Source organism: Pseudomonas sp. OF001 (assembly GCF_904426495.1).
Lineage (GTDB): Bacteria > Pseudomonadota > Gammaproteobacteria > Pseudomonadales > Pseudomonadaceae > Geopseudomonas.
In genome coordinates this window covers 113,600-170,692 of the sequence record NZ_CAJGBM010000001.1, presented here as the reverse complement: position 1 = coordinate 170,692, position 57,093 = coordinate 113,600, and the positions used below count along the sequence as shown (strand labels likewise).

Annotated in this window: 49 protein-coding genes, 1 tRNA gene and 1 riboswitch (2 of these 51 only partly in view); of the genes, 18 read left to right on the top strand and 32 right to left on the bottom strand. The window is 68.5% G+C overall.

What is annotated here, in order from left to right:
- From RA210_RS00735 to nudF, 10 genes are all read right to left on the bottom strand, one after another.
- Positions 1-730 carry the 5' portion of an MlaD family protein gene (locus tag RA210_RS00735; RefSeq protein WP_201485088.1) on the bottom strand. 218 nt of this gene lie to the left of the window's left edge, so the window shows 730 of its 948 coding nt (coding positions 1-730); it begins with the start codon at positions 728-730; the stop codon falls past the left edge of the window.
- Positions 727-1,497 (bottom strand): ABC transporter ATP-binding protein, encoded by a 771-nt coding sequence (locus tag RA210_RS00730; protein ID WP_201485087.1) that lies wholly within the window; start codon positions 1,495-1,497, stop codon positions 727-729. The genes RA210_RS00735 and RA210_RS00730 overlap by 4 nt, the downstream gene beginning before the upstream one ends.
- Positions 1,498-1,499: 2 nt before the next feature.
- Positions 1,500-2,633, bottom strand: a complete 1,134-nt coding sequence (locus tag RA210_RS00725) for an MlaE family ABC transporter permease (RefSeq protein ID WP_201485086.1) — start codon at positions 2,631-2,633, stop codon at positions 1,500-1,502.
- A gap of 121 nt (positions 2,634-2,754) precedes the next feature.
- Positions 2,755-5,004, bottom strand: a complete 2,250-nt coding sequence (parC, locus tag RA210_RS00720) for a DNA topoisomerase IV subunit A (RefSeq protein ID WP_201485085.1) — start codon at positions 5,002-5,004, stop codon at positions 2,755-2,757.
- A gap of 74 nt (positions 5,005-5,078) precedes the next feature.
- Positions 5,079-6,089, bottom strand: coding sequence for an esterase-like activity of phytase family protein (locus tag RA210_RS00715; RefSeq protein WP_442963349.1), 1,011 nt, complete (start codon positions 6,087-6,089; stop codon positions 5,079-5,081).
- Entirely contained in the window at positions 6,086-7,981 is a 1,896-nt protein-coding gene (gene parE, locus RA210_RS00710; RefSeq protein ID WP_201485084.1) for a DNA topoisomerase IV subunit B, read from the bottom strand. The genes RA210_RS00715 and parE overlap by 4 nt, the downstream gene beginning before the upstream one ends.
- Positions 7,982-8,037: 56 nt before the next feature.
- The gene (locus tag RA210_RS00705) at positions 8,038-8,622 is read right to left on the bottom strand and encodes a YqiA/YcfP family alpha/beta fold hydrolase (RefSeq protein ID WP_136489688.1); all 585 of its coding nucleotides are present in this window, start codon (positions 8,620-8,622) and stop codon (positions 8,038-8,040) included.
- 171 nt (positions 8,623-8,793) lie between these two features.
- On the bottom strand, positions 8,794-9,609 hold the full coding sequence (cpdA, locus tag RA210_RS00700) for a 3',5'-cyclic-AMP phosphodiesterase (protein ID WP_236574583.1): 816 nt from the start codon (positions 9,607-9,609) through the stop codon (positions 8,794-8,796).
- Positions 9,610-9,696: 87 nt separating this feature from the next.
- Positions 9,697-10,245, bottom strand: a complete 549-nt coding sequence (locus tag RA210_RS00695) for a DUF1249 domain-containing protein (protein ID WP_201485083.1) — start codon at positions 10,243-10,245, stop codon at positions 9,697-9,699.
- Positions 10,236-10,853 (bottom strand): ADP-ribose diphosphatase, encoded by a 618-nt coding sequence (gene nudF / locus RA210_RS00690; RefSeq protein WP_136489691.1) that lies wholly within the window; start codon positions 10,851-10,853, stop codon positions 10,236-10,238. Before nudF ends, RA210_RS00695 begins: the two co-directional genes overlap by 10 nt.
- Positions 10,854-11,030: 177 nt before the next feature.
- Here nudF and RA210_RS00685 point away from each other — a divergent pair, with 177 nt between their 5' ends.
- Complete coding sequence (locus RA210_RS00685) at positions 11,031-11,783, top strand: RsiV family protein (RefSeq protein ID WP_201485082.1); 753 nt, start codon at positions 11,031-11,033, stop codon at positions 11,781-11,783.
- A 90-nt stretch (positions 11,784-11,873) separates the two neighbouring features.
- Here RA210_RS00685 and RA210_RS00680 read toward each other — a convergent pair.
- The 3 genes from RA210_RS00680 to waaA all read right to left on the bottom strand — a co-directional run bounded on the left by RA210_RS00680 (position 11,874) and on the right by waaA (position 15,484).
- Positions 11,874-11,948 (bottom strand) — tRNA-Thr (locus tag RA210_RS00680).
- Positions 11,949-12,080: 132 nt separating this feature from the next.
- Complete coding sequence (gene thiC / locus RA210_RS00675) at positions 12,081-13,967, bottom strand: phosphomethylpyrimidine synthase ThiC (protein WP_136489693.1); 1,887 nt, start codon at positions 13,965-13,967, stop codon at positions 12,081-12,083.
- A 68-nt stretch (positions 13,968-14,035) separates the two neighbouring features.
- A riboswitch (TPP riboswitch) is annotated at positions 14,036-14,142 on the bottom strand.
- Positions 14,143-14,209: 67 nt separating this feature from the next.
- A complete protein-coding gene (gene waaA, locus RA210_RS00670; RefSeq protein ID WP_201485081.1) occupies positions 14,210-15,484 on the bottom strand; it encodes a lipid IV(A) 3-deoxy-D-manno-octulosonic acid transferase in 1,275 nt (424 codons plus the stop codon).
- 142 nt (positions 15,485-15,626) lie between these two features.
- Between waaA and RA210_RS00665 the strand changes: the two genes are divergently transcribed.
- The 3 genes from RA210_RS00665 to RA210_RS00655 all read left to right on the top strand — a co-directional run bounded on the left by RA210_RS00665 (position 15,627) and on the right by RA210_RS00655 (position 18,607).
- Positions 15,627-16,802 (top strand): NAD(P)/FAD-dependent oxidoreductase, encoded by a 1,176-nt coding sequence (locus RA210_RS00665; protein ID WP_201485080.1) that lies wholly within the window; start codon positions 15,627-15,629, stop codon positions 16,800-16,802.
- On the top strand, positions 16,799-17,611 hold the full coding sequence (locus RA210_RS00660; RefSeq protein ID WP_201485079.1) for an aldo/keto reductase: 813 nt from the start codon (positions 16,799-16,801) through the stop codon (positions 17,609-17,611). The genes RA210_RS00665 and RA210_RS00660 overlap by 4 nt, the downstream gene beginning before the upstream one ends.
- A gap of 123 nt (positions 17,612-17,734) precedes the next feature.
- A complete protein-coding gene (locus tag RA210_RS00655; protein ID WP_136489697.1) occupies positions 17,735-18,607 on the top strand; it encodes a metal ABC transporter ATPase in 873 nt (290 codons plus the stop codon).
- Positions 18,608-18,698: 91 nt separating this feature from the next.
- On the opposite strand, the gene RA210_RS00650 is transcribed toward RA210_RS00655, so the two are convergent.
- The 3 genes from RA210_RS00650 to msbA all read right to left on the bottom strand — a co-directional run bounded on the left by RA210_RS00650 (position 18,699) and on the right by msbA (position 23,032).
- A complete protein-coding gene (locus RA210_RS00650; protein WP_201485078.1) occupies positions 18,699-19,628 on the bottom strand; it encodes a ketoacyl-ACP synthase III in 930 nt (309 codons plus the stop codon).
- Between the two features lie 115 nt (positions 19,629-19,743).
- Positions 19,744-21,168 (bottom strand): bifunctional D-glycero-beta-D-manno-heptose-7-phosphate kinase/D-glycero-beta-D-manno-heptose 1-phosphate adenylyltransferase HldE, encoded by a 1,425-nt coding sequence (gene hldE, locus RA210_RS00645; RefSeq protein ID WP_201485077.1) that lies wholly within the window; start codon positions 21,166-21,168, stop codon positions 19,744-19,746.
- Between the two features lie 85 nt (positions 21,169-21,253).
- A complete protein-coding gene (gene msbA / locus RA210_RS00640) occupies positions 21,254-23,032 on the bottom strand; it encodes a lipid A export permease/ATP-binding protein MsbA (protein ID WP_136489700.1) in 1,779 nt (592 codons plus the stop codon).
- 34 nt (positions 23,033-23,066) lie between these two features.
- On the opposite strand from msbA, the gene RA210_RS00635 reads away from it, so the two are divergent.
- A complete protein-coding gene (locus RA210_RS00635) occupies positions 23,067-23,681 on the top strand; it encodes a lipopolysaccharide kinase InaA family protein (RefSeq protein WP_201485076.1) in 615 nt (204 codons plus the stop codon).
- A 6-nt stretch (positions 23,682-23,687) separates the two neighbouring features.
- Here RA210_RS00635 and RA210_RS00630 read toward each other — a convergent pair whose 3' ends face one another.
- Positions 23,688-24,335 (bottom strand): acyltransferase, encoded by a 648-nt coding sequence (locus RA210_RS00630; protein WP_136489702.1) that lies wholly within the window; start codon positions 24,333-24,335, stop codon positions 23,688-23,690.
- Between the two features lie 32 nt (positions 24,336-24,367).
- Positions 24,368-26,377: an acyltransferase family protein gene (locus tag RA210_RS00625; protein ID WP_201485075.1), complete on the bottom strand. Its 2,010-nt coding sequence runs from the start codon at positions 26,375-26,377 to the stop codon at positions 24,368-24,370.
- A gap of 234 nt (positions 26,378-26,611) precedes the next feature.
- On the opposite strand from RA210_RS00625, the gene rfbB reads away from it, so the two are divergent.
- Genes rfbB through RA210_RS00570 form a run of 11 tightly spaced genes read left to right on the top strand, consistent with a single transcriptional unit; the run spans position 26,612 to position 36,609 of the window.
- Positions 26,612-27,676, top strand: coding sequence for a dTDP-glucose 4,6-dehydratase (gene rfbB / locus RA210_RS00620; RefSeq protein WP_136489703.1), 1,065 nt, complete (start codon positions 26,612-26,614; stop codon positions 27,674-27,676).
- Positions 27,673-28,791 (top strand): GDP-mannose 4,6-dehydratase, encoded by a 1,119-nt coding sequence (gene gmd, locus RA210_RS00615; RefSeq protein ID WP_136489704.1) that lies wholly within the window; start codon positions 27,673-27,675, stop codon positions 28,789-28,791. The genes rfbB and gmd overlap by 4 nt, the downstream gene beginning before the upstream one ends.
- Before the next feature lie 18 nt (positions 28,792-28,809).
- Positions 28,810-29,736 carry a GDP-L-fucose synthase family protein gene (locus RA210_RS00610; RefSeq protein ID WP_136489705.1) on the top strand — a complete coding sequence of 309 codons (927 nt, stop codon included), beginning with the start codon at positions 28,810-28,812 and terminating at the stop codon, positions 29,734-29,736.
- 1 nt (position 29,737) lies between these two features.
- Entirely contained in the window at positions 29,738-30,901 is a 1,164-nt protein-coding gene (locus RA210_RS00605) for a DegT/DnrJ/EryC1/StrS family aminotransferase (protein WP_136489706.1), read from the top strand.
- A 3-nt stretch (positions 30,902-30,904) separates the two neighbouring features.
- Positions 30,905-31,375 (top strand): GDP-mannose mannosyl hydrolase, encoded by a 471-nt coding sequence (locus RA210_RS00600; protein WP_136489707.1) that lies wholly within the window; start codon positions 30,905-30,907, stop codon positions 31,373-31,375.
- 25 nt (positions 31,376-31,400) lie between these two features.
- Positions 31,401-32,816, top strand: coding sequence for a mannose-1-phosphate guanylyltransferase/mannose-6-phosphate isomerase (locus RA210_RS00595; protein WP_136489708.1), 1,416 nt, complete (start codon positions 31,401-31,403; stop codon positions 32,814-32,816).
- Between the two features lie 15 nt (positions 32,817-32,831).
- Entirely contained in the window at positions 32,832-33,776 is a 945-nt protein-coding gene (locus RA210_RS00590) for an alpha-1,2-fucosyltransferase (protein ID WP_136489709.1), read from the top strand.
- Entirely contained in the window at positions 33,776-34,651 is an 876-nt protein-coding gene (rfbA, locus tag RA210_RS00585) for a glucose-1-phosphate thymidylyltransferase RfbA (protein WP_136489710.1), read from the top strand. The genes RA210_RS00590 and rfbA overlap by 1 nt, the downstream gene beginning before the upstream one ends.
- Positions 34,648-35,052 (top strand): sugar 3,4-ketoisomerase, encoded by a 405-nt coding sequence (locus RA210_RS00580; RefSeq protein ID WP_178084058.1) that lies wholly within the window; start codon positions 34,648-34,650, stop codon positions 35,050-35,052. The genes rfbA and RA210_RS00580 overlap by 4 nt, the downstream gene beginning before the upstream one ends.
- The gene (locus RA210_RS00575) at positions 35,045-35,509 is read left to right on the top strand and encodes an acyltransferase (RefSeq protein WP_136489711.1); all 465 of its coding nucleotides are present in this window, start codon (positions 35,045-35,047) and stop codon (positions 35,507-35,509) included. The genes RA210_RS00580 and RA210_RS00575 overlap by 8 nt, the downstream gene beginning before the upstream one ends.
- Positions 35,506-36,609 (top strand): DegT/DnrJ/EryC1/StrS family aminotransferase, encoded by a 1,104-nt coding sequence (locus tag RA210_RS00570; RefSeq protein ID WP_136489712.1) that lies wholly within the window; start codon positions 35,506-35,508, stop codon positions 36,607-36,609. The genes RA210_RS00575 and RA210_RS00570 overlap by 4 nt, the downstream gene beginning before the upstream one ends.
- 38 nt (positions 36,610-36,647) lie before the next feature.
- Here the strand turns inward: RA210_RS00570 and RA210_RS00565 are convergent, their stop codons facing one another.
- The 13 genes from RA210_RS00565 to glnE all read right to left on the bottom strand — a co-directional run bounded on the left by RA210_RS00565 (position 36,648) and on the right by glnE (position 52,159).
- Positions 36,648-37,217 (bottom strand): acyltransferase, encoded by a 570-nt coding sequence (locus tag RA210_RS00565; RefSeq protein ID WP_136489713.1) that lies wholly within the window; start codon positions 37,215-37,217, stop codon positions 36,648-36,650.
- A 53-nt stretch (positions 37,218-37,270) separates the two neighbouring features.
- The gene (locus RA210_RS00560; RefSeq protein WP_328821099.1) at positions 37,271-38,119 is read right to left on the bottom strand and encodes a glycosyltransferase; all 849 of its coding nucleotides are present in this window, start codon (positions 38,117-38,119) and stop codon (positions 37,271-37,273) included.
- A gap of 26 nt (positions 38,120-38,145) precedes the next feature.
- On the bottom strand, positions 38,146-39,114 hold the full coding sequence (locus RA210_RS00555) for a glycosyltransferase family protein (RefSeq protein ID WP_201485074.1): 969 nt from the start codon (positions 39,112-39,114) through the stop codon (positions 38,146-38,148).
- Between the two features lie 2 nt (positions 39,115-39,116).
- Positions 39,117-40,022: a glycosyltransferase family 2 protein gene (locus RA210_RS00550; RefSeq protein ID WP_201485073.1), complete on the bottom strand. Its 906-nt coding sequence runs from the start codon at positions 40,020-40,022 to the stop codon at positions 39,117-39,119.
- Positions 40,009-41,763, bottom strand: coding sequence for a carbamoyltransferase family protein (locus tag RA210_RS00545; protein ID WP_201485072.1), 1,755 nt, complete (start codon positions 41,761-41,763; stop codon positions 40,009-40,011). Before RA210_RS00545 ends, RA210_RS00550 begins: the two co-directional genes overlap by 14 nt.
- Positions 41,764-41,779: 16 nt before the next feature.
- Positions 41,780-43,219 (bottom strand): lipopolysaccharide kinase InaA family protein, encoded by a 1,440-nt coding sequence (locus RA210_RS00540; RefSeq protein ID WP_201485262.1) that lies wholly within the window; start codon positions 43,217-43,219, stop codon positions 41,780-41,782.
- Positions 43,220-43,221: 2 nt separating this feature from the next.
- Entirely contained in the window at positions 43,222-43,959 is a 738-nt protein-coding gene (locus RA210_RS00535; protein ID WP_201485071.1) for a lipopolysaccharide kinase InaA family protein, read from the bottom strand.
- Positions 43,956-44,771: a lipopolysaccharide core heptose(I) kinase RfaP gene (gene rfaP / locus RA210_RS00530; RefSeq protein ID WP_201485070.1), complete on the bottom strand. Its 816-nt coding sequence runs from the start codon at positions 44,769-44,771 to the stop codon at positions 43,956-43,958. The genes RA210_RS00535 and rfaP overlap by 4 nt, the downstream gene beginning before the upstream one ends.
- A gap of 79 nt (positions 44,772-44,850) precedes the next feature.
- On the bottom strand, positions 44,851-45,972 hold the full coding sequence (locus tag RA210_RS00525; RefSeq protein WP_201485069.1) for a glycosyltransferase family 4 protein: 1,122 nt from the start codon (positions 45,970-45,972) through the stop codon (positions 44,851-44,853).
- Positions 45,972-47,030 carry a lipopolysaccharide heptosyltransferase I gene (gene waaC, locus RA210_RS00520; protein WP_201485068.1) on the bottom strand — a complete coding sequence of 353 codons (1,059 nt, stop codon included), beginning with the start codon at positions 47,028-47,030 and terminating at the stop codon, positions 45,972-45,974. Before waaC ends, RA210_RS00525 begins: the two co-directional genes overlap by 1 nt.
- A complete protein-coding gene (gene waaF, locus RA210_RS00515) occupies positions 47,031-48,080 on the bottom strand; it encodes a lipopolysaccharide heptosyltransferase II (protein WP_201485067.1) in 1,050 nt (349 codons plus the stop codon).
- A gap of 169 nt (positions 48,081-48,249) precedes the next feature.
- The gene (locus RA210_RS00510; RefSeq protein WP_136489723.1) at positions 48,250-49,173 is read right to left on the bottom strand and encodes a branched-chain amino acid transaminase; all 924 of its coding nucleotides are present in this window, start codon (positions 49,171-49,173) and stop codon (positions 48,250-48,252) included.
- Between the two features lie 49 nt (positions 49,174-49,222).
- Positions 49,223-52,159 carry a bifunctional [glutamate--ammonia ligase]-adenylyl-L-tyrosine phosphorylase/[glutamate--ammonia-ligase] adenylyltransferase gene (gene glnE, locus RA210_RS00505; protein WP_201485066.1) on the bottom strand — a complete coding sequence of 979 codons (2,937 nt, stop codon included), beginning with the start codon at positions 52,157-52,159 and terminating at the stop codon, positions 49,223-49,225.
- Positions 52,160-52,408: 249 nt separating this feature from the next.
- Here glnE and aceE point away from each other — a divergent pair, with 249 nt between their 5' ends.
- Positions 52,409-55,057 (top strand): pyruvate dehydrogenase (acetyl-transferring), homodimeric type, encoded by a 2,649-nt coding sequence (gene aceE / locus RA210_RS00500; RefSeq protein ID WP_136491782.1) that lies wholly within the window; start codon positions 52,409-52,411, stop codon positions 55,055-55,057.
- Positions 55,058-55,067: 10 nt separating this feature from the next.
- The gene (aceF, locus tag RA210_RS00495; protein ID WP_201485065.1) at positions 55,068-56,696 is read left to right on the top strand and encodes a dihydrolipoyllysine-residue acetyltransferase; all 1,629 of its coding nucleotides are present in this window, start codon (positions 55,068-55,070) and stop codon (positions 56,694-56,696) included.
- An 86-nt stretch (positions 56,697-56,782) separates the two neighbouring features.
- Here aceF and RA210_RS00490 read toward each other — a convergent pair whose 3' ends face one another.
- Positions 56,783-57,093: the 3' portion of a hypothetical protein gene (locus RA210_RS00490; protein WP_236574582.1), read on the bottom strand. It continues 277 nt past the right edge of the window; only the last 311 of its 588 coding nucleotides appear in the window; its start codon lies off the right edge, out of view; it ends in the stop codon at positions 56,783-56,785.

The following is a 57,093-nucleotide window of genomic DNA, read 5'->3' as shown; positions in this document are numbered from 1 at the left end:
CGATTGCCGCGCGCAGCTCGCCGCCGCCCTGGCGCGCATTATCCAGCATTGGCGGGATTTGTCGCTGCAGTTGTTGAGTCAGGCTCTCAAGATTGTGCAGGGTCTGGCCGAGGCTGAGCAGGCCGTCCTGCAGCTCGGGAGAGGCGCTCAGGCGCTCCAGGGCCTGCAGGGTGTTGCTGGCCGACACCACCATCTCGCGCAGCGGCAGCTCGCGCAGGCTGGCGACCAGATCGCGCAGCACGTCCGCTGCCTGGTCGACCCGCGAGGGCACGCTGGGGATGGTCGGCAGCTCGAGGTCGTGGGGCTCGCGCACGTAGCCGGCCTGGCCGGGGAACAGGTCCAGCGCGACTATCGCCTTGCCGGTGAGCAGGCTCTGGGTCTGCAGCTGGGCGCGCAGGCCGCGCTCGACCAGCCGCTCGACCACCCGGTCGAAGCTCTGCCCCTCGTGGCCGGCCGCGGGGTCGATGCGCAGCACCACCGGGATCACCACATCCCTGAGTTCGCGGTCGTAGGACAGGCGGATCTCGCGCACCGTGCCGACCTTGACGCCGCGGTAGGTGACGTCGGCGCCGACGTCGAGACCATCCAGCGCACCGGTGAAGTACACCACGTAGTCGCTGGGCTGGCTGAACCAGCTGTCGCGGCCGAGCAGCAGCAGGCCGCCGGCCAGCAGGGCGATGCCGCCGAGCAGGAAGGCACCGATCCAGAAGGGTTTGCGCGTCTCGCTCATGGGGACTCCTTGTACGCGGGGGCATCGCCGCGGCGCAGGAAGCGCCGCACGCTCGGCGGCCCTTCCTCCAGCAGTTGCCGCAGCGGACCCAGGGCGATCTGGGTGCGCGTGCGATGGTCGAGGAACAGACAGGTGTCGGCCACCCGGTAGATGCTCGGCAGCTCGTGGGTGACCAGCACGATGCTGGCACCCAGGCTGTCGCGCAGCTGCAGGATCAGCTCGTCGAGGGCCATGGAGCTGAGCGGGTCGAGGCCGGCCGAGGGCTCGTCGAAGAACAGCACCTCGGGGTCGAGCGCCAGCGCCCGCGCCAGGCCGGCGCGCTTGCGCATGCCGCCGGACAGCTCGGCCGGGTACAGCTCGTCGCAGCCGGGCAGGCCGACCAGCGCCAGCTTGAGCGCGGCCAGTTCGTCCAGCTCGGCCTGGCCGAGGTGCGGGTGGTAGGCGGCCAGCGGCAGGGTGATGTTCTCGCGCAGGGTCATGCCGCTCCACAGCGCGCCGCTCTGGTAGAGCACGCCGAAACGCTGCTGCAGGACGGCGCGGGCATCCTCGTCGCGGGCCCAGAAGTCCTCGCCGTGCAGCAGCACGCGCCCGGCCAGCGGCGCCTGCAGGCCGATCAGGTGGCGCAGCAGGGTGCTCTTGCCGCAGCCGCTGCCGCCCATCACCACGAACACCTCGCCGCGGCGGATGGCGAAGTTGAGATCGTGCTGGATCACCCTGCGCCCGTAGCCGGCGCTGAGGTTCTCCACGGCGAGGACCACGTCGCTCATGCTCAGATCCCCAGCTGGGTGCAGATCAGGGTGATCAGCGCGTCGCTGACCACCAGCGCGACTATGATGCTGACCACCGCGCGGGTGGTGGCCTGGCCGACCGCCTGGGCGTTGCGTCCGCAGCTCAGCCCGTGGTGGCAGCCGATCAGGCCGATCAGCACGGCGAACACCAGGCTCTTGAACAGGCCGAGCAGGAAATCGGCGAGGCCGAGCATCTCCAGGCTCTGCCTGAGGTACAGCGGCGCGGAGATGTCGAACAGCCCGGCACCGATGACGAAGCCGCCGAGGATGCCGAGGGCGTCGGCGAACACGCAGAGCAGCGGCATGCTGACCAGCAGCGCCAGCAGGCGCGGCAGCACCAGGAACTCCAGCGGCGGGAAGCCGAAGGTCTTCAGTGCGTCGATCTCCTCGTTGGCCTGCATGCTGCCCAGCTCGGCGGCGTAGGCCGCGCCGGTGCGGCCGGCCATGATCACCGCGGTCATCAGCGCGCCCATCTCGCGGGTCATGCCGATGGCCACCATGTTGGCGATGTACAGCTGGGCGCCGAACGCCTGCAGCTGGGCGGCGCCGACGAAGGCGAGGATCAGGCCGACCAGGCTGGCGATCAGCGCGACTATCGGCAGCGCGCCAGGGCCGCACTGCGCCAGCGCCGCCCAGAAGTCGCTGCGGCGCATGCGCGCGCGACCGCGCAGCAGGCGGCCGAGGGCGAGCACCACCTCGCCGCAGAAGGTGCTGGCCTGCACCAGCCCGTCGTGGACCTGCAGCACCAGCAGTCCCAGGCGCGACACCGGCCCGGGACGTGGCGTCTCCTCCTCCTCGCGGGTCACGGGCGTCGCCGCCATCTGCAGCAGGCGCACCACGCCGTCCGGCAGGCCGCGGTGCTCCAGGCGGCGCTGCTCGGCGTCGGCGAGACGCTGCAGGCGGCGCAGCAAGGCCAGCAGGCTGCTGTCCCAGGCATCCAGGGCCGCGACCTGCAGCTGCAGGCGCGCCGGCTTGTCCGCCAGGCTGCGCCACACCGCATCCAGATCGGGCTTGGCCGCCGCCAGGGTCCAGTGCCCGGACAGGCGCAGCACCGCCACGCCGTCCTGCTCGCCGGCCCAGGCCAGCTGCGCCTGCGCTTTTTCCGCTTCTGCCATCTGACCTCCCTGATAGCCCGCCACGGTGGAAAACACCTGCGGTGGTTTTCCACCCTACACGATCACACCGCTGCTGCAGGGTGGAAACTCATGCAGCCCTTTTCCATCAGCAGGCGTCCCGTCACTCCACCAGCAGCGCGTCCACCCGCTGGAAGCCGCGCGGCAGCAGGCTGCCGCGGCGTCCGCGCTCGCCCCGGTAGTGATCGAGGTCGTCGGCGCGCAGCGACAGGGTGCGCTTGCCGGCCTGCAGCACCAGGGTGGCGCCCTGCGGCAGCACGGCGAGGTCGACCAGGTACTCCTCGCGACTGGCGACCCGCTCGGCGGGAATGCCGACGATCTTGTTGCCCTTGCCCTTGGCCAGCTGCGGCAGCTCGGCGACCGGGAACACCAGCAGGCGCCCCTCGCTGGTCACCGCCGCCAGCAGGTCGCTCTCCAGCGCGCGCAGCGGCCGCGGCGCCATCACCCGGGCGCCCTCGGGCAGGGTCAGCAGCGCCTTGCCGGCCTTGTTCTTGGCCTGCAGGTCGTCAGCCCTGACCACGAAGCCGTAGCCGGCGTCGGAAGCCAGCACGTAGAGCGCCTCGTCCTCGGGCAGCAGCACGCAGTCGAAGCTGGCGCCGGCCGGCGGGCTCAGGCGCCCGGTGAGCGGCTCGCCCTGGCCGCGCGCCGAGGGCAGCGAGTGGGCCGCCAGCGAGTAGCTGCGCCCGGTGGAGTCGAGGAACACCGCGAACTGGTTGGAGCGCCCGGGCGCCGCGGCCTTGAAGGCGTCGCCGGCCTTGTAGGACAGGCCGGCGGCATCGATGTCGTGGCCCTTGGCGCAGCGTACCCAGCCCTTCTCGGAAAGCACCACGGTGACCGGCTCGGCGGGCAGCAGGTCGGTTTCCGACAGCGCGCGGGCCTCGGCGCGCGCGACCAGCGGCGAGCGCCGCTCGTCGCCATACTTCTCGGCATCGGCCAGCAGCTCCTGGCGTACCAGCTTCTTCAGCTTGCTCTCGCTGCCGAGCAGGGCCAGCAGCTTGTCGCGCTCCCTGGCCAGTTCGTCCTGCTCGCCGCGGATCTTCATCTCCTCGAGACGCGCCAGCTGGCGCAGGCGGGTATCGAGGATGTAGTCGGCCTGCACCTCGGTCAGGCCGAAGCGCTCCATCAGCACCGGCTTGGGCTGCTCCTCCTCGCGGATGATGCGGATCACCTCGTCGAGGTTGAGGAAGGCGACCAGCAGGCCTTCGAGCAGGTGCAGGCGCTTCTCCACCTTGTCGAGGCGGAACTGCAGGCGGCGGCGCACGGTGCCGATGCGGAAGGTCAGCCACTCGGAGAGCAGCTGGCGCAGGTCCTTGACCTGCGGCTTGCCGTCCAGGCCGATGACGTTGAGGTTGACCCGGTAGGAGCTTTCCAGCTCGGTGGTGGCGAACAGGTGCTGCATCAGCTCGTCGAGGTCGACGCGGTTGGAGCGCGGCACGATGACGATGCGGCAGGGGTTCTCGTGGTCCGACTCGTCGCGCAGGTCGGCGACCATCGGCAGCTTCTTGGCCTGCATCTGCCCGGCGATCTGCTCCAGCACCTTGGCCCCGGAGACCTGGTGCGGCAGCGCGGTGACGACGATCTCGCCGTCCTCCTTGCGGTACACCGCGCGCATGCGCACCGAGCCGCGGCCGGTCTGGTAGATCTTCAGCAGATCGCTGCGCGGCGTGATGATCTCCGCCTCGGTCGGGTAGTCCGGCCCCGGCAGCATCTCGCACAGGCGCTCGACCGTGGCCTGCGGCTCGTCGAGCAGGTGCACGCAGGCGAAGGCCACCTCGCGCAGGTTGTGCGGCGGCACGTCGGTGGCCATGCCCACGGCGATCCCGGTGGTGCCGTTGAGCAGCAGGTTGGGCAGCCGCGCCGGCAGGGTCGCCGGCTCGTCGAGGGTGCCGTCGAAGTTGGGCACCCAGTCGACGGTACCCTGACCCAGCTCGGCGAGCAGCACCTCCGAGTAGCGCGACAGGCGCGCCTCGGTGTAGCGCATGGCGGCGAACGACTTGGGATCGTCCGGCGCGCCCCAGTTGCCCTGGCCGTCGACCAGGGTGTAACGGTAGCTGAACGGCTGCGCCATCAGCACCATGGCCTCGTAGCAGGCGGAATCGCCGTGCGGGTGGAACTTGCCCAGCACGTCGCCGACGGTGCGCGCCGACTTCTTGTGCTTGGAATCGGCGTCCAGGCCCAGCTCGCTCATGGCGTAGACGATGCGCCGCTGCACGGGCTTGAGGCCGTCGCCGATGTGCGGCAGGGCACGATCCATGATCACGTACATGGAATAGTTGAGATAGGCCTGTTCGGTGAACTCGGCCAGCGAGCGGCGTTCGACGCCGTCCAGGCTCAGATCGAGGGATTCGCTCATCTGCGTCCTCTGAAAACTCGTGTGTCCGGGCGCGCCCGCCGGGGGCGGGCGCACCGTATTGTTCGGCGGGCGGCTCAGCCGCTCCAGCCGCCGTCCGGCGCGGCGAACTGCAGGATCAGCGGCCGACGCTCGCCGGCGGCATTGGCCGCGCCGTCATTGTCCAGGCCGATCCAGGCCGAGCCGTCATCCAGCCACAGCGCCTCGGCCACACCGAAGGGCGTGGCGTAGCGCAGCTCGGGAGCCAGTGCCGCGGCGGCGAACGACCAGCAGCGCTCGACCGTGCCGTGCTCCGGGTCGCGGCGACAGATGCGGTGCTGCAGGCGCTCCAGGCTGTACAGCTTGCCGGCGTGCCAGCTCAGGCCGGTGAAGTCCAGCGGCTGCGGCTCGCTGCCGGGCGGATCCAGCGGGCGCAGCGCTCGGCCGCTCTCCGCCACCAGCACGCAGCCGCTGCCGGGGCAGCGCCAGCGCTCGCCGCTCCGCTGCACGGCGAGCAGGCCGCGGCCCTCGCGCTCGGCGGCCAGCCACAGGCGGGCACCGTCCGGCGACACCGCCAGGCCCTCGAGCAGGGCGTTGGCGTGCAGCAGCAGGCCGCGGGCACGCGCCTGGCGCAGCAGCTGCGGCGGCAGCGCCAGCCACTGCGGGGAGCCGAGCGACGGCAACATGAGCACGCCGACTTCGCTCTCGCTGAGCAGGTAGCGGTTGCCGGCTGCGTCGCAGGCCAGTCCTTCGAAGTCCAGGGCACCGCCGCGCAGCGGCGCCAGCAGCCGGTTGCCGGTGCTCAGGCCCCAGGGCAGGCCGCTGGGTGGCGGCGGCGGCGCCGCGAACGCCTCGGCGGCCGCCTGCCAGCGCCCTTCGGCGGGCTGGAGCCGGGAGAGCTGCGCATCCTCGCGATCGGATACCGCCCACCAGCGCCCGTCGCCACAGCGCGCCAGGCCGGACAGGTTGCCACCGGCCATGCCCTCCACCGGCAGCGCGGCCTGCAGCACCAGTTCCGCCAGCGGCGCCTCGGCGCGGGCCGCCGGGCTGCCGGCGAGCAGCGCCAGCGCGCCAGCCAGGCCCAGCAGCAGACGCCGGCTCGCCGTCAAAGCAGCACCTCGGCCAGGTTGCCCTTGCTCTCCAGCCAGCTCTTGCGGTCGCCCGCGCGCTTCTTGGCCAGCAGCATGTCCATGATTTCCAGGGTACCCTCGGCGTCCTCGAGGGTCAGCTGCACCAGGCGGCGGGTGTTGGGGTCCATGGTGGTCTCGCGCAGCTGCAGCGGGTTCATCTCGCCGAGACCCTTGAAGCGGGTGACCTGCGGCTTGCCACGTTTCTTCTCGGCGGCGAGGCGCTCGAGGATGCCGTCGCGCTCGGCCTCGTCGAGGGCGTAGTAGACCTCCTTGCCGAGGTCGATGCGGTACAGCGGCGGCATGGCGACGTAGACGTGGCCGGCCTCCACCAGCGGGCGGAAATGCTGGACGAACAGCGCACACAGCAACGTGGCGATGTGCAGGCCGTCGGAGTCGGCGTCGGCGAGGATGCAGATCTTGCCGTAGCGCAGCTGGGTGAGGTCCGCCGAGCCCGGATCGATGCCGACGGCCACGGCGATGTTGTGCACTTCCTGGCTGGCCAGCACTTCGCCGCCGTCGACCTCCCAGGTGTTGAGGATCTTGCCGCGCAGCGGCAGGATCGCCTGGAATTCCTTGTCGCGCGCCTGCTTGGCGCTGCCGCCGGCGGAGTCGCCCTCGACCAGGAACAGCTCGGCGCGCATCGGGTCCTGTCCGGCGCAATCGGCCAGCTTGCCGGGCAGCGCCGGCCCCTGGGTGATCTTCTTGCGCTCGACCTTCTTGCCGGCCTTGAGGCGGCGCCCGGCGTTGCTGATCGCCAGTTCGGCCAGCGCCAGGCCCAGCTCGGGATGCTCGTTGAGCCACAGGCTGAAGGCGTCCTTGACCACCCCGGAGACGAAGGCCGCCGCCTCGCGCGAGGACAGGCGCTCCTTGGTCTGCCCGGAGAACTGCGGCTCCTGCATCTTCATCGACAGCACGAAGGCGATGCGCTCCCAGACGTCCTCGGGCGCCAGCTTGACCCCGCGCGGCAACAGGCTCCTGAACTCGCAGAACTCGCGCATGGCGTCGAGCAGCCCCTGGCGCAGGCCGTTGACGTGGGTGCCGCCCTGGGCTGTGGGGATCAGGTTGACGTAGCTTTCCTGCACGCTCTCGCCGCCTTCCGGCAGCCACAGCAGCGCCCAGTCCACCGCCTCGCGGGTGCCTGCCAGGCTGCCGCAGAACGGCTCCTGGGGCAGGCGCTCGAACTCGCTGACCGCGTCACTCAGATACGAGCGCAGGCCGTCCTCGTAGAACCACTCGACCTTCTCGCCGCTGGCGCGGTCCTCGAAGGACACGCTGAGCCCCGGGCACAGCACCGCCTTGGCCTTGAGCACGTGCTTGAGGCGGCTGATGGAGAACTTCGCCGAATCGAAGTACTTGGCGTCCGGCCAGAACTGCACGCTGGTGCCGGTGTTGCGCTTGCCGACCGTGCCGACCACCGCCAGCTCGCTGGCCTTGTAGCCGCCTTCGAAGGCCATGGCGTACTCGTTGCCGTCGCGCCTGACGCGCACCTCGACACGGGTCGACAGGGCGTTGACCACCGAGATGCCGACGCCGTGCAGGCCACCGGAGAACTGGTAGTTCTTGTTGGAGAACTTGCCGCCGGCGTGCAGCTTGGTGAGGATCAGCTCGACGCCGCTGACGCCCTCCTCCGGGTGGATGTCCACCGGCATGCCGCGGCCGTCGTCGATCACCTGCAGCGAGTTGTCCTCGTGGAGGATCACCTGCACGGACTTGGCGTGGCCGGCCAGCGCCTCGTCGACGCTGTTGTCGATGACTTCCTGGGCCAGGTGATTGGGCCGGCTGGTGTCGGTGTACATGCCCGGGCGCTTGCGCACCGGATCGAGGCCGGAGAGGACCTCGATGGCTTCGGCGGTATAGGAGGTATTGGCCATGGATGGATGTCTGTCTGGCGAAAGGGTCGCCCGCGGATCGGGCCGCGAGCAGGAATTCAGGCGCTGGTCAGGCCGGCGAAGGCCAGCAGCTCGGGGATGCGCGCGGCGAAGCCCCGGTAGCCGTGGTCGCCGCCCTCCTCGATCTGCACCGCGCAGAGCCGGTAGTAGTCGGCGGCATCGCGATAGTCGAGGGTTTCGTCGCCGGTCTGCAGCCAGACCACGAAGCGTGCGGGATCCTGCGGCGGCGGCACCTCGAGTTCGGCCAGCGCGGCGACGTGCGCGGCGGTCAGCTCCCAGCTCTCCCCACTGTAGTAGTTGTGCTGCGGGCCGAGGTAGCGGGCGAAGTAGCGCTGCACGCGCACCGCCGGATTGATCAGCAGGGCCTTGAGGCCGTGGCGTTCGGCGAGATGGGTCGCATAGTAGCCGCCGAGGGAGCTGCCGACCAGCACGGGACGCTCTGCGGCGGCGATCTCCGCCTCCAGCTGGGCGATGGCGCGGCGCGGGTCATGGTGCAGCGCCGGCACGCGCAGGCGCTCGGCCAGGCCCTGGCGCGCGCAGGCTGCCACCAGCTCGCGGGCCTTGAGCGAAGCCGGTGAGCTGTTGAAGCCGTGGATATAGATCAGGGTCGACTGGGGGAGCATCGACGGCGCCTTGTAGCTGTATGGATATACAAGGAAAGCATTATCCTGCCGTCGGATTCAAGTCGGATGAGGCCCGAGTCGTAGGGTGCGCTGGACGCACCACTAATGCACGGAGAGTCCATGGTGCGCACGGCGCACCCTACGGCAAGGGCGTGCCTTGCGCAAATGGCGTCAGTAGCCCTTGATGCTGTAGTCGATCACGAAGTCGATGCCGCTGACCCGCGACACGCCGGTGTCGATCGAGCCGTCGGCGTGCAGGCGCAGCCAGCGGTAGCCGGGCGCCTCGCTGCTGACCTGGAATTCCTCGCTGCCGGGGGCGAACTGCACGCAGGTGGAGGGCGAGGCGAGCAGGCGCACGCCGTTGCGCTGGCCATCGATCTCCTGGTGCACGTGCCCCCAGAGGATGCAGCGCAGGTTCGGGTAGCGGTCGGTCACCGCGAACAGCGCCTCGGGATTGCGCAGGCCGATGGGGTCCAGCCAGCTGCAGCCCACCGCCACCGGATGGTGGTGGAAGCTCAGCAGCACGTGGCGCTCGCCGGCAGACTCCAGGGCGGCATCCAGCTGCTCGAGCTGGGCGGCATCGAGCTGGCCGGGCACGCTGCCGGGCACGCTCGAATCGAGCACCACCAGCCGCCAGTGGCCTAGGTCGGTGACCACCGCCAGGCGCTCGGTGCCGGCGCAGGCCAGTTGCAGGGTCAGCGGCTCGTCGTGGTTGCCGGACACCCAGCGCGCGGGGGCGTCGATGGGCGCGGTCAGCGCGGCGAAGCGCTGGTAGGACTCCAGCGAACCATCCTGCGACAGGTCGCCGCTGGCGAGGACCAGGTCGACCCGCGGCTGCTCGGCCAGCACCAGATCGACCACCCGGCCGAGGCTGTCTGCGGTATCCATACCCAGCAGATGGCCGTCCTCCTCGGCGAACAGGTGGCTGTCGGTAAGCTGGACCAGCACCAGGGGTGCGCCAGCGCAATGGGTGTGAGAACTGTGCAAGAGCCGTCTCCTGTCGGCGTCTGGACCGCGGCTGCGGAACGGCAATGGTGGCATGGCCCCGCGGGGGTGACCGCTATACGGTTCACACTACCGGCGAACGACCGAGCGATCCACTGGGTTTTCCGCCAGATGGCCGCAGCGCAGATAATGACTCAGCCACTCGCCCAGAAACAGGTTGAGCTGGATCTTCTCGTCCGGCTGGTGCATGGCCGGGTTCGGGTAGGCGTAGCGCGGATGCAGGCGCCGGCAGTGCTCGGCGCCGGTGACCTCGGCCATCCGCGCGTCGTGGTAGACGCGCACCTCCAGGCGCGGCGCCGGCAGCCAGGCCAGCCCGGGCTCCTCGCGCACCTCCACGGTGCTGGTGTAGGGACCGGCCTCGGTGACCCTGAGCGCCAGCACCGCCAGGGTAGTGTCGCCGGCGCTGAGCGCCAGGCGGCGCAGCACGGGCTGCCCCAGCACGGGCTGCCCCAGCATGGGCTGCCCCAGCATGGGCTGCCCCAGCATGGGCTGCCGTAGCGCCGCCTGCTCGCGCATGCCCGGCAGCAGGCGCATCAGCCGCGCATAATTGGCCTCGCAGGCCGCCTGCAGCCCGGTCAGGTCGACCCGGTAGCGCTCGGCGAGCTGGCTCAGCGCCATGTCTGCCGCACCCGCTCGCGGTTCAGCGCCAGCCACTGCAGGGCGATGATGCTCGCCGCGTTGTCGATGCGCCCGGCCTCCAGCTCGTCCAGCGCCGCGTCGAGGCTCAGCACCCGCACGCGGATGTCCTCGCCCTCCTCGGCCAGACCGTGGATGCCGCCGGCGCCGGCGCTGTCGCAGCGGCCGACGAACAGGTGCACGCGCTCGTCGCTGCCGCCCGGCGAAGGATAGTAGGCGGTCACCGGCCACAGCTCGCCCAGACTCAGCCCGGCCTCCTCGACGGCCTCGCGACGGGCCACTTCCTCGGGCGACTCGTCCTTGTCGATCAGCCCGGCGACCAGCTCCAGCAGCCAGGGGTTGGCGCTCTTGTCCAGCGCACCGACGCGGAACTGCTCGATCAGCACCACGGCATCGCGGGCCGGGTCGTAGGGCAGCACGCAGACCGCATCATGGCGCACGAACAGCTCGCGGCTGATCACCGGCCCCATGCCGCCAGCGAACAGCTCGTGGCGCAGGTGCACGCGGTCGAGGGCATAGAAGCCGCGGAAACAGGCCTCGCGCTCGACGATTTCCACTTTCAGGTCGGCCGTTTTCGGCGACTCGCTCATATACTTCTCCCGCTTGGCTGCAGCGGCCCCGCCGCCCGCCGATCAATGTCCCGAACCGCGGAGGTGACTGCCGCAGCGACGGTCACCGCCACGAGGTCGAACCCCCGGCCCGCGCCGGGGTCGAAGCCGGCCGATGCGCCACCCTACCCAGCCTTGCCGTTGCGCTCAAGGAGTCCCATGCGTCTTTACAGCCTTTTCGCCCTGGCCTGCCTGCCGCTGCTCGGCGCCTGCCAGTTTCTCGGCGGCCAGAGCGCGCCGCCGGCGCCACAGCGCATCGTCTGGGAACAGCGCCCGGAGGTCTGCCCGCGCGAGCGCTGCAGCCTGGTCAACGTCGACACCCTGAAGTTCGCCGACGAGCCGCAGCTCAGCGCCCTGATCGAGCAGACCCTGCTGGCGATGACCCGGGAGGACGCCGACAGCGCGCTGCCCGCCTCGCTGCGCGCGCGCGGCGACGAGCTGCTGCGCCGCCAGCCCGAGGGCTGGGAAACCTGGCTGCAGGCCAAGCTGGCAGACCAGCACGGCGACCTGCTGGTGGTCGAGCTGTCCAGCTACCTGTACCGCGGCGGTGCCCACGGCATGCCGGGGCGCGGCTTCATCAACTACTCGCGCAGCCAGCAGCGCGCCCTGCAACTGGCCGACCTGCTGCTGCCCGGCCAGGAGGCCGCCTTCTGGCAGGCCGCCGGCGAGGCGCACCAGCGCTGGCTCGCGGCGCAGCAGATCGACGACCCGCAGGAGTTCCGGCGCATCTGGCCGTTCCAGCCTACCGCCAACATCGCTCTGCTCAGGGACAAGGTGCTGCTCAAGTACGACGTCTACGCCCTGGCGCCCTACAGCATGGGCCATCCGAACCTGGAGATCCCCTACAGCCGGCTGCGGCAGATCCTCCGTCCAGAATACCTGCCGGAAAGCATGCACGGCGCTGCACGCTGAAGCGTGACGATCGGCGGTCGGACTGAACGAGCGGGACAAGAGAGTTGGCGCAGGATGGCGCCCGGGAACAGCAAGGAGGGGGGAAGAGACTGGAGCCCATGGGCGGACTTGAACCGCCGACCTCTCCCTTACCAAGGGAGTGCTCTACCGCTGAGCTACATGGGCTTGAATCGGCGCGCATTCTAGTCGCAGCTGCAGCGCGCGTCCACAGGAAAATCAACGACTTGCAGAAAATTCCGCAGGCGCGCAAACGCAGAACGGGCCCGCAGGCCCGTTCCTCGCCTCAGCGGCGGCGCATCACACCTTGTGGTACAGCTGCGAGCCCTGGGCCTTGAACTCCTCGGCCTTGGCCTGCATCTCGCGCTCGAGGTCGACGTCCACCGCGTCGATGCGCTCCAGGTTGGCGGCGTAGTCGCGCACTTCCTGGGTGATCTTCATCGAGCAGAACTTCGGCCCGCACATGGAGCAGAAGTGCGCCACCTTGGCCGACTCCTTGGGCAGGGTCTCGTCGTGGTAGCTGCGCGCGGTGTCCGGGTCGAGGCCGAGGTTGAACTGGTCTTCCCAGCGGAACTCGAAGCGCGCCTTGCTCAATGCGTTGTCGCGGATCTGCGCACCCGGATGGCCCTTGGCCAGATCGGCGGCGTGAGCGGCGATCTTGTAGGTGATGATGCCGGTCTTCACGTCGTCCTTGTTGGGCAGGCCGAGGTGCTCCTTCGGGGTCACGTAGCAGAGCATGGCGCAGCCGAACCAGCCGATCATCGCCGCGCCGATGCCGGAGGTGATGTGGTCGTAGCCCGGGGCGATGTCGGTGGTCAGCGGGCCGAGGGTGTAGAACGGCGCCTCATCGCAGCATTCGAGCTGCTTGTCCATGTTCTCCTTGATCATGTGCATCGGCACGTGACCCGGGCCTTCGATCATGGTCTGCACGTCGTGCTGCCAGGCGATCTTGGTCAGTTCGCCGAGGGTTTCCAGCTCGCCGAACTGCGCGGCGTCGTTGGCGTCGGCGATCGAGCCCGGACGCAGGCCGTCGCCCAGCGAGAAGCTGACGTCGTAGGCCTTCATGATCTCGCAGATCTCGTCGAAATGCGTGTACAGGAAGTTTTCCTGGTGATGCGCCAGGCACCACTTGGCCATGATCGAGCCGCCGCGCGAGACGATGCCGGTGACCCGCTTGGCGGTCAGCGGCACGTAGCGCAGCAAGACGCCGGCGTGGATGGTGAAGTAGTCCACGCCCTGCTCGGCCTGCTCGATCAGGGTGTCGCGGAACAGCTCCCAGGTCAGGTCCTCGGCGATGCCGCCGACCTTCTCCAGCGCCTGGTAGATCGGCACGGTGCCGATCGGCACCGGCGAGTTGCGGATGATCCACTCGCGGGTCTCGTGGATGTGCTTGCCGGTGGACAGGTCCATGACGGTGTCGGAGCCCCAGCGGATGCCCCAGGTCAGCTTGGCCACTTCCTCCTCGATCGAGGAACCCAGCGCCGAGTTGCCGATATTGCCGTTGATCTTCACCAGGAAGTTGCGGCCGATGATCATCGGCTCCAGCTCCACGTGGTTGATGTTGGCCGGGATGATGGCGCGGCCGCGGGCGATTTCCTCGCGGACGAACTCGGCGGTGATTTCCTTGGGGATGGCGGCGCCGAAGCTGTGGCCCGGATGCTGGGCAGCCAGCAGGCCGGCCTCGCGGGCCTCCTGCAGCTTCATGTTCTCGCGGATGGCGACGTACTCCATCTCGGGGGTGACGATGCCCTTGCGCGCATAGTGCATCTGGGTGACGTTGGCTCCGGCCTTGGCGCGGCGCGGGTTGCGCACGTGGGCGAAGCGCATCTTGGTCAGTTCGGCGTCGTTGAGGCGACGCTGGCCGAACTCGGAGGACAGCCCCGGCAGCTTCTCGGTGTCGCCGCGCTCCTCGATCCAGGCACTGCGCACATCGGCCAGCCCCTTGCGCACGTCGATGGTCACGTTCGGATCGGTGTACGGACCGGAGGTGTCATAGACCAGCACCGGCGCGTTCTTCTCGCCGCCGAAGTCCGTGGGGGTATCGGCCAGGGAAATCTCGCGCATCGGCACGCGGATGTCCGGGCGCGAACCCTGGACGTAGACCTTGCGGGAATTGGGCAGCGGCTGGACGGACTGCTGGTCGACCTGGGCGGATTCGCTCAGGTTCTTGTATTCGGTGGCGCTCATCGACGGGACTCTCCACGGCACGCGGCAGGAATGTCGGAGCGAACCTGGAGCAGGAGACCCCCGCCGGACGGCGGGGACATCTTGTTCCCTACGCGGGTACTAACCCGATCAGGTTCAACGGGATTCGGAACTGTCCGATCTCAGCCTGCGACTCCAGGCACCCCGACAAGAAACCCGAGGAGTTTAATCGGCCTCTGCGGATGGGGCCAGTGCCTGGGGACGAGCCGCCGAGAGACCGGCCCTCAGCGAAGCTGCAGCAGCCGCCCGAGCCCGTCGAGCAAGCGGGCCAGCGCGCCCTGGTTGCGCTGCAACACGGCCAGCCCCGCGCGCCCCATGGCCTGGCGGCGGCCCGGCTCGCCGAGCAGTGCGCGCAGCTCGCGGGCCAGGGCCTCGCCGTCGCCCACCTCGAGGCAAGCGCCGGCCTCGCGCAACTGGGCGGAGATCTCGAGGAAGTTGAACAGATGGGGGCCGCTCAGCACCGGCAGGCCCAGCGCCGCCGGCTCCAGCAGGTTGTGCCCGCCGTTGGGCACCAGGCTGCCGCCGACGAAAGCCACGTCGGCCAGCGCATAGAGGAACATCAGCTCGCCCATGGTATCGCCGAGCAGCACCTGCTCCGCCGCCCCGACCGGCAGGCCGGAGGAGCGGCGCACGCTGCGCAAGCCCTCGTGCAGGCAGAGGGCATGCACGGCGTCGAAACGCTCCGGATGACGCGGCACCAGGATCAGCAGGCTGTCCGGGCGCTCGGCCAGCAGCCGGCGATGGGCGGCGAGGACGATCTCGTCCTCGCCGGCATGGGTGCTGGCGGCGATCCATACCGGGCGCTTGTCGGCGCCCCAGCTGGCGCGCAGGGCCTGGGCACGCGCCGTTAGTTCGGGGTCAACAGTCAGGTCGAACTTGATCGACCCGGTGACGGCGACGCACTCGGGACGGGCGCCGAGCCGGTGAAAGCGCTCGGCTTCGGCCGCGCTCTGCACGGCTATCCAGCTCATCTCGGCGAGCATCGGCCGGGTCAGGCCGGCAAAGCGCGCGTAGCCCCGGGCGGACCTCTCCGACAGGCGCGCATTGGCCAGCACGGCGGGAATGCCGCGCCGCACGCACTGGTGGATGTGGTTGGGCCACAGTTCGGTTTCCATGATCACCGCCAGCTTCGGCCGCACGCGATCGAGGAAGCGCGCCGCGGCCCAGGGCAGGTCGTAGGGCAGGTAGCAGTGCTGCACGCTGTCGCCGAACAGCGCGCGGATGCGCTCGGAGCCGGTGGGGGTCATGCAGGTGACGGTGATCGGCAGGTCGGGATGCCGTTCGCGCAGGGCACGGATCATCGGCGCCGCGGCGATGCTCTCGCCCACCGAAACGGCATGCACCCAGATGCCGCCGGGCCGCATCGCCGGCAGACGCAGCGAGAAGCGCTCGGCGATACGCTGGCGGTAGGCGGGCGCCTTGCGCCCGCGCAGGTACAGGCGCAGGGCGATCAGCGGCAGGGCGAGGTGCAGCAGGAGCGAGTAGAGGGCGCGGTTCATGGCCGCGGAGGATATCAGCTTGTGCGCCGCGCGGTCATGGCGCGCACAGGCGGCGCCGGCAACATGCCGCGGGCTTCGACTGGGGGAGAGCGCCGCCCTACGGGTTATACTCTGCGCCGTTCTTCCACAAGGCAGCTCCCTCATGTCCCAAGCCCTGAGCACCGATATCCTGATCGTCGGCGGCGGCATCGCCGGCCTCTGGCTCAACGCCCGCCTGCGCCGGCTCGGCTATGCCACCCTGCTGGTGGAGAACGAGCGCCTCGGCGGCGGGCAGAGCGTGAAGTCGCAGGGCATCATCCACGGCGGCACCAAGTACGCCCTGAGCGGCGCGCTGACCGGCTCCTCCGAGGCCATCGCCGACATGCCGCGGCGCTGGCGCGCGGCCCTCTCCGGCAGCGGCGAACTCGATCTCGCCGGCGTGCGCCTGCTCTCCGACGCCCACTACCTGTGGTCGCCGGGCACCCTGGCCGGCAACCTGACCAGCTTCTTCGCCAGCAAGGCGATGCGCGGGAGGGTCGATGCGGTCAAGGGCGACGCGCTGCCGCCGGCCCTGCAGCACCCGAAGTTCAGGGGCAAGGTCTACCGGCTGGCCGAGCTGGTGCTCGACGTGCCCTCGCTGATCGCCCGCCTGGCCGAGCTGGCCGGCGACAGTCTGCTCGCCGGCCAGCGTATCGAGCCGCTGCACGAGAGCGGCGCACTGGCTGGCCTGGTCGTCGACGGCCGCGAGATCCGCGCCCGCCGCGTGGTGCTCTGCGCCGGGCCGGGCAATGCCGGCCTGCTGGCCGGGCTGGGCATCGAACAGCCCGGCCAGCAGCTGCGCCCGCTGCACATGGTGCTGGTCAAGGCGCCGACCCTCAAGCCGCTGTACGCCCACTGCCTGGGTGGCGGGCCCAAGCCGCGCGTCACCGTCACCAGCCACCCGGCGGCCGACGGCCAGTGGGTCTGGTACCTGGGCGGCGATCTGGCCGAGGCCGATGGCGTGGCCCGCGACGAGGCCGCACAGATCCGCGCCGCGCAGAAGGAGCTGGGCGAACTGCTGCCCTGGCTCGATCTGTCCGCCGCCGAGTGGCGTACCCTGCGGGTGGATCGCGCCGAGCCGGCGCAGTCCGGCCTGGTGCGCCCGGACAACGCCTTCCTCAGCGAGCAGGGCAACCTGCTGGTCGGCTGGCCGACCAAGCTGGCGCTGGCTCCCGACCTAGCCGATCGGGTCATCGCGACTCTCGAGCGCGCCGGCATCCAGCCGGGCGCGCACGCTGCCCTGCCCGAGCTGCCGCGCCCTGCCGTGGCGGCGCCGCTGTGGGAGGAGCTGTTCGCATGAGCACCCTGCATGAGCTGTGGCGGCCGCTGGGCTCGACCGGCCTGATCGTTTCCCCGCTCGGCCTCGGCACCGTCAAGCTCGGCCGCGACCAGGGGGTGAAGTATCCGAGCGGCTTCACCATCCCCGACGACCGCGCCGCGCGCACGCTGCTGGCACAGGCCCGCGAACTGGGCATCAACCTGCTCGACACCGCGCCGGCCTACGGGGTGAGCGAGCAGCGCCTCGGCCCGCTGCTGCGCGGCCAGCGCCAGGCCTGGGTGATCTGCAGCAAGGTCGGCGAGGAGTTCGAGGATGGCGCCTCGCGCTTCGACTTCAGCGCCGCGCACACCCGCCTGTCCGTCGAACGCAGTCTAAGGCGCCTGGAAACCGACTATCTGGATCTGGTGCTGGTCCACTCCGACGGCCACGACCTGGCGGTGCTGGAGCAGACCGGGGTGTACGCCACCCTCGCCGAACTCAAGCGCGAGGGGCTGATCCGCGCCTTCGGCTTCTCCGGCAAGACCGTGGCCGGCGGCCTCAAGGCCCTGGAGTCCGGCGACTGCGCCATGGTCACCTACAACCTGGCCGAACAGGGCGAACGCCCGGTGCTCGACTACGCCGGCGCGCACGGCAAGGGCATCCTGATCAAGAAGGCGCTGGCCAGCGGCCATGCGCTGCTGAGCGGCGAGGACCCGGTGCGCGCCAGCTTCGAGCTGATCTTCGCCCATCCGGCGGTGAGCAGCGTGATCGTCGGCACCATCACTCCGGCGCACCTGGCCCACAACGTGGCCACCGCGGCGCAGGTGCTGGGGGCGCGACAATCGGTCTGACCGGCGCGCACAGACAACGGCGGCCGGCTCGTCTAACCTGACCTGAACGCCACGACTGCGCGGCCCGCCGCGCAAGGGGCCTGCTCGACCACATCAAGCCACCTGCCCGCCGAAGGAGTCGCCATGCACAGGATTCTCGCCCGCAAGGACCCGAGCACCTTCAAGACCCAGCCCCTGCATGTCGAAGCCAACGCCCAGCGGCTGATCTACCAGCCGCTCGGCCAGCCGCTCAACTTCGCCCAGATGCTCGAGCGGCGGCGACCGCTGCAGGTCGACAACCCCCAGCACTTCACCTGCGAGCTGGCCAATCTGGGCGTGTCGGTGCGCCTGACCCTCGCTTGGCAGGGGCGCGACTACTGGCTGCTGGTGCGCCAGCAGCGCCGCGACCGCGGCGACTGCGTGCTCAAGCTGATTTCCGGCTACGTGCCCAGCCACGAACTGCACCTGCCGCTGCACACCGCGCTGCAGGAGGTGGCCGAGGAGTGTCTGGTGGAAACGCCGCGCGGCTGGCTCGGCGGACGCTTCGGCGAACACTGGCTGCCGACCCCGCACGATGCCAGCCTGCCCCATCACGAGCAGTACCACTACCGCCTGAGCCCGCTGTGCGGCGACGCCCGCCGGGTGCATGCCGGCAGCCTGCCGCTGCTGGAGCGTCCGCAGGCCTACGTGCACCTGCCGACAGCCTCCCTGCAACTGGTCTACGACCTGCGCCTCGAACTGCCGGCGGCGCTGCAGGCGCCGAGCCTGTTCCACAGCGACGAGTGCCTGGAGGACGGCGTGCTGGTCAGCCGCCTCGACCGGCACAACCCGGACCTCTACCTGCTGCCGCTGGAAGGCAACCCCGGCGAGCTGTACACCCTGCAGCAGGGCGAGCTGCGCCGTGCGGCCACCGACGGCCTGTGGCTTTCGGAAGGATTCGCCGCACAGGACGGCTGGCTGATCCGCGACGAACGCATCGGCTGGAGCGACTGGCTGCGCCAGCGCCGCTGCGCCTAGAGGTACGGCTGGCACGCCGGGCAGGATCACTCCCTGCCGGCTTGCGGCCCGGGAGCGGACGGGTTGCGGCCGTCGCCGCAACCCGCGACGATCAGCGACGCAGCAGCACCGCCGAACCCCAGGACAGGCCGACGCCGAAGCCGCTCATCACCAGGTTCTTCCACGCCGAGCCTTCGAAGGCATAGCGCTCCATCAGCAGCGGAATGGTCGAGGACACGGTGTTGCCGGCGCCGAACATGTCCTTCACGACTCTGTCACCATTCTCGCCTAGTCTCTTGGCGATGGCATCGACGATCGCGCCGCTGCCCTGGTGCAGGCAGTAGGCATCCACGCTGTCCAAGCTCAGGCCGGCCTCCTCGAGCACCTCCTGCATGTGCGGGATGATCTTCAGGCTGGCGAAGTTGAACACCTGGCGGCCGTTCATGTGGAAGCAGCCGTCGCGCACGATCAGGTGGTCGGCGCCGCTGCCGTCGGTGCCGAAGCGCGCCGGACCCAGCTCCCAGACCGGATCCTCGCCGATCCAGGTGGCGGTGGCGGCATCGCCGAACAGCAGGGTGGTCATGCGGTCGCTGCGGTCCATGATCTTCGAGTAGGGATCGGCGGTGACCAGGATGCCGTTCTTCAGCCCGGTGGCTTCCATGAAGCCCTTGATCGCGTAGAGGCCGTAGACGAAGCCCGAGCAGCCGAGCGACACGTCGAAGCAGGCGACGCAGGTCGGCAGGCCGATCTTGTGCTGGGCGATGGCCGAGGTGTGCGGCAGACCTTCGCCGTCGCCGTTCTGGGTCACCACGATCAGCGCCTGGACATCCTCGAGGCGCAGCTCGGGGTTCTTGGCCAGCAGGTTGCGCACGGCGGCGGCACACAGATCCGAGGTTTCCTCGGCGGCATCCTTCACGGAAAGCGTGGCGGTGCCGATCTTGCTCGCGACGAACGCCTCGTCGCGGTCGAAGGACGCGGCCTGGGCGATGTTGTCGATGCGGCCCGCCGGGATGTAGCTGGCGATACTTTTTATTCCGATCATCTGTGCTTTCCACCATTGAACTGATCACGCCAGCTCTCTCGCCGGGGAGCTGACCGAGGCCCGGCAGACCGGGCGTTAACCTGGAGCAGGTGACAGGCGCTGCCAGCCGCCTGCCTCACGAGCGTTCGCGAATCTTCTCGACGATTGCCGTGGTCGAGCAACTATCGACGAAGTTAAGCACCTTCACGTCACCACCATACGTCTGCACGATGCCGGCGCCCACCACCTGGTCGAGGCCGTAGTCGCCGCCCTTGACCAGCACGTCCGGGCGCACCTTCTCGAGCAGCGCCTCGGGCGTGTCCTCGCTGAAGCTGACCACCCAGTCCACCGCCCCGAGGCCGGCGAGCACCGCCATGCGCCGGTCGACGCTGTTGATCGGCCGTCCCGGCCCCTTGAGGCGGGTCACCGAGGCGTCGTCGTTGATCGCCACGATCAGGCGGTCGCCGAGGGCACGGGCTTGCTCGAGGTAGGCGACATGGCCGGCATGGAGGATATCGAAGCAGCCGTTGGTGAACACCACCTTCTCGCCGTGGGCGCGGGCGTCCTCGAGGGCCGGCAGCAACTGGTCGAGGGTCATCACCCCGCGACCTGCGCCCTGCTCGCGCTGCACCGCGCGGCGCAGTTCCGGAGCGCTGACGGTGGCGGTGCCGAGCTTGCCGACCACGATGCTGGCGGCCAGGTTGGCCAGCGCCACCGCCTGCGGCAGCTCCTCGCCGGCGGCCAGCGCGGTGGCCAGGGTGGAGATCACGGTATCGCCGGCGCCGGTGACGTCGAACACCTCGCGCGCGCGCGCCGGCAGGTGCAGGGCCGGCTGCCCCTGGCGCAGCAGGGTCATGCCATGCTCGCCGCGGGTCACCAGCAGCGCGCCCAGCTGCAGCTCGGCGAGCAGCGCGAGGCCCTTGGCCACCAGCTCGGCCTCGTCGGCGCAGCGGCCGACCACCGCCTCGAACTCGGCGAGATTCGGCGTGATCAGGCTGGCGCCGCGGTAGATGGCGAAGTCCCTGCCCTTGGGGTCGGCCAGCACCGGCAGGTTGCGGGCGCGGGCGGCCTGGATCAGCGCCTGATGGTTCTTCAGCGCCCCCTTGCCGTAGTCGGAGAGGATCACCACCTTGACCCGGTCGAGCAGCGCCGCCACCTCGCCGAGCAGGGCGTCGGCGTCGGTGGCGAAGGGCTCCTCGAAGTCGAGGCGCAGCAGCTGCTGATGACGGCTCATCACCCGCAGCTTGACGATGGTCGGCTGCGCGGCGAGGCGCTGGAAGTGCGCGGCCACCCCGGCGGCCTGCAGGCGCGCGGCCAGGCTGTCGGCCGCCTCGTCCTGCCCGGTGACGCCGACCAGCCAGGCCGGCGCGCCGAGCGCGGCGATGTTCAGCGCGACGTTGGCCGCGCCGCCCGGGCGGTCCTCGACCTGCTCGACCTTGACCACCGGCACCGGCGCCTCCGGCGAGATGCGGTTGGTCGCGCCATGCCAGTAGCGGTCGAGCATGACATCACCGACCACCAGCACGGGGGCCTGATCGAAACGGGGCATGGACAGCTTCATGGGGGCTCCGGGACGAGGAAAACGGCAGGGATCATAGCATGCCGCCGTGTCGAGGTTTGCGGATGCTTCCCGCCTGCCGCAGCGCTCAGGCGATGCCGGCGCCCCCTTCCTCGTCCAGCCCCATGGCGTGCAGGCGGGCATAGTGACCACCCTGGGCCAGCAGCTCGGCATGGCTGCCGCGCTCGACGATGCGCCCCTGGTCCATCACCAGGATCAGGTCGGCCTTCTCGATGGTGGACAGCCGGTGGGCGATCACCAGCGTGGTACGCCCCTGCATGACCCGGTCCAGCGCCGCCTGGATATGCCGCTCGGACTCGGTGTCGAGCGCCGAGGTGGCCTCGTCGAGGATCAGCAGCGGCGCATCCTTGAGCAGGGCACGGGCGATCGCCAGGCGCTGGCGCTGGCCGCCGGAGAGCAGCACGCCGTTCTCGCCGACCTCGGTATCGAAGCCCTGCGGCAGCTTGTCGATGAACTCCCTGGCATAGGCATCGGCAGCGGCCTGCTCGATGGCTTCCCGCGGCGCACCGGCCAGGTCGCCGTAGGCGATGTTGCTGGCCACGCTGTCGTTGAACAGGGTCACCTGCTGGGTCACCAGGGCGATGTGCCGGCGCAGGTTGCGCAGGCGGTACTCCTCGACCTCCACGCCGTCGAGGAGGATCTGACCCTCGCTGTGGTGGTAGAAGCGCGGAATCAGGTTGGCGAGGGTCGACTTGCCGCTGCCGGAGCGGCCGACCAGGGCGACCATCTGCCCCGGCTCGACGCTGAAGCTGATGTCGTGCAGCACCTGCTTGTCGGTTCCCGGATAGACGAAGCTGAGGTGCTTCACCTCGAGGCGGCCGCTGACCCGCTCGCGCTCCACGGCGCCGCGGTCGATCTCCGCCGGCTCGTCGAGCTGCTCGAAGATGCTGTCGGCCGCCGCCAGGCCCTTCTGGATATTGGGGCTGACCTCGGACAGCTGGCGGATCGGCTTGGGCAGCAGGCCGGCAGCGGTGATGTAGGCGATCAGCTCGCCGGCCGTGGCGTCGCCGCGCAGGAACAGCACCATGTACATGAGGACCGCCATCCCCGTGTAGATGACCAGTTGCAGGGTCGGCGTGTAGATGGCCTGGGTGCGGATCATGCTCATCGCCCGGCGCATGTCGTCCTGGCTGGCGCGCAGGAAGCGCGCCTGCTCGTAGGCCTCGCCGCCGAAGCTGCGCACCACGCGGTAGCCCTGGATGGTTTCCGAGGCGATATGGGTCACGTCGCCCATGGCCTCCTGGATCTTCCGGCTCTGCTTGCGGAACTTCTTGCTGGCCATCGACACCATCAGCGCGATCAGCGGCAGGATGGCCACCAGCACCAGCGTCAGCTTCCAGTTCATCCACAGCAGGTAGCCGAACAGGAAGATCACCGTCATCCCCTCGCGAATCACCACCTTGATCGCGTCGGTGACCGCGCTGGTGACCATGGTCACGTTGAAGGTGATGCGCGAGATCAGGTGGCCCGAGTTGTGGCTGTCGTAGTAGCGGTTGGGCAGGGTCAGCAGGTTGTCGAACAGGGTGCAGCGCAGGTCGTGCACCACGCCGCGGGCGACCTTGGCCAGGAAGTAGTTGCCGAGGAACGAACCTATGCCCTGGTAGACGGCAATGAGTACAATCGCCAGCGGCACGCCCAGCATCATCGAGATGCCCAGCAACTCGGCACCGTCGGGGTTCTGCAGGCCGTCGAGGAAATACTTGAGCATGTGCGCCAGCATCGGCTGGCTGGATGCGAACAGCAGGAAGCCGACTACGCTGAGCGCGAACACTCCCCAGTAGGGCAGCACGTATTTCAGCAGACGCAGATAGACCTTCAGATCGGATTGCCCGGCGGAACCGGCCATGGCGTGGCCTCTTGTGACTGGCTAGAGAAAACGGATGCGGATTGTAACAGCGAACGAATGGCAGCAGTGGCTCGCCCAGGGCAAGGTGCTGGAGCAGGACGGGCGCGGCCCGAAGGTGATCCGCCTGGCGGACGGCCAGCTGCTCAAGGTGTTCCGCCCGCGGCGGCGCCTGTGGCTGGCCCGCCTGCTGCCGCCGGCCCGGCGCTTTGTCGCCAATGCGAACCGCCTCCAGGCCTGCCGGATACCCGTGCCGCAGATGGGCGAGTGCTTCTGGCTGGATCGCGGGCAGGCCGTCAGCGCCTGCCTGTACAACCCGCTGCCGGGGGAATCGCTGGAGCAGCTGTACCGGGAGGACCGCCGCCGCTTCGAGGCGCTGCTGCCGGAGTTCGCCGCCTTCGTCCACCAGCTGCACCGGCGCGGCATCTATTTCCGCTCGCTGCACCTGGGCAACGTGCTGCGCCTGCCCGAAGGCGGCTTCGGGCTGATCGACTTTCTCGACATCCGCTTCCGCCGCGGACCGCTGAGCGACCGGCTGGTGCGGCGCAACCTGGCGCATCTGCGCGGCTATCTGCGCCGCAACCGGATCGACGACTTCCCGTGGGAGGCCCTGCTCGGGGCCTATCGCCGCGCCGCCGGCCACGCCGCCTGAGGCGACTCACAGCATCCGGCGATCCCAGCAGGTATCGCGCTTGACCACCTTGGCCGGTACCCCGGCGACCACGCAATTGCCCTCGTCGAAGGCGCGGCTGACCAGCGAGCGGGTCGCCACCACGGTTTCCGGATGCAGCACCGTCCCCTTGAGCACCACAACGTCCCGCCCGATCCACACCCGGTCGGCGATGCGGACGTCGCGCGAACGGTTGAGACGCTCGCCGCTGTGCACGTCGAGGATCGAGTGCTTGTCGCCGGTGCGGATGATGATGTCGGTGGACAGCATGCAGTCCCTGCCGATGTCGATGCTCGCCGCCTCGTCCACCAGCAGGTAGGCCCCCTCCACCGTGGTCTCGCTGCCGATGCGGATGTGCTGGCCGCGAGTGCCGACCAGGTAGATCTTGCCGCTGCTGAAGCGCACGTTGTCGCCGATCTCGATGAGATTGTCCGCACCATCCAGACGGATCTCGCAATGGGTCAGGGTGACGTTCTCGCCGATCACCAGCCGATTGTTGCTGCCGCGCAGCTTGATGGTGGTTTTCTTCAGGTTGCGCTCGCTGCTCTCGGGCAGCTCCAGCCGGTTGCCGGGCTTGAGGAGGCGGCGGTTCTTGTAAGCCAGATTGCGCAGTTTCAGGGCCAGGCGTTGCAGCATGGAAAGCCTCTTGCTCGGTTGAAGGGACGGGCTCATCGCCCGCCGGCCTCGGGCATGGCGGGAGCAGTGGATACCGCCGGGGCAGCGGCGAACACCTGCGCGAACATCGGCAGCAGCAGGCGGTTGCCATATTCGCTCAGGTGGTCGTCGTCGACATACAGCGGCATGCCGTCCTTGCTGCCGTAGCAGTACTGGGCGTCGCACAGGTAGGGCAGCGGATCGAGGATCTTCGCCCCGCAGCGCTCGGCCACCTCGTCCTGGACGGCCCAGACCTCGGCATGCCGCTGCCGATATTCCTCGCGGGAAATGCGGATCTCCTCCACGCGGCCACGCAGCAGGGCGCGCCCCATGGCCTTGGGGACCTCGACGTGCATTTCCGGTACCGGGCGCAGCAGATAGAGCGGATGATGCTCGGCCAGACGACACATGGTGTCCAGGTAGTGCTGGCGGAACTCGGCGAAATACTCGGCGTCGGGCTGCTCCACCTTCCGCGAGAAATAGACCATCGGCGGCAGCGGCTTGCCATCCGCCCCCGGCAGCTCGCCCCTGATGTAGGAGGTGGTGCGGTTGATCAGGAACAGCGGCATGCCCGGATACAGACCGTCCAGTCGGGACGCGACCTCCTCCAGCAGCTGCTTGCAGTCCACACGCTCGCCTTTGCCCGCCCAGCGCGCGCCGTAGACGAACAGGCAGCCGCTCTCGCCCTTGAAGTACACCCCCTGGCGCGCATCCGGCAGGGCATCGGCCACGGCGCTCACCAGGGCATCGGCATGACTGTCGCCGATCACCAGCGCATGCACCTGATCGCCCCCGTAGGTGCAAGCGGCATCGAACCTCAGGCACTCCTTCAGGCGGGGATTGCGATTCTGGCGCTCGCCCTCGACCTTGGCCACCTCGCTGGGCAGCCGCTCGGGGAAGCCGCTGCGCCGCACCAGTTGGGCGGAAACCGCCACGACGACCAGACAGCCGATCAGCCAGGCGGCGTTGCGCAGGCTGTTGCGCCTCGCCAGCCAGCGCCGTGCCGGCACCTCGACCGCCACATAGGAGAGATGGCCCAGCAGCAGCGAAGCGAGCAGGCCGGCGCCGATCCAGACGGGATCGTCCTGGCGGTAGAAGTAGACCAGCCCGACCACCAGCGGCCAGTGCCAGAGGTAGATAGAATAGGAACGGGTACCCAGCCACTGGGCGACGACGCTGGCGGTCCAGGGCGAACCGCTGCGGCACGCCAGCAGGACCGCGGCCGCCCCCAGCGTCGGCAGCAGGGCGAGGAAGCCGGGCCAGGCCAGGCTGGCATCGATCAGCGCGATGCTCGCCGCGATCAGGAGGATGCCGCCGCCCTCGAGCAGCCCCCGCCAGCGCGACGACAGCCCTTGCCGGGTGCCCAGCAGGTACACGCAGCCCCCCAGCAGCAACTCCCAGGCCCGGGACTGCAACAGGTAGAAGGCCTGACTGGGCTCGCTGAAGGTGAGGAACACGCAGACGGCGAAGGAGGCCAGCAGGGCCAGCAGATGAGCGGCGAGTATCCCCCGCCGCTGCGGCCAGCAGCGCGCGAGCAGCAGCAGGACCAGCGGGTAGAGCAGGTAGAACTGCCACTCGACCGACAGCGACCAGGTATGCAGCAGCCACTTGTCGTGGGAGGCCGCGTCGAAATAGCCGGACTCGTCGAGATAGCGCAGGTTCGAGCTGAACAGCACGCTCTCGCGGGCATGGCGCCCCAGCATCTGATAGTCGCTGGTCATCAGCAGGAACCAGCCGGCCACCAGGACGACGGCCACCAGGACCAGCAGCGCGGGGAGGATCCGCCGGGCCCGCGCCAGATAGAAGCCGGGCAGACTGAAGCCGCCCCTGTCCAGCCCGCCGACGACGATGCCGGCCATCAGGAAGCCGGAAATCACGAAGAACACGTCGACGCCGACGAAGCCCCCGCCGAACCCCGGCACGCCGAAGTGGTAGAGCACCACGGCCACCACGGCCCACGCGCGCAGGCCGTTGATATCGGTACGGAAGCCGTCAGCCGCCGCACTCGCTGCAGAACCCCTCACCACGCACCCCCTCCATACCCGCCGCACACGGCCTGCACACCTCCGCGGTGGGCGGCATGACGACGCGGAACCCCAGAAAAATTGGCGGCATCATAGCATTCGGCTATCGAACAGGATGCGCCTGAGTGTTGCCGCCCCGATTGCGGGTAATTATCCTGCGACCAGCATCGCAGGCGGCCGGCACGGACCCGGCTGCCTTTCAGCCCACCTCAACAGCCAGCGGGCCACGCCCTCATGAAAATCCTCGTCACCGGCGGCGCCGGCTTCATCGGCTCGGCGCTCATTCGGCGTCTGATCCTCCGCACCGATCACCACGTGGTCAACCTCGACAAGCTGACCTATGCCGGCAACCTGGAGTCGCTCGCCGAGATCGCTGCCAGCGAGCGCTACGTCTTCGAGAAGGTGGACATCTGCGATCGCGCCGAAGTCGAACGGGTCTTCCGCGAACAGCAGCCGGACGTGCTGATGCACCTCGCGGCCGAGTCGCACGTCGACCGCTCCATCGACGGTCCGGCCGAGTTCATCCAGACCAACATCGTCGGCACCTACACCCTGCTGGAAGTCGCACGTCAGTACTGGCAGGCACTGCCCGAACCCCGCCGGGAAGCCTTCCGCTTCCACCACATCTCCACCGACGAGGTGTATGGCGATCTCGACGACACCACCGCGCTGTTCACCGAACAGACGCCCTACGCCCCCAGTTCGCCCTACTCCGCGTCCAAGGCCAGCTCCGACCACCTGGTGCGCGCCTGGCATCGCACCTATGGGCTGCCGGTGCTGATCACCAACTGCTCGAACAACTACGGCCCCTACCATTACCCCGAGAAGCTGATCCCGCACATGATCCTCAACGCCCTGCGCGGCAAGCCGCTGCCGGTGTATGGCGACGGGGCGCAGATCCGCGACTGGCTGTACGTCGAGGATCACGCGCGCGCACTGATCGAGGTGATTACCCACGGCAGGGTCGGCGAGACCTACAATGTCGGCGGCCACAACGAGAAGCGCAACCTGGAGGTGGTCGAGACGATCTGCGACCTGCTCGAAGAGCTGGCCCCCGGGAAGCCGCAGGGCATCGCCAGCTATCGCGAGCTGATCACCTTCGTCACCGACCGCCCCGGCCATGACCGACGCTATGCCATAGATGCCGGCAAGATCCAGCGCGAACTGCATTGGACGCCCGAAGAGACCTTCGAGTCCGGCCTGCGCAAGACCGTCGCCTGGTACCTGAACAATCTCGACTGGTGCAACCATGTGCTGGCCGACGATCACCGAAGCGAACACTTGACTACGAAATCATGAAAAAAGCTCTCATCACCGGCATCACCGGCCAAGACGGTTCCTACCTGGCGGAATTCCTGCTGGAGAAGGGCTACGAGGTCCACGGCATCAAGCGGCGCGCCTCCTCCTTCAACACCCAGCGGGTGGACCACATCTATCAGGACCCGCATGTCGACAACCAGAGATTCATTCTCCACTACGGCGACCTGACCGACTCCTCCAACCTCACCCGCATCATCCAGGAAGTGCAGCCCGACGAGGTCTACAACCTCGGCGCCCAGTCGCACGTGGCGGTGAGTTTCGAGTCGCCGGAATACACTGCCGATGTCGACGCCATGGGCACCCTGCGCCTGCTGGAGGCCATCCGCCTGCTCGGCCTGGAGAAGAAGACCCGCTTCTACCAGGCCTCCACCTCGGAACTGTATGGCCTGGTCCAGGAGATCCCGCAGAAGGAAACCACCCCCTTCTATCCACGCTCGCCCTATGCCGTGGCCAAGCTGTACGCCTACTGGATCACCGTGAACTACCGCGAGGCCTACGGCATGTATGCCTGCAACGGCATCCTGTTCAACCACGAGTCGCCGCGTCGCGGCGAAACCTTCGTGACCCGCAAGATCACCCGCGGCCTGGCCAACATCGCCCAGGGCCTGGAGCCCTGTCTGTATCTGGGCAACCTGGACGCCCTGCGCGACTGGGGGCACGCCAAGGACTACGTGCGCATGCAGTGGCTGATGCTGCAGCAGGAGCAGCCGGAGGACTTCGTGATCGCCACCGGGGTGCAGTACTCGGTGCGCGAGTTCATCCGCTGGTCGGCCGCCGAACTGGGGCTGACCCTGCGCTTCGAAGGCCAGGGCGTCGACGAGCGGGCCATCGTGGCGCACATCGAGGGCGACAAGGCGCCGGCGCTCAAGGTGGGCGACGTGATCGTGCGCGTCGACCCCCGCTACTTCCGTCCCGCCGAGGTGGAAACCCTGCTGGGCGACCCGGGCAAGGCCAAGCAGAAGCTCGGCTGGGTCCCGGAAATCACCGTTCAGGAAATGTGCGCCGAGATGGTCCGCGAAGACCTCAAGACCGCCCAGAGGCAATCCCTGCTGAAGTCGCACGGTCACGACATCGTGGCCAGCGTCGAGCACTGAGTGGGCGACCCGAAACACATGAAGATTCTACTTACGGGCAGTTCCGGCATGGTGGGGCGCAACATCCTGGAGCACCGGGATGCCCTGCAGCACGAGTGGCTGACCCCCGGCCACGGCGAACTGGACCTGACCGACTACAGGGCGACGCGCGCCTACCTGGACAGACGCCAGCCCGACGCCATCATCCATGCCGCCGGCAAGGTCGGCGGCATCCAGGCCAACATCCTCGAGCCGGTGCAGTTCCTGGTCGCCAACCTCGACATGGGGCGCAACGTCCTGCTCGCCGCCGCCGAGGTCGGCATCGGCAACCTGATCAATCTGGGCAGCTCGTGCATGTACCCGCGCGATCGCGACGATGCCCTCAGGGAGGAAGATGTTCTCGGCGGCCCGCTGGAGCCGACCAACGAAGGCTATGCCCTGGCCAAGATCACCGTCGCCCGCCTGGCCGAGTTCCTGCGCCGGGAGAACCCGCGCCTCGGCTACAGGACGCTGATCCCCTGCAACCTCTACGGCCGGCACGACAAGTTCGACCCGCGCTGGTCGCACCTGATTCCGGCCATCATCCACAAGGTCCATCAGGCCAGGGTGAACGGCGAGCCCAGCGTGGAAATATGGGGCGACGGCACCGCCCGCCGCGAGTTCCTCTACGCCGGCGACCTCGCCGGCGCCATCCTCAAGGCCCTGCCGGACCCGCAGTCGACGCCGGCGACCATGAACATCGGGCTGGGCAGCGACTACAGCGTGAACGAGTATTACGCCGCCGCCGCCGCGGTGATCGGCTATTCCGGCTCGTTCACCCACGACCTGGACCGGCCGGTGGGCATGAAGCGCAAGCTGACCGACGTGAACAGGGCCCGTGCCTGGGGCTGGCAGGCGGAAACCGCCCTGGAAGACGGCATCCGCAAAACCTACGAATTCTATCTTGACACCCTGCATGGCCGATAAAATGAATTACCCTCTTGCAAGCACCACCTGGGATGAGGCGGAGTACTCCGCCATCCAGCGAGTTATCGACTCCGGCATGTTCTCGATGGGGCAGGAGGTTGCCAAGTTCGAACAGCAGTTCGCCGCCTGGGTGGGCAGCCGCTACGCCGTGATGGTCAACTCCGGCTCCTCGGCCAACCTCGCGATGATCGGCGCCCTGTTCTTCCGCAAGGAAAACCCGCTGAAGGCCGGCGACGAGGTCATAGTTCCCGCCGTCTCGTGGAGCACCACCTACTACCCGCTCCAGCAGTACGGCCTGAAGCTGAAGTTCGTGGACATCGACCTCGATACGCTCAACATGGACCTCGAGCAGTTGCGGGGCGCCATCGGCGCGAACACCCGGGCGATCCTGACCGTGAACCTGCTCGGCAACCCCAACGACTTTTCGGCGATCAAGAGCATCATCGGCGAGCGCGACATCGTCCTGCTGGAGGACAATTGCGAGTCGATGGGCGCACTGCTCGACGGCAAGCAGGCCGGCACCTTCGGCGCGATGGGCACCTTCAGCAGCTTCTTCAGCCACCACATCTCCACCATGGAAGGCGGCCTGGTGGTCACCGACGACGAGGAGCTGTACCACATCCTGCTCTGCCTGCGCGCCCACGGCTGGACCCGCAACCTGCCGAAGGTCAACCGGGTGTGCAGCGACAAGAGCGACAACCCCTTCGAGGAGTCGTTCCGCTTCGTCCTGCCCGGCTACAACCTTCGCCCCCTCGAGATGAGCGGCGCCATCGGCCAGGAGCAGCTCCGGAAACTGCCGGAGATGATCGCGGCCCGTCGCCGCAACGCGGCACGCTTCCAGGACCTGTTCGAGCAGCACCCCTGGCTGCGCATCCAGCAGGAAACCGGCGCCAGCAGCTGGTTCGGCTTCTCGCTGATCCTGAAGGACGAGGCACCGTTGTCGAGGGCGGAGCTGCTGCAGCGACTGAGCGCCGCCGGCGTCGAGTTCCGCCCCGTCGTCGGCGGCAACTTCGCCAAAAACGAGGTCATGCAGTGGTTCGACTACAGCATCCACGGCGAACTGGCCAACGCCAACCGGGTCGACAGCCATGGCTTCTTCGTCGGCAACCACCACTACGACATCGCCGCCCAGATCGAGCTTCTCCACTCGATCTGCAGCGCATAGCCCATGCTGCTCGAACAGGAAAGGTTCCGGACCATCGTCGAGAGCACGCCGCTGCTCTCGATCGACCTGCTGATCCGGGATGCGCAAGGCCGGATCCTCCTCGGCAGGCGTCGCAACCGGCCCGCCCAGGGATTCTGGTTCGTTCCCGGCGGCCGCGTGCTGAAGAATGAAAGCCTGGACGCGGCCTTTCGTCGACTGACCCTGGCCGAACTGGGGCACGCCTTCGAACGCGGGCAGGCGCAATTCCTGAACGTCCACGAGCACTTCTATGCTGACAGCATGTTCGGCGCAGCCGGAGAGGCACCGGACACCCATTACGTGGTCCTGTGCTACGGCCTGAACCTGCCGGCCAGCCTGCAGCTCGCCCCGCCCGCCGACCAGCATGACCGCTACCGCTGGTGGAGCGTGCGCGAGATGCAGGACAGCGCCGAGGTGCATGCCTACACCCGCGCCTATCTACCAGCGCTCGACTGAGCGATGGCTCCAGAGGATCGATGAGATGATATTCCCGGTGATCATGGCTGGCGGCTCCGGCTCGCGCCTGTGGCCGTTGTCGCGCCAGCTCAATCCCAAGCAGTTCCTCCCGCTGGCCGACCGGGACCTGTCGATGCTGCAGGCCACCATCCAGCGCCTGCAGGGACTGGACGCGGCGCTGCCGCGACTGATCTGCAACGAGCAGCATCGCTTCATCGCCGCCGAGCAGCTGCGCCAGCTCGGCATGGAGGAAGCCGGCATCCTGCTGGAGCCGGTCGGCCGCAACACCGCCCCGGCCATCGCCCTGGCTGCCCTGCAGGCCGTCGCCGAAGCTGAAGCGGAAGACCCCATCCTGCTGGTGCTGGCCGCCGACCATCTGATCCGCGACGTACCGGCCTTCCACGCCAGCATCCGGACCGCCCTTCCGCTGGCGGCCGCCGGCAGGCTGGTGACCTTCGGCATCGTGCCCGGTCACCCGGAAACCGGCTACGGCTACATCGAGCAGGGCGCCCCCGTCGGCGAGGGCGGTTTCGCCGTCACCCGCTTCGTCGAGAAGCCCGACCTGGCCACCGCCCGCAGCTACCTCGCCAGCGGCCGCTACTTCTGGAACAGCGGCATGTTCATGTTCCGCGCCAGCCGCTACCTGGAGGAACTCGAGCGCTTCCAGCCGGCCATGCTGGCCGCCTGTCGCGCCGCGCTGGCCGGCAGCACCCGGGACCTGCACTTCACCCGCCTCGACCGCGAGGCCTTCGCCGCATGCCCCGAGGACTCCATCGACTATGCCGTGATGGAGAAGACCGCCGCCGCGGCGATGGTGCCGCTGGATGCCGGCTGGAGCGACATCGGCTCCTGGTCGGCGCTGTGGGACGTCAGTCCCAAGGACGGCGAGGGCAACGTGCTGCTGGGCGACGTGCTGGCCCAGAACACCCATGACACCTACATCCATGCCGACAGTCGCCTGGTGGCTACCGTGGGCGTCGAGAACCTGGTGATCGTCGAAACCAAGGACGCCGTGCTGGTCGCCCACAAGGACCAGGTCCAGGACGTCAAGCGGATCGTCGACCAGCTCAAGCGCGACGCACGCCACGAGCACATCGACCACCGCGAGGTCTATCGGCCATGGGGCATGTACGACGCCATCGACAGAGGCAGCCGTTATCAGGTGAAGCGCATCACCGTCAAACCCGGCGCCAAGCTGTCGCTGCAGATGCACCACCACCGGGCCGAACACTGGATAGTCGTCAGCGGAACCGCCAGGGTCACCAACGGCGAGCAGACCTACCTGGTCACCGAGAACCAGTCGACCTACATCCCGATCGGCCAGGTTCACACTCTGGAGAACCCCGGGAAGATCCCCCTCGAACTGATCGAGGTCCAGTCGGGTTCGTATCTGGGCGAGGATGACATTGTCCGGTTGCAAGACAAGTACGGGCGGCAGTAGCCCTGGGAGAAGATTGTGGTAGTCGTCAAACTGGTAGGCGGACTCGCCAGCCAACTGCACAAGTACGCCGTGGGCCGAGCCCTGGCCGAACTGTCCGGCAGCGAGCTGCTGCTCGACATCTCCAACTATGTGGGGCCGAAGAAGCGCGAAACCCAGTTCAACTTCGAGCTGGACAAACTGCAGATCAAGGCGCGCCTGGCCAGCGAGGCGGAAATCGCCCGCGCCAAGGGGCTGCCCAACTACATCGGCTTCAGGATCGCCGAAGGCATCGCCGGGACATTCGGCACGCCAAGGAGCGAGTCGCCGGAGAAGCTGCTGCGCAAGCTGTTCGGCCACACGATCTACAAGGCAGACATCACCAAGTCCTCCAGCGCGAACTTCTTCTCCGGCATCGACACCGGCAAGGATGCCTACATCTACGGTGAATGGGGCATGGGATCGGCACTGTTCGACCACCTGCGGGGGCCGCTGGTCCGCGAGTTCACGCCCAGGATGCTTTCCGCACAGGCGACCGCCCTCGCCGACGAGATCGCGGCGGCCGCCAACGCCACTTCACTGCACGTGCGCCGCGGCGACTTCGTGTCCATCCCCGAGAACGCCAAGTTCCATGGCTCCTGCTCCCTGCAATACTACCGGAGTGCGGTCGAGCACGTGACGAGACACACCCGGGCGCCGCGCTTCTTCGTGTTCTCCGACGATATCGCCTGGTCCCGGGAGAACCTCGCGCAGTTCCTGCCGGCGGACAGCGTCTTCGTCGAGAACCTGAAGAACTACGAGGACTTCCACCTGCTCGGCAGGTGCGCCCACAACATCACCGCCAACAGCGGCTTCAGTGCGCTGTCGGCCTGGGCCAACGACAACCCGGACAAGATCGTGATAACCCCTCGGCAATGGGTTACCGACGAGAGAATCAACGCGATGCAGCTGTCCCAACTACCTCGAGAGTGGGTCTTCCTCTGATGAAAGGAATAATCCTGGCGGGCGGCTCCGGCACCCGGCTCTACCCCATCACCAAGGGCGTGTCCAAGCAGTTGCTGCCGATCTACGACAAGCCGATGGTCTACTATCCGCTCTCGGTGCTGATGCTGGCAGGCATTCGCGACATCCTGCTGATCAGCACCCCCGATGACATAGGCAGCTTCCAGCGCCTGCTCGGCGACGGCAGCGAGTTCGGCGTGAGGCTGAGCTACGCCGTGCAACCCAGCCCCGAAGGTCTCGCCCAGGCCTTCATCATCGGCGAGGAGTTCATCGGCGACGACTCGGTGTGCCTGGTGCTCGGCGACAACATCTTCTACGGCCAGGGCTTCAGTCCCATGCTGCGCAAGGCGGCCCAGCGCAGTAGCGGCGCCACCGTGTTCGGCTATCAGGTCAAGGACCCCGAGCGCTTCGGCGTGGTCGAGTTCGACGCCGACAGGCGCGCCATTTCGATCGAGGAAAAACCGCACGCCCCGAAATCGAACTTCGCCGTCACCGGCCTGTACTTCTACGACAACCAGGTGGTGGAGATCGCCAGGCAGGTCAAGCCCTCGGCGCGCGGCGAACTGGAGATCACCAGCATCAACCAGGTCTACCTGCAGCGCGGCAGTCTCAACGTCGAACTGCTCGGCCGCGGCTTCGCCTGGCTGGATACCGGCACCCATGAAAGCCTGCTGGAGGCGGCGCACTTCGTGGAAACCATCGAGAAGCGCCAGGGCTACAAGATCGCCTGCCTGGAAGAGATCGCCTTTCATAATGGCTGGCTCAGCGTCGAGGAACTGCAGCGCATCGGCCACTCCCTGAGCAAGAGCAGCTACGGCCAGTACCTTCTGTCCATCGCCCGGGAGAACAGCAAGTGAGCCTGACCGAGCTGATCGAACTCAAGGTGATGGGCGACGAGCGCGGCAAGCTGGTCGCACTCGAAGGCGGAAGGAACATCCCCTTCGACATCAAGCGGGTCTACTACCTGACCGATACGGTGACGGGAATCTCCCGCGGCTTCCATGCCCACCGGCAGCTGGAACAGATCGCCATCTGCGTGTCCGGCCGCTGCCGCATGCTCATGGACGACGGCGTCAGCCGGGAAGAGGTCTGGCTCGACGCCCCCGACAAGGCGATCCGCATCAGCCGGATGATCTGGCACGAGATGCACGACTTCAGCAGCGACTGCGTGCTGCTCGTCCTCGCCAGCGACCACTACGACGAATCCGACTACATCAGAAGCTACCCCGCCTTCCTGGAGCTGACGCGAAATGCCTAAGATCCATCCCCTTTCCGACGTCCAGACTGCCAGCATCGGCAAGGACACCCGGATATGGCAGTACAGCGTCGTGCTGGCGGGAGCCCGCATCGGCGCGAACTGCAACATCTGCGCGCACACGCTGATCGAAGGCGACGTGATCGTCGGCGACAACGTCACGATAAAATCCGGCGTGTTCCTGTGGGACGGCACGCGCATCGAGGACAACGTCTTCGTCGGCCCCAACGCGACCTTCACCAACGATCCCCTGCCGCGCTCCAAGGTCTACCCCGACAGCTTCGCCGGCATCACCGTGAAAAAGGGCGCCAGCATCGGCGCGAACGCCACCCTGCTGCCAGGCATCACCATCGGCTGCAATGCCATGGTCGGGGCCGGGGCCGTGGTGACCAGGGACGTTCCGGACAACGCCGTGGTTGTCGGCAACCCGGCCAGAATCATCAGGTACATCGAGCAATGATCAGTTTCCTGGATCTGCAGAAAATCAATGCCACCTGCCGCGAGGAACTGATCGAGGCCTGCACCCGGGTCATCGACTCGGGCTGGTACATCGCCGGGCAGGAGCTTTCCCGCTTCGAGACCGAGTTCGCCACCTACTGCGGCAGCGGACACTGCATCGGCGTGGCGAACGGCCTGGATGCCCTGACCCTGACCCTGCGCGCCTGGAAGGAACTGGGCAAGCTCAAGGAAGGCGACGAGATCATCGTCCCCGCCAACACCTACATCGCCAGCATCCTGGCCATCACCGAGAATCGCCTGACCCCGGTCCTGGTCGAGCCGGATGCCGGCAGCTACAACCTCTGCCCGCAGCGGACCCGCGCCGCCATCACCGCGAAAACCCGCGCCATCCTCGCCGTTCACCTGTACGGGCAACTGGCCGACATGCCGGCCCTGCAGGGCATCGCCGAAGAGCATGGCCTGCTGCTGCTGGAGGACTCCGCCCAGGCCCATGGCGCCAGCCTGAGCGGCCGCAGGGCCGGCAACTGGGGGCATGCCTCGGGCTTCAGCTTCTATCCGGGCAAGAACCTCGGCGCCCTGGGCGATGCCGGCGCCATCACCACCAGCGACGACGAGCTGGCGCAGACCCTGCGCGCCCTGCGCAACTACGGCTCGCACGAGAAGTACAAGAACCTCTACCAGGGCGTGAACAGTCGCCTCGACGAGATCCAGGCCGCCCTGCTCCGGGTCAAGCTCAAGCACCTGGATGCCCAGACCGAGCATCGCCGGCTGATCGCCCGCCTGTATCGCCAGGGCATCGACAACCCGGCCATCCGGCTACCGGACTGCGCGGTGGAGGAGCAACACGTCTGGCATCTGTTCGTGGTCCGCTGTGGCGAACGCGAAGCCCTGCAGCGCCACCTTGCCGATCAGGGCATCCAGACGCTCATCCACTATCCGATCCCGCCGCACCACCAGCAGGCCTATCGCGCCTGGGGCCCCCTCGAGCTGCCGCTGACCGAAGCCATGCATCGGGAAGTGCTGAGCCTGCCCATGGGGCCGACGCTGAGCCTCGAGGAGGCCGAGCAGGTCATCCGCAGCGTCAACGCGTTCCGCGCCTGAAGCCCCCGGCCTGCAGGGCTCGTCCCTGCAGGCCCGGTCTAGCGATCCGGCTCGTCCAGACGACGAATCAGTCGAGCCGGATTGCCCGCGTATACCGCGTTCGCCTCAACATCGCGCACCACCACCGCACCACTGCCGATCACCGCGCCGTAGCCGACGGAAACTCCCTTGAGCAGGGTCACGTCGTTGCCGATGAACACCTCGTCCTCGATGCGCACATCCGCCGTCGAGTGCACGCCCGAGCGCCGCTCGGCCACACTCAGGCCATGGAAGTCGGAGTCGACCACGCTGAAGTTGCGGCCGATCAGGCAGTTGCGGCCGATATCGATACGCCCTTTCTCGGCGATGATCGCCGCATTGTTGTTGAGAATGGTCCCCGCCCCGATGCTGACCTGCGCGCTCGCCTCGCGCGCCTCGATGTAGATGCAGCCATTGAGAAAGCCGGGCGAAGGCCAGTAGCCGAGCTGCACGCCCTGCAGGGCTATGCGCCCCTTGCCGGCACACATCAGCGGCTGGCGCATCTTGCAGCCCTGCAGATGCGGCCGGTTGGTCGACAGGCGGCGATAAAACCAGATACGCAGGCGCTGGTACCACTTCAATATCTTCATTCCGACCTCGTCAACTCAACGTCGAACAACACGCGTGACGCCGGACACGCCGGTCAGCGGCGCGCCAGCAGGAGACGCAACAGCGCGCGCAGGGTCTTGCGCGTCCAGTGCGCCGGTGGGATCTGCCGGAGAATCTCCCAGGCCAGCGGCTTGTCCAGCTTCGCCGCCTTGAGCAGGATGGAATTGCGATGCGCCATGCATACCCGCCGGTAGGCCGGGTGGTCGGCGAACAGCGCATAGATCTTCAGCCCCTCGTCGAGCATGAAGCGCAGGTTCCTGTGCATGTTCTCCGGGTGAGTGCGGTAGAGCGCCAGCACATCGCCGAGCACGTCCACGAAGTATCCCGCCCTCGCCATCTTGAGCTGCATGGTCAGATCCTCGATGCGGATCGACGGATCGTAGCCGCCCACCGCCAGGGCGACATCGCGGCGCAGCAGCAGCGTGGGCGCCGGTGCGCCGTCCTGGGTCCCCAGGAAGAGGCTGTCGAAATCCAGGCGCCGCGTCGCTCCGGAGGAGCGCGGCTTGCCGACGAGGCGTCCCTCGGGATCGATCGCCTGCACGTTGCCGGCACAGATCGCCACCTCGGGGTGCGCCTGCAGGTGGCGCACCTGGCGCTCGATGCGCTCGGGGAGCATCACGTCGTCGGAGGCAAAGGGCGCGAAATAGACGCCGCGGGCACGCTGCAAGGCGTCGTTCAGCGTGCTCAGCAACCCCTGGTTGCGCTGCACCCGGAAATCGAAACCATGCCGCTCCTGCAAGCGTCGGATCCGCTCGACACTGTCGTCCGTCGAGCCGTCGTCGATCACCAGCAGTTCGATGTTCGGGTAGGTCTGCCCGAGGATGCTCTCGATACAGGCCTCGACGTAGGGAGCATGGTTGTAGGACGGCACTATCACCGTCACCAGCGGATCATCCGTTGCTTGCCGCACTAGGCATTCCCCCCCTTGAGCAATGCGCGCAGCCACGCCCAGCGCGACGGCGCGACAGGCCGTGCCGGCCTGGGCCTGCGCAACTCATCGGCCAGGCGGGCGGCCAACGCGGGAAAGCCGAGCCGGCTCTCGACGAACTGCCGCCCCTCCAGAGCGATGCGCTCGGCCAGTGCCGGATCGCCCCGCAGCCGCTCCAGATGTGCGCGCAATTCATCGAGTGACGAATAGAGCAGCAGGTGCCGCCCCTCCTCCAGACCGATCGCCTGCTCCTCCTCGCCCTGGCGCCAGGCCAGCAGGACGCAGCCGCAGGCCATGGCCTCGAAGTTCTTGGCCATGTACTCGTTCAGACCGACATCGGCGCTGACGAAAAAGCGGATGCGGTTGAGCAGATGGCGGTAGGCGTCGCCGGGCTCGCTGCGCAGCAGCTGCAGCGGCTCGCATGCCGCCAGGCTGTCGAGCAGGGCCTTGCGGCCCGCATAGGCGCCGCTGGACGTCCGCCCGATGAAGCCCAGTTCGATATCGCGCGGCCCCCGCTCCTCGAGGAACACATCCTGCGGATCGTAGGCCTTGGGAATGAAGGTGGCATCGAACCCTTCGGCGGCCAGCCGGCGAGCGACCGACGCCCCGGTCACCACGATGCGTGCGCCAGGCAGACGCCGGTAGAAACGACTGAACTTGCCCTTCCAGCGCGAACTGTCCAGGTAGTTCTGGCAGGCGTCCTGTTCGTAGATCGTGAGGTGCGGCAGGCGCGCCAGCAGGCGGGTCTGCCGGTAGACGTTCTTGAACGGCAGATCGAGCAGGATGCGCTCGTAACCGGCCAGGGGAATCTGCCGCAGGTAGCTCTTCAGGTCGCGCTGCTGCTCCTTCTGCAGGATGCGCAGATCGACTTCCACATGGCTGGCCAGACTCGCATACAGGGACTTGAAATCCGGCAGCCGCGGCTCGGCGGTCAGGACCAACACTCGCACGCTCACCTCCTCACCAACAGTCGCAACGCCTTGCGCAGGTAGCCCCAGCGCAGGGCCTGCAGCGGACTCAGGCGCAGCGCGCACGCGTAGAAGCGCCGGGCCGCCGCAGGATCGCGGTCGGCCTGGGCGATGCGAAACAGCGACAGGTAACGCTGGGCGGTATAGCGACGGCGCAGCGGCTGGCACTCGGCCGGCAGGCTGGCGAACACCTCGCGGACGATGCCGAGGGCATTCTCCTCCTCACGGTCGCGATTGTGCCGCAGGCTGTCGTCATGCTTGTGGATCCGTGCCAGCGGCTGAGCGACGGTGACCACCGGCGCACTCACCAGCAGGTAGGCGAACACGGCGATGTCCTCCCCCTTGCGCAGGCTTTCCGGATAGGGACACTGCAGCAGCAGATCGCGCCGGAACAGCGAGCAGCAGTGGGATATGGCTATGCGCTTCTGCAACAGGTAGCGAGCTATCAGCTCCCGCGGTGCGAGTGCGGGCACCGGCGTGGGCTGGCGCAAACGCTCGCGGCCGTCGGCGAACACCGAGACCTGCGCGCCGAGAAACATGCCGGCATCAGGCCGGGCTGCCACGGCGTGGCGCAGTTGCGCCAGCGCCTCGGGCAGCAACTCGTCGTCCGCATCCAGCAGCAGCACATAGCGGCCGGCCGCCTCGCGGATGCCGCGGTTGCGCGCCGCGGCAGGTCCGGCATTGGCCTGGTGGATCGCCCGCAACTGCGGATGGCGCGCGGCATAGCCAGCCAGCACCTCGGTGGTGTTGTCGCGCGAGCCGTCGTCGACGACGATCAGCTCGACGTCGTCAGCGAGCTGTCCCAGCACCGAGTCCAGCGCACGGGGCAGCAGGTGGGCATAGTTGTAGGCCGGAATGACGACGCTGATCAGCGTCTCAGACGGCGTCATACCAGTCCATCCCGTCCTTGACCACCAGCACGTCCTCCATGATCAGGTAGCGCAGGTCCGAACCGTAGAACATGTTCAGCGCATCGGTCGGCGAGCAGACCATCGGCTCGCCGCGGCGGTTCAGCGAGGTGTTCAGCGACACGCCGTTGCCGGTGAGCTTCTCCAGCTCCAGCATCAGCTCGTACCAGCGCGGATTGTGCCGGCGCTCGAGCACCTGGGCGCGCGAGGTGCCGTCCTCGTGGACCACTTCCGGCACGCGCTCCTTCCACTCCTCGTTGACCTCGAAGGTGAAGGTCATGAACGGGCTGGGGTGGTCGACCTTGAGCATCTGCGGCGCCACGGTATCCAGCATCGACGGGCAGAACGGCCTCCAGCGTTCGCGGAACTTGATCTGTTCGTTGATGCGGTCGGCGACGCCCGGCACGCTCGGGCAGCCGATGATCGAACGGCCACCGAGGGCGCGCGGACCGAACTCCATGCGGCCCTGGAACCAGGCCACCGGATTGCCGTCAGCCATGATCCGGGCGATGCGCCGGGCGGTGTCGTCGATGCGCTGCCACTTCGGCGCGTTGGGATGGCGGGCGCAGGCGGCGATCACGTCCTCGTTGGAGTAGGCCGGACCGAGGTAGACGTGCTCCATCTTCTCCACCGGCACGCCGCGGGCCACCGAAACGTAGGCGGCGGCGCCCACCGCGGTGCCGGCGTCGCCGGAGGCCGGCTGCACGAACAGCTCCCTGACCTCGTCGCGGGCGATGATCTTCTGGTTGAGCTTGACGTTCAGTGCGCAGCCGCCGGCGAAGGCGATCTTGCCGGTTTCGCGGATGATGTCGCCCAGGTAGAAGTCCATCATCTCCAGCGCCAGCTTCTCGAACAGTGCCTGCATGGCGGCGGCGTAATGGATGTAGGGGTCGTCGGCGATGTCGCCCTCGCGCTTCGGGCCCAGCCACTCGATCAGCTTGGGCGAGAAGTAGTAGCCCTTGCCGTTCTCCTTGTAGCGGCGGAAGCCGATGACGTTGGCGTACTCGGTGTTGATCACCAGCTCGCCGTTCTCGAACTTGGCCAGCCGCGAGAAGTCGTACTTCGCCGCGTCGCCGTAGGGCGCCATGCCCATCACCTTGAACTCGCCGTCGAGCATCTCGAAGCCGAGGTATTCGGTGATCGCGCCGTACAGGCCGCCCAGCGAATCCGGATCGTAGAACTCCTTGATCTTGTGGATCTTGCCGTTCTCGCCCCAGCCGAAGAAGGTGGTGGCGTACTCGCCCTTGCCGTCGATGCCCATGATCGCGGTCTTCTCGGTGAAGCCGGAGCAGTGGTAGGCGCTGGAGGCATGGGCCAGGTGGTGCTCGACCGGCTCGATCTTGACCTTCTTGAGGTCGAAGCCGAGCTGCTGCAGGCACCACTGGATGCGCTTCTTGTAGCGGTGGTAGCGACGGTTGCCGAACAGGATGGCGTCCAGCGCCCGGTCCGGGGCGTAGGCGTAGCGCTTGGCATACTGCCAGCGGGCCTTGTCGAAGATGCTGATCGGCGCGAAGGGAATGGCCACCACATCGACGTCTTCCGGCCTGATCCCGGCCTGTTCCAGGCAGAACTTGGCCGACTCGTAGGGCATGCGGTTCTTCGCGTGCTTGTCGCGCACGAAACGCTCTTCTTCGACGGCGGCGATCAGCTTGCCGTCGATGTACAGCGCGGCGGACGGGTCATGGCTGAGGGCGCCGGAAAGGCCGAGGACGGTCAGAGCCACAGATGTATCCCTCTATCTATTCAGGGCAGGTGCCAGGCACCTGCGGTAAACGTTGGTCGAGCAACCGGTAGAGGGCCGAATCGGCCGGCCAGTTGCGCAGGAAGCGGGCGCGGTCTTTGGCGTAGGCCCTGGCGAAGCGCCGCGGGCAGCGGTGCTGGTGCATGGCGTCGAGGTCGATCAGCGCCCAGCGGCCGTCCTGCCAGAGCAGGTTGGTGCCCTTGAGGTCGCCGTGGGCGATGCGCTCGCGGCACAGGGCGGCGAACAGTCGCTCGAGTGCCTGCAGCTCGTTCTCCGGCGGCAGACGACTGCCATCGCGCGCGAATCGGCGGAGTATATCCTCTCCGCCGGCATGTTCGGTAATCAGCCAGGCGCGCCCGCGCAGGCCGAAGCGGCGGCTCTCGCGCATGGCCAGCGGCCGCGGGGTGGCGATGCCGAGGAACTCCAGGCGGTTGCCCTCAACCCAGCTGTGCCAGGCGCGGCTGGGCCGCCAGCAGCGCTTGAGCCAGTGGCCCAGGCCCTTGATGTTGTAGCGCTTGATCACCACAGGCCGGCCGGCCAGTTCGACGCGCGCCACGGTGGCGCTGCCGCCCTGCTTCAGGGCAACGCCGGCGCCGATGGCGGTATCCGCCTGCTCCAGCAGCGGCAGCAGGCTCTCGGCCTGGTCGCGACGGACGATGCGCAGGTCGTCGCGGCTGCGCTGCACGCTGAACAGGGTGCAGTCGCGGCCGAGCTTCTTCAGGTAGTCCCTGAGGCGCCAGCGGCGCACGGCGGCGATGGGCTCGCGCAGGTCGCTGGCGTCCAGCGCATGCGCCGGATTGGCCTGCAGATAGGCCGGCAGCAGGCGGTCGATGAAGGGCTCCAGCTCCGCCGGCAGCTGGGCGAAGAACACGCCGAGATTCTGCAGCGCCTGGGCGCGGGCCAGAGGCTGCCCGGCCAGCTGGGCGCGGATGCCGCCGCCGTCGATCAGGTACAGGCGCTCGCGGCAGCGCAGCAGGTTGTCCAGGTGCAGATCGTCCTGCCACAGGCCGCGGGCATGCAGGCGGCCGATGGCGCCCAGCGCCTCGCCGAGCAGCGCCTGCTGGGCGGCGGACAGCGGCGGCTGCTCGGCCACCGCCTGCCAGACGCTGCCGAGGCTGATGGCGGCGGCGAGGAACTCGAACAGCAGCCAGCCGCCCTCGCCCGCCACCAGCCCCTCGGCCAGCAGCTCGGGGGTGTCCAGCCCCTGCTCGCGCAGCAGGCGCGCGCCGTCCAGCTCGCGGGCGTGCTGGCGCGCCGCCCTGGCGCCGACCAGCAGCTTGGCCAGCACCCGGCGGCCCTGCCATTCGGCCTCGCCGACGTAGCGCTGCCCCGGCAGCACGCGCAACAGACTCAGCAGGCGCAGTTCGCCGCCGGGCAGCTCGATGCTCAGCGGCAGCGCCGGGCGGCGCCCGGCGCTGGCCAGTTCGCTCAGGCGCAGGCTCATTCGCGGCCCTCGAAGAAGGCGAGGATCTTGCGCAGGCGGCGCTTGTCGTTGGCCGACAGCCGTTCGCGCCCGCGGTACTGCAGGTAGAAGCGCAGGCGACGGCTGCGCGACAGGTGGTACTTGGCCACCTTGTCCAGGCAGGCGAGATCCTTGACGATCCGGTAGTCGAGCAGCGGCCCCCACCAGAAGCTGCCGGTCGGGCAGTCGATCAGGTAGAGATTGCCGGTCTGGTCGACCAGCAGGTTGCGCCACTTCAGGTCGTTGTGGGCGAAACCATGGCGGTGCATCAGGCGGGTGGCCTCGGCCAACTGGCGGCTGACCCTGTCCAGCCAGTCGCGCTGGCGCAGGCGCGGGTCGTGGTTGCGCGCCAGGGCGGCGAGATCCGCGGTGCCGGCCAGTTCGGCGGTGATCAGCGCGCCGCGCGCGAAGCAGCCCAGGCGGCGCTCCAGCCCCCAGGCCACCACCGGCGCGGCGGGAATGCCCCACTGGGCGAACAGGCGCAGGTTCTGCCATTCGGCCTCGACCCGCGGCCGCCCCAGCCAGCGGCGCAGGCCCTTGCCGGCGCCCCAGTACTGCTTGACGTAGTAGCGCAGTCCGGCCACCTCGACGCGCAGCACCCGGGACATCTGGTCCTCGGCCACCCACTCGCCGTCCAGGGCGAACACCCGGTCGAGATCGGCGAAGGCCTCCCGCGCGGCGGCGGGCAGCTCGGCAGCCAACTGCCAGCCACTCACGCCGAGGCCCCCGGTGCGTACTTGCGCAGGTAGCGCTCGCGCAGCCTGGCCGCCTTGGCCTCCAGCCAGGCCAGCAGGCGGGCCTCGTCGCGCAAGGTGTCGCGCAGCGGGCGCTGGAAGTAGCTCCGGAGGAAACGCAGGGCGTCGCGGCGGGTCAGGCCGATATCCAGCGCGGAGAAGTACAGCGCGGCCAGGTCCTTGTCGCGCCAGCGGCGCGGCACGGCAGCGCGGGTCTGCGCGCGGTGCAGGTCGATCACCGACAGGCGGAAGTCGTCGGCGGTCACCGCCTGGTCCGTATGCAGCAGGAAATGGCAGATGTAGCAGTCGCGGTGGTTGACCCCGGCGCGGTGCATGGCGCCGACCATCTCCGCCACCCGGCGGATCAGCGCACGCTTGAGGCGCGGCTCCGGCGGTGCCGAGATCCAGTCGCGGCTGAAGTCCTCGAGGCTGACGGTGGGCGCCAGCTCCTCGGTGACGATGAAGGAGTGCTGCGCGGCGGGATTGGCGCCGCGCGCGCCGAAGGCCACCGCGGTCATGGTCGGCACGCCGGCCTGGGTCAGGCGCTGGATCGCCGTCCATTCCTGGCCGGCGCCGAGCACCGGGGCCCTGAGGGTCAGCAGGTTCTTGACGATCTCGCCCCAGCCGATGCCGCGGTGGATCTTGACGAAGTAGCCGCGCCCGGCCACCTCGGTGCGCAGGGTGCGGCGGCCTTCCAGTTCGCGGTAGACCTGGCCCTGCAGCTTCTCCACCTCGGTGAAGGCGTCCTTGCCCTGCCACAGGCTCTTGAAAGGTTCGGCGAGGATCAGTTGCATGGCACCGCTCCCGTAGGGGCGAATTCATTCGCCTGCAGAAGTTCGGCAAGGCGAATGAATTCGCCCCTACGGATCGTGTTCATGCTTGCTCCCCGAGGATCACGTCGGCGGCCTTCTGCGGCATGGAGTACAGGTCCGCCGTATCGGCATAGGCCAGGCCGTTGGCGCCCCAGCGCGCACGCGCCGCGTCGTCGGCGAGCATCTCGGCCAGGTACTGGTTGAGGCGCTCCTGCTCGAACGGACTGGGCAGCACCCGGCCGCAGTCGGCATCGGCGATGTAGTGGGCGTAGCCGCAGACGTCGGTGACCAGCACCGGCAGGCCGGAGACCAGCGCCTCCAGCAGCACGGTGCCGGTGTTCTCGTTGTAGGCCGGGTGGATCAGCAGGTCGGCGCCGAGCAAAAAGCGCGGGATGTCGCTGCGCCCCTTGAGGATCTGCACCTGCTCGGACAGGCCGAGCGCCTTGACCTGCAGCAGGAACGGCTTGGGATCGTCCTGGCCGATGGCGATCAGCCGGGTGCGTTTCTTCAGCTCGCGCGGCAGGCTGGCCAGCGCCTTGAGGCTGCGGTCCAGCCCCTTGGTCTTGAACCCCGAGCCGATCTGCACCAGCAGCAGGTCGTCGTCGCCCAGGTCGAACTCCTGGCGGAACTCGGCGCGGATCGCGGCGGCGTTGGCCGGGGCGCGGCGGTCCTGGGCGATGCCCGGCGGCAAGAGGTGGAAGCGCCCGGCCGGCGTGCCGTAGTGCCTGACGAACAGCGGCTGCTGCACCTCGGAGATCATCAGGATCTCGGTCCTGGCCTCGGCGGCGAACACCGCGCGCTCGTACTCGGCGAAGTGGCGGTAGCGCTTGCCGAAGCGGTACAGCGGGTTGCGCAGGGTCTGCGCCTTGTCCTCGTAGCAGCCGTCGGCGGCGTAGTAGACGTCGAGGCCCGGCATCTTGTTGAAGCCGACCACCCGGTCGACCGGATCACGGGCCAGATCGGCGGCCAGCCAGGCGCTGAACTTCTCGTTGCGCCGGTGGTTGGACCAGGAGCGGATCTTCGCCACCCGCACGTCGAAGCCGGGCGGCACCTCGCCTTCCCAGATCGGCGTGTAGACGCGGATGGCGTGGCCGCGGCGCTGGCATTCCAGGGCGATGCGCAGGAAGTCGCGCTGCAGGCCACCGAAGGGGAAGTACTTGTACAGCACGAAGGCCAGTTGCATCAGACGACTCTCGCAGGCAGCAGGGCCGCCAGCTCGGCGGCGATCCGTGCCGGGTCGAGACGGGTGAAGCACAGCGGCTGCTCCGTGGCCAGGTCGAAACGCTGGCGATCCTCGGCCGTCGGCTGGTAGGCGCAGGTCTTCTTCAGGCAGGGCGCGCAGGGGAAGTCGCTGGCCAGGTGGATCTGGCCGCGGCCGTAGGCGCCGGTGAAGCCGGGGTTGGTCGGGCCGTACAGGGAGATGGTCGGCACGTCCAGGGCGGCGGCCAGGTGGCCGAGGCCGGTGTCCACCGCCACGCAGGCGCGGGCGCCGGCCAGCTCGGCGGCGACGCCGGCCAGATTCAGTTTCGGCAGCACCGTCACGTGCGCCAGCCCGGCGGCGATGCGCTCGGCGCGCGCCTTCTCCTCGGCATTGCCCCACGGCAGGCGGATCGCCCAGCCCTGGGCGCCGAGCAGCTCGGCCAGCTCGCGCCAGTAGCGCTCCGGCCAGTGCTTGGTGGTCCAGGTGGTGCCGTGCAGCAGCAGCAGGTAAGGCTCGGCGCCGCGCCCGGCGAGCAGGCGCTGGCGGTCGAGGGCGTAGTCGCCGGTCTCCGCCGGCAGCGGATAGCCGAGCGCCTGGGCGAACAGCTGGCGCAGCCGCTCCACCGCGTGCATGCCCCAGGGCACGCTGCAGCCGCGATCATAGAAGCGGCTGGCCAGCGGCTCGCGGGCGCTGGCGCGATCCAGGCCGGCCACCGGGCCGCGTGCGTAGCGGGTGAGGAAGGCGCTCTTCACCAGGCCCTGGGCGTCAAGCACCAGGTCGTAGTCGCGCTCGGCCAGGCGGGCCTTGAACTGCTGCCACTCGCCGCTGCGCCAGGTCTGCCAGAGGTTCCTGCGCCAGCGGCGCAGGGCCACCGGGATCACCCGGTCGACCGCCGGATGCCAGGTGGGAATCTCGGCGAAGCCCTCCTCCACCACCCAGTCGAAGCGGATGCCGGGGATGGCGCGCTGCGCGTCGGTGAGCGCCGGCAGGCTATGGATGACGTCGCCCAGCGAGGACGTCTTGATCAGCAGGACGCGCACTCAGTGCTCCAGCGGCAGCGGGTCGGCCAGCGGGTCGCCGGCCAGGCGCTCGAGCGCCGCCAGCACCGGCTGAGGCGGCAGGTCGCGCAGGCAATTGTAGTGGCCGAAGCGGCAGGTGCGCTCGAAACACGGGCTGCAGTCGAGGCCGAGGCGGACGATCTCCACCTGTTCGGCCAGCGGCGGGGTGAACTGCGGCGAGGTGGAGCCGTACACCGCCACCAGCGGGCGGTCGAGGGCGGCGGCCACGTGCATCAGCCCGGAGTCGTTGGACACCACCGCCGCGGCGCAGGACAGCAGGTCGATGGCCTCGGCCAGGCTGGTCTCGCCGGCGAGGTTGACCGCCTCCTCCTGCAGGCCGGGCATCAGCTCCTCGCGGATCGCCTCGCCGACCGGGTGGTCGTTCTTCGAGCCGAACAGCCAGACCTGCCAGCCGGCGCGGATCTTGGCGTCGGCCACCGCGGCGTAGTGCTCGGCCGGCCAGCGCTTGGCCTCGCCGAACTCGGCGCCGGGGCACAGCGCCAGCACCGGGCGGTCCAGCTCGAGGCCGAACTTGGCCAGCGCCGCGGCGCGGCTGGCCGGGTCGATCTGCAGTTGCGGACGCGGATAGGGTTTGGGCAGCTCCACACCCGGCTCGAAGGCCAGGGCCATGAAGCGCTCGATCATCAGCGGGTAGCGCGCCTTGTCCAGCTTGCGGGCGTCGTTGAGCAGGCCGTAGCGCATCTCGCCGACCCAGCCGGTGCGCTGGCGGATGCCGGCGAAGAACGGCACCAGCGCCGACTTCAGCGAGTTGGGCAGCAGGATCGCCTGGTCGTACTGGCCGGCCAGCGACCTGCCGATGCGCCGGCGTCCGGCGAGGTCGAGCACGCCGTGGCCGAACGGGAAGCTCAGCGCCTGGCGGACTTCGGGCATGCGTTCGAGGATCGGCCGGCTCCACTCGGGGGCCAGCACGTCGATGGCGCAGTCGGGATGGCGCTGCCTGAGACACTGGAACAGCGTCTGCGCCATCACCATGTCGCCCACCCAGCTGGGGCCGATGATCAGGATGTTCATAGAAAAGCCGGAAGCAGGAAATCGTAGGGTGGGTTGGCTGCGCCAGCAGCGTAACCCACCAGGGATGCCGCAGGCATCCGCCGGCGGATCCACCGCTGGCCGGCCCGGCGGGCCGGATGGTGGGTTGCGGCCTGCGGCCTGACCCACCCTACGCGGATCCGGGTCGTGCTTACTTGACCAGGGTGCGCCATTCGGCGTGGGCAGCGGTCTTGCCGGTGACCAGGTCGAAGTAGGCCTTCTGCAGCTTCTCGGTGACCGGACCACGGCGGCCGGCGCCGATCTGGCGGCCGTCCAGCTCGCGGATCGGGGTCACTTCGGCGGCGGTGCCGGTGAAGAAGGCCTCGTCGGCGATGTACACCTCGTCGCGGGTGATGCGCTTCTCGACGATCTCGACGCCCAGCTCGCGCGCCAGGGTCAGCACGGTATTGCGGGTGATGCCGTTCAGGCAGGCGGTGACCTCGGGGGTGTAGATCACGCCGTTCTTGACGATGAACACGTTCTCGCCCGAGCCCTCGGCCACGTAGCCTTCCGGATCCAGCAGCAGGGCCTCGTCGGCGCCGGCGGACACGGCTTCCTGCAGGGCCAGCATCGAGTTGATGTAGTGACCGCTGGCCTTGGCGCGGGTCATGGAGATGTTCACGTGGTGGCGGGTGAACGAGCTGGTGCGGATCTTGATGCCGCGCTCCAGGGCCTCGTCGCCCATGTAGGCGCCCCAGTGCCAGGCGGCGATGACCACGTGGACCTTCAGGTTGTCGGCGCGGATACCCATGCCTTCCGAGCCGTAGAAGGCCAGCGGGCGGATGTAGGCGCTTTCCAGACCATTCTCGCGCACGGCGGCACGGGTGGCCTCGTTGATCTCTTCCTTGGTGAAGGGGATCTTCATGCCCATGATGTGGGCGGAGTCGAACAGGCGGTCGGTGTGCGCCTGCAGACGGAAGATCGCGGTGCCATCCGGAGTGTTGTAGGCACGCACGCCCTCGAACACGCCCATGCCGTAGTGCAGGGAGTGGGTCAGCACATGGGTGTTGGCTTCGCGCCACGGCACCAGTTCGCCGTCATACCAGATAACGCCATCACGATCGGCCATCGACATAATTTGCCAGCTCCTAAACCTAACAAGAATTCGGGGTTGTCGGGGCGCCTCAGGCCAGCCCCAGTTCGCGCCAGATCCGCATCACGCCGCGGCGTTCCTCGTGGAAGTGGTCTCCGCTCACACTGCCGGCCTGTTTTTGCAAGGCCAGGCGGTGGGCGGCTGCGCGATAGGCCTTGTAGGCCTCCTGCAGGAGTCGGACGTCGGAGCTCGCGATCAGGCCAGCCCGCTCCAGCCCTTCCAGAATGCGGATGTTGTCGGTGAAACGCAGCAGTTCAGGGTACTGCCGCGACCAGGCGAGAACGGCGTATTGCACCATAAATTCGATATCGACGATACCACCGGCATCGTGCTTGAGATCGAAGGCGGCCGCGGCGTCGAAGGCCTCCGGCGCGGTGCCGCCGGCGGTGGCCTTGCTGCCCAGGTTGTCGCGCATCTTGGCGCGCATCTCGCTGACCTCGGCGCGCAGCGCGGCGCCGTCGCGTTCGCGGCCGAGCACCTGGGCGCGGATCGCCTCGAAGCGCGCACCGACCGCGGCGGAGCCGGCCAGCACCCGGGCGCGCACCAGCGCCTGGTGCTCCCAGGTCCAGGCCTCGCCTTCCTGGTAGCGCTCGAAGGCCGCCAGCGAGCTGGCCAAGAGGCCGGCCGCGCCGGACGGGCGCAGGCGCATGTCGACCTCGTACAGCGCGCCCGAGGCGGTCTGTGCGGTGAGCAGGTGGATGATGCGCTGGCCCAGGCGGGTGTAGAACTGCGCGCTGTCGATCGGCTTGGCGCCGTCGGTCTCGTGCTGCTGGTCGCCGTTGTGGATGAACACCAGGTCCAGATCCGAGCTGTGGCCCAGCTCGATGCCGCCGACTTTGCCGTAGCCGACGATGACGAACTCCGGCTCGCTGGCGCTGCTGCCGTCGCCACGGCGCGGGTAGCCGTGGCGCTGGCCGACCTGGCGCCAGGCCAGCTGCAGCACCTGCTCGAGGATCGCCTCGGCCAGCCAGGTCAGGTAGTCGGACACCTTCATCAGCGGCAGGCTGCCGGCGATCTCCGAGGCGGCCACGCGCAGGCCGTGGGCCAGCTTGAAGTGGCGCAGCGCCTCCATCTGCTGTTCCAGGTCGTCCTCGGGGATGCGGGTGAGGCGCTCGCGCAGCTCGGCGGCCAGCTCGTCCTTGCCCGGCGGACTGTACAGCCGCCCCTCGTTGAGCAGCTCGTCGAGCAGCAGCGGGTAGCGGGCGATCTGCTCGGCCACCCACGGGCTGGCCGCGCACAGGGTCAGCAGGCGCGCCAGGGCGCCGGGGTTCTCGGACAACAGCACCAGGTAGGCCGAGCGCCGCGCCACCGCCTCGACCAGCGGCAGCACGCGCTCGAGCAGCAGGTCGGGATTGCCGTGGGCGACCATCGCGGCCAGCAGGCCCGGCATGAAGGCGTCCAGCCGCTCGCGCCCCAGGCGCTGCATGGCACGCACCTGCGAGCCGTGCAGCAGACCCTCCAGGCGCTGCCAGGCGCTGGCGGGATCGGCGAAGCCGGCGTCGGCCAGGTGGTGCTGGGCCGCCTCGGGGTCGAGGGCGCCCTGCCACAGCGGCAGCCACTCGTCGCCGACGCCGGCCAGGCTGGCGCCGCCGTCCTCGTCGGGATCGGCGATCACCTGGCGGAAGTGCCAGTCGATGCGCCCGCGCCAGTGCGCCAGCTGGTCGAGCAGCGCGTTCCAGCCGGGGAAGCCCATGATGAAGGCCACCCGCGCGCGCTCCAGCTCGCCGTCGGGGAGCATCTGCGTCTGCCGGTCGGCGATCGCCTGCAGGGCGTGCTCCAGGTAGCGCAGGAAGCGGTAGCCGTCCTTGAGCTCGTCGACCACCGGCGGCGGCAGGTAGCCCTGCCCGGCCAGGGTGTCGAGCACCTTGAGCAGCGGCCGCTGCTGCAGGCTGAGGTCGCGGCCGCCGTGGATCAGCTGGAAGGCCTGGGCGATGAACTCCACCTCGCGGATGCCGCCGGCGCCGAGCTTGATGTTCTCGGTCATGCCCTTGCGCCGCACCTCCTGCTGGATCAGCTGCTTCATGCTGCGCAGCGCCTCGATCGCCGAGAAGTCCAGGTAGCGGCGATAGACGAACGGCCGCAGCATCTGCTGCAGCTGCGCGCCGGCGGCCTGGTCGCCGGCCACCACGCGCGCCTTGATCATCGCGTAGCGCTCCCAGTCGCGGCCCTGGTCCTGGTAGTACTGCTCCATGGCGTTGAAGCTGTACACCAGCGGGCCGCCGGAACCGTAGGGACGCAGGCGCATGTCGACGCGGAACACGAAGCCGTCGACGGTCAGCGCATCCAGCGCCTTGATCAGCTTCTGGCCGACGCGGGTGAAGAACTCCTGGTTGTCCAGCGAGCGGCGCGCGCCCGCGGTCTCGCCGCCCTCGGGGTAGGCGAAGATCAGGTCGATGTCGGAGGACAGGTTGAGCTCGAAGGCACCGAGCTTGCCCATGCCGAGGATCACCAGATGCTGCGCCTCGCCGCTGCGCGCGCCGATCGGCGTGCCGGACTGCGCGCACTGCTGGGCGTACAGCCAGCGGTAGGCCAGGTCGATGCTGGCGTCGGCCAGATCGGAGAGGTCGCGGCAGGTCTCGCCCAGGTCGGCCAGGCGGTTGACGTCGCGCCAGATGATCCGCGTCTGCTGGCGGTTGCGGTAGCGGCGCAGGCGCCGGGCCAGATCGTCCTCGCTGGCGCAGCCCTCCAGCGCCTCGGCCAACTGGTCGCGCAGCTCGCCGGCGCCCAGCGTCCGCTCCAGCTCGCCGCTGGCGGCCAGCTCGAGCAGCATCGCCGCGTCGCGCACGGCCTGCTCGGCGACGAAGTCGCTGGCGCCCAGCGCCCGCGCCAGCGCGGCGTGGCGCGCCGCCGGCCAGGCCGCCAGGGCCTGTTGACCTGCATCATCGAGACGGGCGCGCAGGCCCTGCAAGCTGTGCTCGACCAGGGCATTGAGTTCCGCGGGCAGGTCGATCAGGGAGGGGAGGCTCATGGTCTATCCTTAATCGCGCCCCGGCGGCCGTCGGCGGCGCTGTAGTTTTGCTACTGGACGTTTGTCGCGGGGTGCTGCTTTTGCCGTGAATATGTAGTAAAACTACAAGCGCGACCGGGACACCCCCGGTGCGGACAGGCTGCAACAGCCCTGGTCCGACAAACACAAAATTCGCTGCGGCCGCCCACAAGCCCGGCCGCGCTCTATCCGGCAACCGATTCTGGAAGCCTTTCCGCCCTGGAGCAAGCCATGCAAGATCTCGATCCCGTCGAAACCCAGGAATGGCTGGACGCCCTGGAGTCCGTCCTCGATCGTGAAGGTGAAAACCGCGCCCACTACCTGCTGACCCGCATGGGTGAGCTGGCCTCGCGCACCGGCACCCAGCTGCCGTACGCCATCACCACTCCGTATCGCAACACCATTCCGGTCACCCATGAAGCCCGCATGCCGGGCGACCTGTTCATGGAGCGACGCATCCGCTCGCTGATCCGCTGGAACGCCCTGGCGACCGTGATGCGCGCGAACAAGAAGGATCCGGACCTGGGCGGTCACATCTCCACCTTCGCCTCCAGCGCGACCCTGTACGACATCGGCTTCAACTACTTCTTCAAGGCGCCGACCGAAGAGCATGGCGGCGACCTGATCTACTTCCAGGGCCACGCCTCCCCCGGCGTCTACGCCCGCGCCTTCCTCGAGGGCCGCATCAGCGAAGACCAACTGAACAACTTCCGCCAGGAGGTGGACGGCCAGGGCCTGTCCTCCTATCCGCACCCGTGGCTGATGCCGGACTTCTGGCAGTTCCCCACCGTATCCATGGGTCTCGGCCCGATCCAGGCGATCTACCAGGCGCGCTTCATGAAGTACCTGGAGCACCGCGGCTTCATCCCCGCCGGCAAGCAGAAGGTCTGGTGCTTCCTCGGCGACGGCGAGACCGACGAGCCGGAATCCCTCGGCGCCATCGCCCTGGCCGGCCGCGAGAAGCTGGACAACCTGATCTTCGTGGTCAACTGCAACCTGCAGCGCCTCGACGGCCCGGTGCGCGGCAACGGCAAGATCATCCAGGAACTGGAAGGCGTGTTCCGCGGCGCCGACTGGAACGTGGTCAAGGTGATCTGGGGCCGCCTGTGGGATCCGCTGTTCGCCAAGGACACCAAGGGCCTGCTGCAGAAGCGCATGGACGAGGTGGTCGACGGCGAGTACCAGAACTACAAGGCCAACGACGGCAAGTTCGTCCGCGAGCACTTCTTCGGCGCCCGTCCGGAGCTGCTGGAGATGGTCAAGGACATGTCCGACGAGGAGATCTGGGCGCTCAACCGTGGCGGCCATGACCCGTTCAAGGTCTACGCGGCCTACCACCAGGCGGTCAACCACACCGGCCAGCCGACCGTGGTGCTGGCCAAGACCATCAAGGGCTACGGTACCGGTGCCGGCCAGGCGCAGAACATCACCCACAACGTCAAGAAGGTCGACATCGAGAGCCTCAAGGCCTTCCGCGACCGCTTCGGCATCCCGATCCCGGACGACAAGCTGGAAGAGCTGCCGTTCTACAAGCCCGAGCCGGACAGCCCGGAGATGAAGTACCTGCTGAAGAGCCGCGAGAAGCTGGGCGGCTTCGTGCCGCAGCGCCGCAGCAGGAGCTTCAGCATCCCGACCCCGCCGCTGGAGACCCTCAAGGCGATCCTCGACGGCACCGGCGAGCGCGAGATCTCCACCACCATGGCCTTCGTGCGCATCCTGTCGCAGCTGGTCAAGGACAAGGATCTCGGTAGCCGCATCGTGCCGATCATCCCCGACGAGGCGCGCACCTTCGGCATGGAAGGCATGTTCCGCCAGCTCGGCATCTACTCCTCGGTCGGCCAGCTGTACCAGCCGGTGGACAAGGACCAGGTGATGTTCTACCGCGAGGACAAGAAGGGCCAGATCCTCGAGGAAGGCATCAACGAGGCCGGCGCCATGTCCAGCTGGATTGCTGCGGCGACCGCCTACAGCAACCACAACCAGCCGATGCTGCCGTTCTACGTGTTCTACTCGATGTTCGGCTTCCAGCGCATCGGCGACCTGGCCTGGGCGGCCGGCGACAGCCGTGCGCGCGGCTTCCTGATCGGCGGCACCGCCGGACGCACCACGCTCAACGGCGAAGGCCTGCAGCACGAGGACGGCCACAGCCACATCCTGGCCTCGACCATCCCCAACTGCCGCACCTACGACCCGACCTACGCCTACGAGATGGCGGTGATCATCCGCGAAGGCATCCGCCAGATGACCGAAGAACAGCAGAACGTGTTCTTCTACCTGACCGCGATGAACGAGGCCTACGCCCAGCCGGCCATGCCGCAGGGCGTCGAGGACGGCATCATCAAGGGCATGTACCTGCTCGAGGAAGACCAGCGCGACGCCGCCTGCCACGTGCAGCTGATGGGTTCCGGCGCCATCCTGCGCGAGGTGCGCGAGGCGGCGAAGATCCTCCGCGAGGACTACAACATCGGCGCCGACGTGTGGAGCGTCACCAGCTTCAACGAGCTGCGCCGCGAGGGCCTGGCCGTCGAGCGCCGCAACCGCCTGCACCCGGAACAGAAGCCCGAGCTGACCTACGTCGAGCAGTGCCTGTCCGGCCGCCGCGGCCCGGTGGTCGCCTCCACCGACTACATGAAGCTGTTCGCCGACCAGATCCGCCAGTGGGTCCCGGTCAAGGAGTACAAGGTGCTCGGCACCGACGGCTTCGGCCGCAGCGACAGCCGCAAGAAGCTGCGCCACTTCTTCGAGGTGGACCGCTACTGGGTGGTGCTGACCGCGCTGGAGGCCCTGGCCGACCGCGGCGAGATCGACCGTACCGTGGTGGCCGAGGCCATCGCCAAGTTCGGCATCGACACCAACAAAGCCAACCCGCTGGACTGCTGAGGAGCGAGCCATGAGTGAACTGATTCGCGTACCCGATATCGGCAGCGGCGAAGGTGAAGTGATCGAGCTGCTGGTCAAGGTCGGCGACCGCATCGAGGCCGACCAGAGCCTGCTGACCCTGGAATCCGACAAGGCCAGCATGGAAGTCCCGGCGCCCAAGGCCGGGGTGATCAAGAGCCTGAAGATCAAGCTGGGCGACAAGCTGAAGACCGGCGACGAACTGCTCGAGCTGGAAGCCGAGGGCGCCACTGCGGCCCCGGCTCCGGCCGCCGAAGCCCCCGCCGCGGCGCCTGCCCCCGTGGCCGCCGAACCCGCTCCCGTCGCGGCTCCGGCCGCTGCGGCGGCGGAGAGCCTGCAGCCGGTGCACGTGCCGGACATCGGCTCGTCCGGCAAGGCGCGCGTCATCGAGGTGCTGGTCAAGGCCGGCGACGCGGTCGAAGCCGACCAGTCGCTGATCGTGCTGGAGTCGGACAAGGCGAGCATGGAGATTCCCTGCCCGCAGGCCGGCGTGGTCGACAGCGTGGCGATCGCCCTCAACGACGAGGTCGGCACCGGCGCGCTGATCCTCACCCTGCGCGTGGCCGGCGCCGCGCCGGCGGCAGCCCCGGTGGCCGCTGCAGCTCCGGCTGCCGCCCCCGTCGCTGCTGCACCTGCACCTGCCGCCGCTGCTCCGGCGGCCCCGGCCAAGGTGCCGGGCCCGGTCGGCGCGCCGAGCGGCAGCGCCGGCAAGGTGCACGCCGGCCCGGCGGTGCGCATGCTGGCCCGCGAGTTCGGCGTCGAGCTGGCCGACGTGCCGGCCACCGGTCCGAAGGGCCGCGTGCTCAAGGAAGACGTGCAGGCCTACGTCAAGGGCATGATGCACAAGGCCAAGGCCGCGCCGGAAGCCGGGGTGAGCGGCGGCGCCGGCATCCCGCCGATCCCGGTCGTCGACTTCGCCAAGTTCGGCGAGATCGAGGAAGTGGCGATGACCCGCCTGATGCAGGTCGGCGCCGCCAACCTGCACCGCAGCTGGCTCAACGTGCCGCACGTCACCCAGTTCGAGTCGGCCGACATCAGCGAGCTGGAGACCTTCCGCACCGCGCAGAAGGCGGTGGCCGAGAAGGCCGGCGTCAAGCTGACCGTGCTGCCGTTCCTGCTCAAGGCCTGCGCCCACGTGCTGCGCGAGCTGCCGGACTTCAACAGCTCGCTGGCCCCCAGCGGCAAGGCGCTGATCCGCAAGAAGTACGTGCACATCGGCTTCGCCGTGGACACTCCGGACGGCCTGCTGGTGCCGGTGATCAGGAACGTCGACCAGAAGAGCCTGCTGCAGTTGGCCGCCGAGGCCGCCGAGCTGGCCGAGAAGGCGCGCACCAAGAAGCTGTCGGCCGACGACATGCAGGGCGCCTGCTTCACCATCTCCAGCCTCGGCCACATCGGCGGCACCGGCTTCACGCCGATCGTCAACGCGCCGGAGGTGGCGATCCTCGGCGTGTCCAAGGCGAGCATGCAGCCGGTGTGGGACGGCAAGGCCTTCCAGCCCCGGCTGATGCTGCCGCTGTCGCTGTCCTACGATCACCGCGTGATAAACGGCGCCGCCGCGGCCCGCTTCACCCGCCGTCTGGCCGACCTGCTGGCGGAGATCCGTTCGCTGCTGCTGTAAGCGCCGCGCACGTCCGCCGCAGAAACGACAACCCCGCCGATTGGCGGGGTTGTCGTTTGCGGGTCTGCTGAACGTGGCTCCGCGCCTCAGCCCTGCTGGATGTCGCGGATCAGGAAGCTCATCGCCTTGGCCAGCTCGGCCACCCCGGCATGGTCGCGCACCAGGGTCAGCAGCGGCGAACCGTCCTGCGGGTTGAGCACCTGGCAGGAGGGCCCGCGGTTCGGGCACTCGTAGCGCACGAACGGGTCGACGCCGAACAGCGCCACCGGGTGGTTGCGCACCTCGACCCGACTGCCGTCGGCGCTGCGGATTTCCTCGCGCACGTTGAGGCCGCCATCACCGAGGAGGCTCAGCTGGTAGAGCAGATCGTCGCGGCGCGCCTCGCCGACCCGATAGC

Excerpts from the sequence above, each read along its gene's own strand:
- thiC (WP_136489693.1), bottom strand. The coding sequence starts at position 13,967 with ATGAGCGCCACCGAATACAAGAACCTGAGCGAATCCGCCCAGGTCGAC.
- hldE (WP_201485077.1), bottom strand. The coding sequence starts at position 21,168 with ATGAAGCTGTCCATGCCCCGTTTCGATCAGGCCCCCGTGCTGGTGGTC.
- RA210_RS00595 (WP_136489708.1), top strand. The coding sequence starts at position 31,401 with ATGATATTCCCGGTGATCATGGCTGGCGGCTCCGGCTCGCGCCTGTGG.
- RA210_RS00685 (WP_201485082.1), top strand. The coding sequence starts at position 11,031 with ATGCGTCTTTACAGCCTTTTCGCCCTGGCCTGCCTGCCGCTGCTCGGC.
- parE (WP_201485084.1), bottom strand. The coding sequence starts at position 7,981 with ATGGCCAATACCTCCTATACCGCCGAAGCCATCGAGGTCCTCTCCGGC.
- RA210_RS00695 (WP_201485083.1), bottom strand. The coding sequence starts at position 10,245 with ATGGCGCTGAGCCAGCTCGCCGAGCGCTACCGGGTCGACCTGACCGGG.
- RA210_RS00510 (WP_136489723.1), bottom strand. The coding sequence starts at position 49,173 with ATGTCGATGGCCGATCGTGATGGCGTTATCTGGTATGACGGCGAACTG.
- rfbA (WP_136489710.1), top strand. The coding sequence starts at position 33,776 with ATGAAAGGAATAATCCTGGCGGGCGGCTCCGGCACCCGGCTCTACCCC.
- RA210_RS00575 (WP_136489711.1), top strand. The coding sequence starts at position 35,045 with ATGCCTAAGATCCATCCCCTTTCCGACGTCCAGACTGCCAGCATCGGC.
- aceF (WP_201485065.1), top strand. The coding sequence starts at position 55,068 with ATGAGTGAACTGATTCGCGTACCCGATATCGGCAGCGGCGAAGGTGAA.
- RA210_RS00550 (WP_201485073.1), bottom strand. The coding sequence starts at position 40,022 with ATGACGCCGTCTGAGACGCTGATCAGCGTCGTCATTCCGGCCTACAAC.
- rfaP (WP_201485070.1), bottom strand. The coding sequence starts at position 44,771 with ATGCAACTGATCCTCGCCGAACCTTTCAAGAGCCTGTGGCAGGGCAAG.
- RA210_RS00725 (WP_201485086.1), bottom strand. The coding sequence starts at position 2,633 with ATGGCAGAAGCGGAAAAAGCGCAGGCGCAGCTGGCCTGGGCCGGCGAG.
- RA210_RS00570 (WP_136489712.1), top strand. The coding sequence starts at position 35,506 with ATGATCAGTTTCCTGGATCTGCAGAAAATCAATGCCACCTGCCGCGAG.
- rfbB (WP_136489703.1), top strand. The coding sequence starts at position 26,612 with ATGAAAATCCTCGTCACCGGCGGCGCCGGCTTCATCGGCTCGGCGCTC.
- aceE (WP_136491782.1), top strand. The coding sequence starts at position 52,409 with ATGCAAGATCTCGATCCCGTCGAAACCCAGGAATGGCTGGACGCCCTG.
- RA210_RS00565 (WP_136489713.1), bottom strand. The coding sequence starts at position 37,217 with ATGAAGATATTGAAGTGGTACCAGCGCCTGCGTATCTGGTTTTATCGC.
- RA210_RS00610 (WP_136489705.1), top strand. The coding sequence starts at position 28,810 with ATGAAGATTCTACTTACGGGCAGTTCCGGCATGGTGGGGCGCAACATC.
- nudF (WP_136489691.1), bottom strand. The coding sequence starts at position 10,853 with ATGAGCGAGTCGCCGAAAACGGCCGACCTGAAAGTGGAAATCGTCGAG.
- RA210_RS00655 (WP_136489697.1), top strand. The coding sequence starts at position 17,735 with ATGCACAGGATTCTCGCCCGCAAGGACCCGAGCACCTTCAAGACCCAG.
- RA210_RS00730 (WP_201485087.1), bottom strand. The coding sequence starts at position 1,497 with ATGAGCGACGTGGTCCTCGCCGTGGAGAACCTCAGCGCCGGCTACGGG.
- RA210_RS00705 (WP_136489688.1), bottom strand. The coding sequence starts at position 8,622 with ATGCTCCCCCAGTCGACCCTGATCTATATCCACGGCTTCAACAGCTCA.
- waaA (WP_201485081.1), bottom strand. The coding sequence starts at position 15,484 with ATGAACCGCGCCCTCTACTCGCTCCTGCTGCACCTCGCCCTGCCGCTG.
- glnE (WP_201485066.1), bottom strand. The coding sequence starts at position 52,159 with ATGAGCCTCCCCTCCCTGATCGACCTGCCCGCGGAACTCAATGCCCTG.
- RA210_RS00525 (WP_201485069.1), bottom strand. The coding sequence starts at position 45,972 with ATGCAACTGGCCTTCGTGCTGTACAAGTACTTCCCCTTCGGTGGCCTG.
- RA210_RS00665 (WP_201485080.1), top strand. The coding sequence starts at position 15,627 with ATGTCCCAAGCCCTGAGCACCGATATCCTGATCGTCGGCGGCGGCATC.
- RA210_RS00660 (WP_201485079.1), top strand. The coding sequence starts at position 16,799 with ATGAGCACCCTGCATGAGCTGTGGCGGCCGCTGGGCTCGACCGGCCTG.
- RA210_RS00605 (WP_136489706.1), top strand. The coding sequence starts at position 29,738 with ATGAATTACCCTCTTGCAAGCACCACCTGGGATGAGGCGGAGTACTCC.
- parC (WP_201485085.1), bottom strand. The coding sequence starts at position 5,004 with ATGAGCGAATCCCTCGATCTGAGCCTGGACGGCGTCGAACGCCGCTCG.
- RA210_RS00635 (WP_201485076.1), top strand. The coding sequence starts at position 23,067 with ATGCGGATTGTAACAGCGAACGAATGGCAGCAGTGGCTCGCCCAGGGC.
- waaF (WP_201485067.1), bottom strand. The coding sequence starts at position 48,080 with ATGAACATCCTGATCATCGGCCCCAGCTGGGTGGGCGACATGGTGATG.
- RA210_RS00650 (WP_201485078.1), bottom strand. The coding sequence starts at position 19,628 with ATGATCGGAATAAAAAGTATCGCCAGCTACATCCCGGCGGGCCGCATC.
- gmd (WP_136489704.1), top strand. The coding sequence starts at position 27,673 with ATGAAAAAAGCTCTCATCACCGGCATCACCGGCCAAGACGGTTCCTAC.
- msbA (WP_136489700.1), bottom strand. The coding sequence starts at position 23,032 with ATGGCCGGTTCCGCCGGGCAATCCGATCTGAAGGTCTATCTGCGTCTG.
- RA210_RS00630 (WP_136489702.1), bottom strand. The coding sequence starts at position 24,335 with ATGCTGCAACGCCTGGCCCTGAAACTGCGCAATCTGGCTTACAAGAAC.
- RA210_RS00600 (WP_136489707.1), top strand. The coding sequence starts at position 30,905 with ATGCTGCTCGAACAGGAAAGGTTCCGGACCATCGTCGAGAGCACGCCG.